This is a genomic window from Mucilaginibacter terrigena, assembly GCF_004168255.1.
GTDB classification, from domain to species: Bacteria; Bacteroidota; Bacteroidia; order Sphingobacteriales; family Sphingobacteriaceae; genus Mucilaginibacter; species Mucilaginibacter terrigena.
The window spans coordinates 1-57671 of the sequence record NZ_SEWG01000006.1; the positions used below are offsets into that span (position 1 = coordinate 1).

The 57671-nt window shown below is 45.4% G+C and carries 46 protein-coding genes and 1 tRNA gene (1 of these 47 running past the window's edge); 22 read left to right on the forward strand and 25 right to left on the reverse strand.

What is annotated here, in order from left to right:
* Positions 1-666 precede the first annotated feature (666 nt).
* The 3 genes from EWM62_RS15095 to EWM62_RS15105 all read right to left on the reverse strand — a co-directional run bounded on the left by EWM62_RS15095 (position 667) and on the right by EWM62_RS15105 (position 4910).
* Complete coding sequence (locus EWM62_RS15095) at positions 667-1053, reverse strand: endonuclease domain-containing protein (RefSeq protein ID WP_129877519.1); 387 nt, start codon at positions 1051-1053, stop codon at positions 667-669.
* Between the two features lie 327 nt (positions 1054-1380).
* Positions 1381-4554 carry an ATP-dependent DNA helicase gene (locus tag EWM62_RS15100; protein ID WP_129877520.1) on the reverse strand — a complete coding sequence of 1058 codons (3174 nt, stop codon included), beginning with the start codon at positions 4552-4554 and terminating at the stop codon, positions 1381-1383.
* Between the two features lie 128 nt (positions 4555-4682).
* Positions 4683-4910, reverse strand: coding sequence for a hypothetical protein (locus tag EWM62_RS15105; protein ID WP_129877521.1), 228 nt, complete (start codon positions 4908-4910; stop codon positions 4683-4685).
* A gap of 63 nt (positions 4911-4973) precedes the next feature.
* Here EWM62_RS15105 and xth point away from each other — a divergent pair, with 63 nt between their 5' ends.
* Positions 4974-5750 (forward strand): exodeoxyribonuclease III, encoded by a 777-nt coding sequence (xth, locus tag EWM62_RS15110; protein ID WP_129877522.1) that lies wholly within the window; start codon positions 4974-4976, stop codon positions 5748-5750.
* Positions 5751-6039: 289 nt separating this feature from the next.
* A complete protein-coding gene (locus EWM62_RS15115) occupies positions 6040-7323 on the forward strand; it encodes a BamA/TamA family outer membrane protein (RefSeq protein WP_238989362.1) in 1284 nt (427 codons plus the stop codon).
* Positions 7324-7330: 7 nt separating this feature from the next.
* On the opposite strand, the gene EWM62_RS15120 is transcribed toward EWM62_RS15115, so the two are convergent.
* Positions 7331-7921, reverse strand: coding sequence for a TlpA family protein disulfide reductase (locus EWM62_RS15120; protein ID WP_129877523.1), 591 nt, complete (start codon positions 7919-7921; stop codon positions 7331-7333).
* A 192-nt stretch (positions 7922-8113) separates the two neighbouring features.
* On the opposite strand from EWM62_RS15120, the gene EWM62_RS15125 reads away from it, so the two are divergent.
* Positions 8114-9001, forward strand: coding sequence for a dienelactone hydrolase family protein (locus EWM62_RS15125; RefSeq protein ID WP_129877524.1), 888 nt, complete (start codon positions 8114-8116; stop codon positions 8999-9001).
* Between the two features lie 76 nt (positions 9002-9077).
* On the opposite strand, the gene EWM62_RS15130 is transcribed toward EWM62_RS15125, so the two are convergent.
* The gene (locus EWM62_RS15130) at positions 9078-9893 is read right to left on the reverse strand and encodes a hypothetical protein (protein ID WP_129877525.1); all 816 of its coding nucleotides are present in this window, start codon (positions 9891-9893) and stop codon (positions 9078-9080) included.
* A 255-nt stretch (positions 9894-10148) separates the two neighbouring features.
* Here EWM62_RS15130 and EWM62_RS15135 point away from each other — a divergent pair, with 255 nt between their 5' ends.
* The 4 genes from EWM62_RS15135 (at position 10149) to EWM62_RS15150 (ending at position 16485) form a co-directional block, all read left to right on the forward strand.
* Positions 10149-10571, forward strand: a complete 423-nt coding sequence (locus tag EWM62_RS15135; protein WP_129877526.1) for a hypothetical protein — start codon at positions 10149-10151, stop codon at positions 10569-10571.
* 244 nt (positions 10572-10815) lie between these two features.
* Positions 10816-14493 carry an ABC transporter permease gene (locus EWM62_RS15140; RefSeq protein WP_129877527.1) on the forward strand — a complete coding sequence of 1226 codons (3678 nt, stop codon included), beginning with the start codon at positions 10816-10818 and terminating at the stop codon, positions 14491-14493.
* 125 nt (positions 14494-14618) lie between these two features.
* Complete coding sequence (locus EWM62_RS15145; protein ID WP_129877528.1) at positions 14619-15494, forward strand: alpha/beta fold hydrolase; 876 nt, start codon at positions 14619-14621, stop codon at positions 15492-15494.
* A gap of 247 nt (positions 15495-15741) precedes the next feature.
* A complete protein-coding gene (locus tag EWM62_RS15150; RefSeq protein ID WP_129877529.1) occupies positions 15742-16485 on the forward strand; it encodes an SDR family NAD(P)-dependent oxidoreductase in 744 nt (247 codons plus the stop codon).
* A 45-nt stretch (positions 16486-16530) separates the two neighbouring features.
* Here the strand turns inward: EWM62_RS15150 and EWM62_RS15155 are convergent, their stop codons facing one another.
* From EWM62_RS15155 to EWM62_RS15170, 4 genes are all read right to left on the reverse strand, one after another.
* Positions 16531-17742 carry an MFS transporter gene (locus tag EWM62_RS15155; protein ID WP_129877530.1) on the reverse strand — a complete coding sequence of 404 codons (1212 nt, stop codon included), beginning with the start codon at positions 17740-17742 and terminating at the stop codon, positions 16531-16533.
* Between the two features lie 258 nt (positions 17743-18000).
* Positions 18001-18594: a DUF1353 domain-containing protein gene (locus EWM62_RS15160; protein WP_129877531.1), complete on the reverse strand. Its 594-nt coding sequence runs from the start codon at positions 18592-18594 to the stop codon at positions 18001-18003.
* A 491-nt stretch (positions 18595-19085) separates the two neighbouring features.
* Positions 19086-21485, reverse strand: a complete 2400-nt coding sequence (locus EWM62_RS15165; RefSeq protein ID WP_129877532.1) for an ABC transporter permease — start codon at positions 21483-21485, stop codon at positions 19086-19088.
* A 512-nt stretch (positions 21486-21997) separates the two neighbouring features.
* A tRNA-Met gene (locus EWM62_RS15170) sits at positions 21998-22070 on the reverse strand.
* Positions 22071-22216: 146 nt separating this feature from the next.
* Between EWM62_RS15170 and era the strand changes: the two genes are divergently transcribed.
* Together era and der are read left to right on the forward strand one after the other, a co-directional pair.
* Positions 22217-23092: a GTPase Era gene (gene era, locus EWM62_RS15175; protein ID WP_067057835.1), complete on the forward strand. Its 876-nt coding sequence runs from the start codon at positions 22217-22219 to the stop codon at positions 23090-23092.
* Positions 23093-23233: 141 nt separating this feature from the next.
* Entirely contained in the window at positions 23234-24535 is a 1302-nt protein-coding gene (gene der / locus EWM62_RS15180; protein ID WP_129877533.1) for a ribosome biogenesis GTPase Der, read from the forward strand.
* 62 nt (positions 24536-24597) lie between these two features.
* Here the strand turns inward: der and EWM62_RS15185 are convergent, their stop codons facing one another.
* The gene (locus tag EWM62_RS15185) at positions 24598-25338 is read right to left on the reverse strand and encodes a GDSL-type esterase/lipase family protein (RefSeq protein WP_129877534.1); all 741 of its coding nucleotides are present in this window, start codon (positions 25336-25338) and stop codon (positions 24598-24600) included.
* A gap of 478 nt (positions 25339-25816) precedes the next feature.
* Here EWM62_RS15185 and gltX point away from each other — a divergent pair, with 478 nt between their 5' ends.
* The gene (gene gltX, locus EWM62_RS15190) at positions 25817-27337 is read left to right on the forward strand and encodes a glutamate--tRNA ligase (RefSeq protein WP_129877535.1); all 1521 of its coding nucleotides are present in this window, start codon (positions 25817-25819) and stop codon (positions 27335-27337) included.
* A 184-nt stretch (positions 27338-27521) separates the two neighbouring features.
* Here gltX and EWM62_RS15195 read toward each other — a convergent pair whose 3' ends face one another.
* From EWM62_RS15195 to EWM62_RS15210, 4 genes are all read right to left on the reverse strand, one after another.
* Positions 27522-28016: a GNAT family N-acetyltransferase gene (locus EWM62_RS15195; RefSeq protein WP_129877536.1), complete on the reverse strand. Its 495-nt coding sequence runs from the start codon at positions 28014-28016 to the stop codon at positions 27522-27524.
* A gap of 12 nt (positions 28017-28028) precedes the next feature.
* On the reverse strand, positions 28029-28769 hold the full coding sequence (locus EWM62_RS15200) for an ABC transporter ATP-binding protein (RefSeq protein WP_129877537.1): 741 nt from the start codon (positions 28767-28769) through the stop codon (positions 28029-28031).
* A gap of 1 nt (position 28770) precedes the next feature.
* The gene (locus EWM62_RS15205; protein ID WP_129877538.1) at positions 28771-30258 is read right to left on the reverse strand and encodes a DUF5687 family protein; all 1488 of its coding nucleotides are present in this window, start codon (positions 30256-30258) and stop codon (positions 28771-28773) included.
* Between the two features lie 102 nt (positions 30259-30360).
* On the reverse strand, positions 30361-31641 hold the full coding sequence (locus EWM62_RS15210) for a replication-associated recombination protein A (RefSeq protein ID WP_129877539.1): 1281 nt from the start codon (positions 31639-31641) through the stop codon (positions 30361-30363).
* A gap of 67 nt (positions 31642-31708) precedes the next feature.
* Here EWM62_RS15210 and EWM62_RS15215 point away from each other — a divergent pair, with 67 nt between their 5' ends.
* Positions 31709-32347, forward strand: a complete 639-nt coding sequence (locus EWM62_RS15215; protein WP_129877540.1) for a DNA-3-methyladenine glycosylase family protein — start codon at positions 31709-31711, stop codon at positions 32345-32347.
* 197 nt (positions 32348-32544) lie between these two features.
* Here the strand turns inward: EWM62_RS15215 and cphA are convergent, their stop codons facing one another.
* Positions 32545-35172, reverse strand: coding sequence for a cyanophycin synthetase (gene cphA, locus EWM62_RS15220; RefSeq protein WP_129877541.1), 2628 nt, complete (start codon positions 35170-35172; stop codon positions 32545-32547).
* Positions 35173-35322: 150 nt separating this feature from the next.
* Between cphA and EWM62_RS15225 the strand changes: the two genes are divergently transcribed.
* The 9 genes from EWM62_RS15225 (at position 35323) to EWM62_RS15265 (ending at position 45046) form a co-directional block, all read left to right on the forward strand.
* A complete protein-coding gene (locus EWM62_RS15225; protein ID WP_129877542.1) occupies positions 35323-36249 on the forward strand; it encodes a cyanophycinase in 927 nt (308 codons plus the stop codon).
* 102 nt (positions 36250-36351) lie between these two features.
* Positions 36352-37194, forward strand: coding sequence for an isoaspartyl peptidase/L-asparaginase (locus tag EWM62_RS15230; RefSeq protein ID WP_129877543.1), 843 nt, complete (start codon positions 36352-36354; stop codon positions 37192-37194).
* 210 nt (positions 37195-37404) lie between these two features.
* Positions 37405-38028 carry a hypothetical protein gene (locus EWM62_RS15235; RefSeq protein ID WP_129877544.1) on the forward strand — a complete coding sequence of 208 codons (624 nt, stop codon included), beginning with the start codon at positions 37405-37407 and terminating at the stop codon, positions 38026-38028.
* Positions 38029-38218: 190 nt separating this feature from the next.
* Positions 38219-40348 (forward strand): carboxy terminal-processing peptidase, encoded by a 2130-nt coding sequence (locus EWM62_RS15240; protein ID WP_129877545.1) that lies wholly within the window; start codon positions 38219-38221, stop codon positions 40346-40348.
* Between the two features lie 127 nt (positions 40349-40475).
* Positions 40476-40910, forward strand: coding sequence for a MarR family winged helix-turn-helix transcriptional regulator (locus EWM62_RS15245; protein WP_129877546.1), 435 nt, complete (start codon positions 40476-40478; stop codon positions 40908-40910).
* A gap of 4 nt (positions 40911-40914) precedes the next feature.
* Positions 40915-41922 (forward strand): NAD(P)/FAD-dependent oxidoreductase, encoded by a 1008-nt coding sequence (locus tag EWM62_RS15250; protein WP_129877547.1) that lies wholly within the window; start codon positions 40915-40917, stop codon positions 41920-41922.
* The gene (locus EWM62_RS15255) at positions 41919-42236 is read left to right on the forward strand and encodes a 2Fe-2S iron-sulfur cluster-binding protein (RefSeq protein WP_129877548.1); all 318 of its coding nucleotides are present in this window, start codon (positions 41919-41921) and stop codon (positions 42234-42236) included. The genes EWM62_RS15250 and EWM62_RS15255 overlap by 4 nt, the downstream gene beginning before the upstream one ends.
* Before the next feature lie 75 nt (positions 42237-42311).
* Complete coding sequence (locus tag EWM62_RS15260; RefSeq protein WP_238989363.1) at positions 42312-43424, forward strand: ligase-associated DNA damage response exonuclease; 1113 nt, start codon at positions 42312-42314, stop codon at positions 43422-43424.
* The gene (locus EWM62_RS15265) at positions 43421-45046 is read left to right on the forward strand and encodes an ATP-dependent DNA ligase (RefSeq protein WP_129877549.1); all 1626 of its coding nucleotides are present in this window, start codon (positions 43421-43423) and stop codon (positions 45044-45046) included. Before EWM62_RS15260 ends, EWM62_RS15265 begins: the two co-directional genes overlap by 4 nt.
* A gap of 146 nt (positions 45047-45192) precedes the next feature.
* Here EWM62_RS15265 and EWM62_RS15270 read toward each other — a convergent pair whose 3' ends face one another.
* The 3 genes from EWM62_RS15270 to EWM62_RS15275 are packed head-to-tail and all read right to left on the reverse strand — an operon-like array spanning position 45193 to position 46696.
* Positions 45193-45627, reverse strand: a complete 435-nt coding sequence (locus tag EWM62_RS15270) for a metal-dependent transcriptional regulator (RefSeq protein ID WP_203235059.1) — start codon at positions 45625-45627, stop codon at positions 45193-45195.
* A 37-nt stretch (positions 45628-45664) separates the two neighbouring features.
* Complete coding sequence (locus EWM62_RS19490; RefSeq protein ID WP_203235060.1) at positions 45665-45850, reverse strand: metal-dependent transcriptional regulator; 186 nt, start codon at positions 45848-45850, stop codon at positions 45665-45667.
* A gap of 12 nt (positions 45851-45862) precedes the next feature.
* Complete coding sequence (locus EWM62_RS15275) at positions 45863-46696, reverse strand: transporter (RefSeq protein ID WP_129877550.1); 834 nt, start codon at positions 46694-46696, stop codon at positions 45863-45865.
* 212 nt (positions 46697-46908) lie between these two features.
* Here EWM62_RS15275 and EWM62_RS15280 point away from each other — a divergent pair, with 212 nt between their 5' ends.
* Positions 46909-49176 carry a Tex family protein gene (locus tag EWM62_RS15280; protein WP_238989364.1) on the forward strand — a complete coding sequence of 756 codons (2268 nt, stop codon included), beginning with the start codon at positions 46909-46911 and terminating at the stop codon, positions 49174-49176.
* Between the two features lie 124 nt (positions 49177-49300).
* On the opposite strand, the gene EWM62_RS15285 is transcribed toward EWM62_RS15280, so the two are convergent.
* The 7 genes from EWM62_RS15285 to EWM62_RS15315 form a co-directional block, all read right to left on the reverse strand.
* Positions 49301-50101 (reverse strand): TerC family protein, encoded by an 801-nt coding sequence (locus tag EWM62_RS15285; RefSeq protein ID WP_129877551.1) that lies wholly within the window; start codon positions 50099-50101, stop codon positions 49301-49303.
* A gap of 87 nt (positions 50102-50188) precedes the next feature.
* Positions 50189-51577 (reverse strand): hypothetical protein, encoded by a 1389-nt coding sequence (locus EWM62_RS15290; RefSeq protein WP_129877552.1) that lies wholly within the window; start codon positions 51575-51577, stop codon positions 50189-50191.
* Complete coding sequence (locus tag EWM62_RS15295; RefSeq protein WP_129877553.1) at positions 51558-52127, reverse strand: hypothetical protein; 570 nt, start codon at positions 52125-52127, stop codon at positions 51558-51560. The genes EWM62_RS15290 and EWM62_RS15295 overlap by 20 nt, the downstream gene beginning before the upstream one ends.
* Positions 52124-52684, reverse strand: coding sequence for an RNA polymerase sigma factor (locus EWM62_RS15300; RefSeq protein WP_129877554.1), 561 nt, complete (start codon positions 52682-52684; stop codon positions 52124-52126). Before EWM62_RS15300 ends, EWM62_RS15295 begins: the two co-directional genes overlap by 4 nt.
* A gap of 132 nt (positions 52685-52816) precedes the next feature.
* Positions 52817-53356 (reverse strand): AAA family ATPase, encoded by a 540-nt coding sequence (locus EWM62_RS15305; RefSeq protein WP_129877555.1) that lies wholly within the window; start codon positions 53354-53356, stop codon positions 52817-52819.
* Complete coding sequence (gene pnuC / locus EWM62_RS15310) at positions 53356-53982, reverse strand: nicotinamide riboside transporter PnuC (RefSeq protein WP_129877556.1); 627 nt, start codon at positions 53980-53982, stop codon at positions 53356-53358. The genes EWM62_RS15305 and pnuC overlap by 1 nt, the downstream gene beginning before the upstream one ends.
* A gap of 159 nt (positions 53983-54141) precedes the next feature.
* Positions 54142-56193: a M13 family metallopeptidase gene (locus EWM62_RS15315; RefSeq protein ID WP_129877557.1), complete on the reverse strand. Its 2052-nt coding sequence runs from the start codon at positions 56191-56193 to the stop codon at positions 54142-54144.
* Positions 56194-56809: 616 nt separating this feature from the next.
* Here EWM62_RS15315 and EWM62_RS15320 point away from each other — a divergent pair.
* Positions 56810-57671, forward strand: the 5' portion of a protein-coding gene (locus EWM62_RS15320) for an acyl-CoA dehydrogenase (protein WP_129877558.1). It continues 278 nt past the right edge of the window; only the first 862 of its 1140 coding nucleotides appear in the window; the start codon lies at positions 56810-56812; the stop codon falls past the right edge of the window.

Sequence of the window (57671 nt, forward strand, 5' to 3'; positions counted from 1 at the left end):
TTGCGAGCGATAGCGTGGCAATCTCAGAGGACAAGTAACCACTCAACCCGTCATGCCGTCCGTTAGCCAAGGGATCGTTACCTCTGATGCTTAGTGCGCCCTACAGTAATCCGCCGCTCATTGCCGAGGAGGGCTACTTCTTTTGTCTTGAAACAAAAGAAGCAAAAATTCAAGTCAGCAAAAAGGCTTCTTTGCCGCACAGGCCTTTGCGCCGCAAACCGCTCAGAACCACTCCAAAGGAGTCCTTTGGACGGGCTGGAATCTTTTTGCCCCACTGCGTTCGCACTACCACTCGCTTCAGCAAAAATTTCCTATGCCCTTGCCACGCTCAGGCCACCATCGTTCTTCCCGCTTTCGGACGAAGCTGTTTTTCTGACATGGGAATTTCTGAAAATTCGGGTTTAGACAAAGCTAAACTACATTCCCGCCATACACCCGGCCCGCCGCCATGACAGGCCCGCGCTTTTAAAGAAAATCCCATCAATCCAAAAATCGTGTAAATCAAGGTTCAGACAAATAAACCCAAAATGCTGTCGCGAGCTTGTAGCTCGTGACATGACACAAGTCAGCTTTCAGCTGACGGAACCTGAAAGCTTGCATAAAGCCCTCGCACAAGTTACGCTGCGCTAAACTTGCGCGAGGGGAAGGGGAGCTATGAGCCGGTGCTCATAAGTTGGGATTATTGGTGTGTTCGACGGCATAGTTTTCAATTGCTCTTAATACATTGGTCATATCTTTTCTAACTTCGATTTCAGTAAATCGAAGTATTGTTAAATTATATGCTGCAAGTTCAGTTTCCCTTACTATATCCAATTTATACTGTTCTTCATGGCTGTGATAACGGCCGTCTATCTCAACAATTAAACCTAATTCGTAGCAATAAAAATCTACGATATAGTTTAATAACGGCTTTTGACGATGAAAATCAAACCCATAAATCCGTTTGTTTCTAAGCTCTTTCCACAATAAAACTTCACCAAGGGTGCTGTCGTTCCTGAGGTTACGTGCCAATTGCTTCAAGTTTTTATTATATGGTATTAGCTTTCGTTTCATTAAACATTATCCACGAAAGTTACTCATTATCTGATTATTTATTTGATACCCAATAGTTCCCCTCTCGAGAGGGGTTAGGGGTGTGTTAGTGAAGAGACCAGCTGGCTAATCCCGTTCATTAACACACCCCATGAATGTTATTGCATCTTGTTCTTTTCTGCTGCCCCTCTCAAGAGGGGATCGCTGGGATCGTACTTGTAAATAAGCGACCGACTAACTTTGCTTAAACGATGCATGGCGTATAAGGTTTCTCCTCACCCCATTTCGCAGCCCGGCCCGGGTTCGTTCGAAATGACCGTGGGGGGGGTATGACAAACGGGATAAAATTTACTCTTCCCCTTCCTCCCCTTCGGCAACGCTTAGCAACCCTTCCGGTTGTTTAAAGTTGCTTTTTACGAAGTGGCACCAGTCGCATTCTTTTTTGCCGCAGCCGGTGCTAAAATCGTGGGCCATTATTTTTTGGTAAACGGTGGTAATTTGTTCGGTCACTTCCTCAATATCCTGCGGACCGATTACCACTTTGGCTTTAAAGTATTCGCCTTCGCGCTCAGGTTCCACAAAATCAAATATGGTGTTCACCACTTCCCAATCGTTGGTTCGGTCGTTATCTATCAATATCTTGTAAAACACCGCCTGGCGCCAGTAATCGCCGCCGTTGGGCTGCTCGTTGGTTGGCGGTTCCAATTTAGGTTTGGCGTTGCGCACCCGGCCGGTCTTGTAATCAACCACGGTTACCTGCTTGCCGTCAAACTCTATCTTATCCAGGTTGCCCTTAATGGGTACGCCGCGCACTTCAATGTTTTTAATGCTGCGCTCGGTTAGGGCTACCTTATTCCAGGTGGCCACGTTTTGCTCGTAGTACAGCGGCAGTATCTTGTCGCCGTAATCAACCCGCAGTTTAAAATCCACTTTGGTGAACGAGTCGCGGTTGCGGTACATATACCAGCGAAACTCCTTTAAAAATTCTTCGGTAGATATAAACTGGTCGTCGTTCTCCTTTAGCCTGCGGTAAGCCTTGTTAAGGGCCCAGTGCACTGCCTGTCCAAAGGTAGCCGACGGGCTTTTGCCCGATGGCACCCGGATGAGGCACTGGAAATAAAACCGCAGCGGGCAATCCAGGTAGTTGTTTAAGTGCGTAACCGAAAGGGTATAATTTTGCAGCAGCTGGTTAATGTAGTTGCGGTCCAGAAGTTCTACAACAGGCTTATCAGCCTCGCTAAATTGCGTGGCGTAAAAGCCCAGCATATCATCGGGGTTTACCTTTGGATAAGTAACCTGCAGGTGCGTATCGGCCAGTATCTCGCCGATAAACTGCGATGGCTCCTGGTCTTTGCCGTTCTTATCCTTGCCGGCATACGAGATGTTAAGGCATTGTTTTGAGCGTGTAAGCGCTACGTAAAACAGCCTGCGGGCTTCTTCTTTTTGGGCGATATCGTCGGACGCGGCCCTTGTAAGCGTATCGGGGTAGCTAAAGCCCGAGTTGCGGCCCTTGCTGTCCCAGGTTTTTTTATCGCAGCCAATAAAGAACACATGCTCAAACTCTAGCCCTTTTGAGCCGTGGGCGGTTAAAAAGTTGATGCCGTTATCAGAAAAGATAACCTTGTTCAGTTCCAGCCGGATGTTGTTTTTACGCATCAGGTCGATAGTGGCTATCAGGTCGGCCAGTTTAATTTCGGGGTTCTTGCGGCTTTCGTCCTTTAAAAAATCGAAGAAGCTGGTAAGCATTTGCATGTGCACGCCCTTGTCCGGCTGCTGCATAATGTATTTAAGGATGCCCATTTTGGCCACCACATCCTGGAAGAACTGCTGCAGCGTAACGCTTACGGCCGATGTTAACAGCTCATCGATATCATTGATCAGGAATTTCATCGCGGTTGCCGGCGGCTTGCTGAACAGATCCGTTTGTGCCGCGACGCGCATCTCGTGAATGTAACGGCGCAACGAGGTCTTGGGCGCGTTATTACTTGCCGTGCTATAGTTCTCCTTAGCTACCGCGATGCTTGCCTTAGCCACCTCGATAGGCGGGATGGTGAAGAAATCGTAATGCAGGATCTCGAACAGCAGCTCGTCACCACTATAAGGCGAATCCAGCTCCATGGCCAGGTAGCGCAGGATGTTCACTATCTTCTCGCCAAAGGGGATGGTCAGCACGTCAATTTTACGTTTGGTGTTAACCGCGATTTGCTGGGTATCTAAATAATGCAGCAACTCCTCTACCTGGCTGTGGTTACGGTATATCACCGCAATTTCGCCCGGCGGGGTGCCTTTGGTTACCAGCTGTTTTATTTGCAGGGCCACGTCCACCAGTTCCTGGCTTGGGTTTTCGTATTCCTTAATTACAGGCTCAACAATCTCCTCTGTAAACCTCGGGTGCGATGAATGAAGGTGTTTATCCAGCTTTAGCTGGGCAGTTAAACGCTCGCGGTTATTGTTGATGAGCGCGCGGGAGATATCCAGGATATGCTGATTGGAGCGGTAGTTATGTTTAAGCACAACGGTTTGCAGGGTGGCCACGTAATCGCCGGCAAAATCAAGAATGTTCTTCATGTTTGCCCCCTGGAACTTAAATATCGACTGGTCATCATCGCCCACCACAAACACGTTTGGCGTTTCCCAGTAGTTGAGTAAAAACCTAAGCAGCTGGTTTTGAGAACCGCTGGTATCCTGGAATTCATCCACCAGGATATACTGGTAGCGTTCCTGGTAGCGGCGCAGTATCTCGTCGTTCTCGCGGAAGGCTTTTAGCACCCACAGGATCATGTCGTCGTAATCGTACCAGTTTTTTGCGCGCATTTTGGCCGCGTAGTTCCCGTACTCGCTTACGGCGGCCAGCAGTTTGCTCATGGCTTCCTGCACCTTGTCAATATCTTTCTGTTTAGGGTCGCCAATGGCGATGCCTGCTTTGGGGTTGGCGCGTTTATAAATAAACTCGTCGCGGTTGGGCAGGTCGTCCAGGTATTCCTGTACAGCCTGTTTGATCAGGTTATCGGTCCAGTTCTCGGTCTTCATGGTCGAGAACAGTTTTTTAAGCCTTGGGGCGTCATAATACTTATCGCCGGTAAAGCGTTTCAGCAAATGGTCGTTACCAAAATCATCAATCAGCTCCTGGAAAAGCATGGCCGATTCCAGGTCAGACAAGGCCTCCAAATTCAGCTTGCCAAAATATTCCAGGTTCTCCTGGATGATCTCGTTACAAAACGCGTGGAAGGTGTATATGTTGATGCGGTATGCATCCGGCCCAATAAACTCGAACAGGCGCTTGCGCATGGCAACGGCGCCCGCATCGGTATAGGTAAGGCAAAGGATCTCGCTTGGCAGGGCATCGGTATCGGTCAGGATCTTGCCTATCCGCGCGGCCAGGATCTGGGTTTTGCCCGTACCGGGGCCGGCAACAACCAGCACCGGGCCATCCATTTGGTTAACGGCGGCCAGCTGCTCGGGGTTTAAACCCGCAAGCGCTTCCTGGAATTTGATGTTATATTTATTGAGTGGAGATTGCATAGTTGTAAGAGTAAAGATAGGGAATGGCGGCGAGTAAACTCACCCCGGCACCACTCCGCTTGCCGACCCTCTCTGCTGCGCAAAGAGGGTAAGGAGAATTGTCGGTGGGGACACCGACAATGAAAATATTATAGTTGTTTTGCATAACGAGCTATCACCTCGTCATGCGGCGTTAATTTATCTTCTGCTGCTTGTTTTTTTGCGCGCTCAATTCCCTGCTTCACATTTTCAGGTAAATCGTCCCAAAAATCTTTGCCTTCATTATCAAGTACTTGCTTAAGTTGAAACAGTAATCCCTCGTCCTCAACATCCAATAAGCGTTTAGCTAATTCTAATTTTTCAGCGATTAAGTTCATACTCAAATTTAACGTTTTAAACTTAGCAAAGCAATAAATAGTATTTACCACTTATATTTGATTATGAAGATAGCCACCTATAATGTTAACGGTGTAAACGGCCGTTTGCCTGTGCTGCTGCGCTGGCTGGAAGAAACCGCGCCCGATGTTGCCTGCCTGCAGGAACTGAAAGCGCCCGACGAAAAATTCCCCCTGCAAGCCATAAAGGATGCCGGTTATAACGCTATCTGGCATGGCCAGAAAAGCTGGAACGGGGTGGCCATACTGGCGCGTAATTTAGCTATCAATGAAACCCGCCGCGGCCTGCCCGGCGACCCTGACGACAGCCACAGCCGCTACATAGAGGCCGAAGTAAACGGCATAACCATTGGCTGCCTTTACCTGCCAAACGGTAACCCTGCGCCGGGGCCAAAGTTTGATTACAAGCTGCGCTGGTTTGAAAGGTTCACCGCCCATGCCGCCGAACTTTATGCCTCGGGCAAACCCGTGGTGCTCACCGGCGATTACAACGTAATGCCAACCGAACTTGATGTTTACAAACCCGAGCGCTGGGTGGAGGATGCGCTATTCCGGCCGGAAACACGGGCGGCTTTTAAAGCCCTGGTAGAACAAGGCTGGACGGATGCCATACGTAAGCTTAACCCCGATAAGGTTATTTATACTTTTTGGGATTACTTCCGTAATGCTTATGGCCGCGATGCAGGACTAAGGATAGACCACTTTTTGCTTAGCCCCGACCTGGATAAACGGCTTATAACCGCCGGGGTTGACCGCCATGTACGCGGATGGGAAAAAACCAGCGACCACGGCCCGGTTTGGATAGAACTTGCTGATGCATAGGCGTTAAGGGGCATGCATGTTTAAATAATGTTTAAAAAAGTTTCCCCTAAATAAAAGCGGGCTGGCTATAACACACATTTTTACGGCTGCTGTAGATTATTTAAAATAAATGGGCGTACTTCGCGGTTTAAATCACAAAACGGTCATAAGTGCCATTAATATGTAACACTTAGTGCCTTTTGGAGTTTAAGTGTTATTTTAATATTTATACGCGCAACATACATTGAATAAAATAGTTAAAATCACAAAAGTGCAGAGCACCCCGGGCCCTATAAGCTTTAAATTACTGTTGAGTATTTTATTAGCGCCTTTGTTTACAGGCATTAGCGGGCTTGCGTACGCCCAGGTTACGCCACCGGCTGATACCGTGAAAAGGGATACTATAAAAGTTCAAAAGCGTGCGGACCTGTCATCGCAGTACGATGTGGCAGACTTGTTCAGCGCTATTTTTCATCCGCACAAAAAACCCGATTCGCTTAAGAAAAAATCGGGTATTACCATAATTCCTAATATTGCCTCTAACCCTACTATTGGTTCGCAAATAGGTATAAAAGCCGTTGCAGGCCGCGTATTGGGGAACGTACCGGGTACTTATATGTCTGCTGCTGCAACATCGGCGTCTATCACTACAAAGGGTATTTTATATTTTTATATTAACCATAATGTGTACACACCTGGCAATAAGTGGAACCTGCAGGGTAGCCTGGTAGCTGCCAAGAGCGTTACCCCCGATTTTGGTTTAGGCATAGGCCAGGGATCGGACGCGAGCACTGCCGACCATGTACTAACCGACCCCGAACGCAAGGGGTATGTTTTTAATTCGCTGTATTATAACTTCAGGGAAAAGGTGTATAAAGAGGTTGAAAAAAACCTGTTTATTGGCGCGGGTGTTTCGTTTGATATCAGGCGGAATATCGAGAACAAAAAAAATAAAGATGATTTAACCCCGTATAATATTTACAGCGACAGGTATGGGTTCGACAGGGGGAAGTATATGTCGAACGGGTTGCTGTTTAACGTACAATACACCACGCGCGACAACCAGAACCGGGCGTATAAAGGTATTTATGTTGATGCCGGTATAAGGGCAAACCAAACCTGGATGGGCAGCGATAAGAACGCGTTGCTGTTTACAACTGATTTTAGAAAATACTGGAGCCTTTCTTCCAGCCACCCCGAACATGTAATAGCTTTCTGGAACTGGGGGGCTTATGTGCTTAACGGCGCGTTACCATACCTGGAACTACCCGGAACAGGTAAAGATGGATCGTACCGCAGCGGCAGGGGATACGTGGGCGGTTATTTTAAATCGCCGCAGTACGATTACTCGGAAGTTGAGTACCGTTTCCCGATAACCAAAAATAAGTTTTTAAGCGGCGTTGCATTCGTTAATATACAAACCGCCAGCGATAACGGCCTGGGCACAAAACTGTTTGAACAATGGCAGCCGGGCGGCGGCGCAGGTTTGCGCGTTTTATTTAATAAGCATACACGCACCAACCTATGCCTCGACTATGCCTGGGGCAATTATGGCGCGCATGGTTTCTTTCTTGGCCTGAACGAAGCTTTTTAAACCGTGCCTATTTTGCTAACTTCAGTAAATAAGCTAATACTTTAGGATTATTAAAATCGGCCATGCCTTCGTGGCGAAATACCATTTTACCTTTTTTATCAAAAATTATTGTGGTGGGGAGTGCGCTGCCAAACATTTGTGGCGGCACATCGCTATTGGTTTTATAAAGCGGCAGGCTATACCCGTTTTTGCTCATAAATATCGACGACCTGGCAAAGTTGCCATCAGCATCAACGGCCATAAAAACAATTTTGTTATTATTTTTAACCTTTTGGTACAAAGTACTAATAGCCGGCATTTCGGCAATACATGGGGGGCACCATGTTGCCCAAAAGTTGATGAACACTACCTTCCCTTTTTGATCGGCAAGGTTCACTATCTGCCCGTCGGCCTTCTGGAAAATAACAGCGGGCAGGCTGGCATCTATACCGGCCCCTTCGTTATTTGAAATATCGGGTTGAAATAAGCCAACTTTCATTAACCCCCTTATCATTAATGCTTTTGCCGTTGGGTTAAATATCATCAAGGCTATCAGGATTATAAAAAGCGCGTTTATTAAGCGGGAAATGGTTAGCTTGTTTAGAATTTGCAATGTCATTAATGTTGAATAATATAAGTGTACCGGGGGGCAAATTACCGGCACCTAAATGTTGCATGCCGGCACCGGCACAAATATAAAGTAAAAACAGCCGTTACTAATAATACCCAATGTTATGTATTGTTAAACTATTACGTTTTGGTTAGCAGGCACTTGCGGTCGAATTATTATATTTGAATAAATCCATTTACTATGAGCCAGATAAACAAAGAAGACATTAAGCAGGAAGTGTTTGACCTGTATGACGACTATACACACAACCGGCTTGACCGCCGCGGATTTTTAGAAAAGATATCCCTTTATGCGGTTGGCGGCTTAACCGTGCCGGCGTTGATGAGTTTTTTGATGCCCGATTACAAAGGGAATATCCAGGTAAAGGCCGACGATCCGCGGTTAAAATCAGCATATATCAACTATCCTTCGCCAAAGGGTGGCGGCACTATTAAAGGTTTGCTGTCAAAACCCGCGGATGCTAAAAAGAAACTTGGCGGTATTATAGTTGTGCACGAAAACAGGGGGCTAAACCCATACATTGAAGATGTAGCCCGCAGGGCAGCCCTGGCGGGTTTTATATCGCTGGCGCCGGATGCCCTTACACCATTGGGCGGTTACCCCGGTAACGATGATGCCGGCCGCGAATTGCAAAGCAAGCGCGACAAAGGCCAGATGGAGGAAGATTTTAGTGCAGCCTACGAATATCTGAAAAACCATAAGGATTGTAACGGAAAGGTTGGCGTAGTAGGTTTTTGCTTTGGCGGCGGCATAGCCAATATGATGGCCGTACGTGTTCCCACGTTGTCGGCCGCAGTGCCGTTTTACGGTGGACAACCGGCGGTGGAGGATGTACCGAAAATTAACGCGCCCCTGATGCTGCATTACGCATCGCTGGATAACAGGATAACCAGTGGGTGGCCGGCATACGAAGCCGCTTTAAAAGCTAACGGCAAAAAATACCAGGCGTTTATATACGAAAATGTAAACCACGGCTTTCATAACGATACTACCCCGCGTTATGACAAAGCCGCCGCCGAACTTGCCTGGAAACGCACGATTGATTTTTTTAAAGAACAGTTGGGGTAATATCCGGCCATATCAAAAAAGCAAACGCCCCTTAAGAAATCAAGTGGCGTTTGCTTTTTATGAGGGTTGTAACCTTTTAAAGCGCTTTTACCTCGCCGGTTATCAGGTCCATTTCAAAAACTTTATAGCTGCCGTTCTTCAGGTCGAAGTACGATCTCATGGTGTTATTGGCATAAAACTCCATATAGCCGTTGTAAGCGTTGGTGTTTACCTTAGCATCTGTGCCTATATTCATATCGGCAGTTTTGGTGTTAAAATACACCCTGCCGCTTTTATACAGCGGGTTTGCAGAATTGTTGAAAGCGGTAATTTTGAGCAGGCTGTAAACCGTTTCCATTTTATGGTATTCGGTAGTAAAGGCCCCGCTAACTTTCGATTTGTACGACGATGTGGTGGTAACACCGTTAATACTGATCTCGCTGTAATGTGTATTCAGCGCCCTTACATCGTAATTAAGGGTTACATCATAAACATTACTAAACCCGGTACCTTTTTCGGTGGTTTTTAAAGTATCGGCTAACAGATAAGCATCTACGTTCCAGTTGTTGCTAAAAGCACCGTTACACTGGTTTGTAAATATTCTTTTCCCAACATATTTACGGGTGGTGTCGCCCTTAACGCCGGTTGAATCTGTAAACGTAGTGAAAACCATCCCGCATTCCTGCGTGGTTGTTACTGTTTTGCCGCCACCCTGGTTTGCATTTGCTTTTAAGGTTTTGCCATTATTTACACTGCCCCTAAGCGAGCGGTAAAGTTCAAGGGCAATTTGTTTGCTAATATCTGTATTGCCGTTTTTAACCGGGGCAACAGCGGTATCTGTTTTTTTACATGATACGCTGAAAACAATTACGGCTATCAGTATCGCCGGTATAACTCTAAAAGAAAATTTCATGGAGTATTAAATAATTTTTTGCAATATAATTTCACACCCAATGGCAAATACGATACCAGGTGCCGGGCAAAGGTAAACCCCGCAACCCGGCAAATTTTAGTGTGGAAATTGATGCCCAAACCATGGTTGCTTTTGCTAATTGTGCTATCTCAGCAGGCGTTTTTTTAAGTTTTAAAAAATATTTTTGCCTTCGTATAAAATCAATAACCTGTTTATTTATCTTTAGGCTGTAAACCAATAGTTTACAATATCATTATGCGGATCATAAAGACCCTTTTAGCTGTATTCATCCTGATAGCTGTTGCATCGTGCAAAAAATCGGAAACAACCGTATCGTTATCGGGCAAATGGCATATTACCAGCGCCCTTGGTAACGACGACCGCCACTGGACAGGATCCTTCACCCTGAAACAGGAAGGCGGCGCAAATAAATACACCGGGCTTTTTTTGTGGGATGCCACTGATGGGCAGTCTACAGGTACAGATAGCGTTACGGGAGAATATAATGCCTCAACCAAAGTGCTTATCATGCAGTCGGTAGTAATAAGCGGCGATATCGAACCCGTTACCTATACCATGAATGTGACAGATAACGGTACAAAAATGCACGGCACCTGGACAGGATCGAGCGACGGCTCAGTTGCCGACCCGGGTATCTGGACGGCGGAAAAAGAATAATAGTTGCTGTTAACTTACAAAAGCTCCGGGCCAAAAGCTCCGGGGCTTTTTTGTTGAATGATGAAACGCGCGAGTTTTTCTTTATATCCTTATCGGTAGTTTTTTAACTGAAATGCTATAATGAAAAAGCTTAACCGTATGTACTTCGCAAGGTTTAGCAGGTCAACCGCCTTCGCATATCCATTAATATTTTATATTTTAACATTTTATGAGTTTGCAGCAGCGATTTATCTAATTAGCTTACTTGAAACCGTATACATTTCATATCACCCTTTATGATGTCGCGTTTTTTGGCGCGGCATTTATCGGCCTTACCTTTATTTTTCTTTTATGGTTCGCACGAAAGGCAAATCGAACAGCAAACCGGTTTTTAGCCCTTGCCCTGGCTATTGCCGTTTTGTGGCTTGCCCGGATCCTGGCGATCGACATTAACCTTGAAGCCTATTTTTCGCATTGGAGCCGGCTGCCGCTGCAATTTTCGCTTGCGCTTGGCCCGCTTATTTTTTTTTATGTGCTTAAAATAACACGGCCCGAATATAAATTCCGGTTTAAGGATCTGCTGCATTTTAGCCCGCTGCTACTGGAATTGGGTGCCCTGGCATTAGAGGTGAAGGATAGTATGAAAACCGGCGTTGCTGCTTACGAAACACCGGCCTTTAGGTTGCTAAACCCTGTATTGCAATTGCTGGCGTTTATTTCGGTCATTGTCTACATATACAGGTGTCGTGTATTGATCGAGGGCTTTTACCGGCAGCAAAAATTCACCGGGAACGACCGGTACCGGTACGAACTGCGGTGGGTAAATAACTTACTGGCAGGTTTTGGGCTGTTATGGTTATTATGGGTCCCCTTTGTGGCCACAGATTATTTTTATTACAACTACCAATTGGCGGTGCAGGCTTATTACCCCTTATATTTCCTTTTAATGTTAATGATCATCTGGATAGCAGCAAGGGCTTTTTTAAGGCCCGAAATGGGCACACCGGCAGATATTGCAGCCGTACTAAAACCGTTACTACCGGCAGAACTAAAGCAAAAAGGGATCTGGCTGAAAAAAGTTGTTAAAGAGAACCACTATTACAGGGACCCCGAACTAAGCTTAAGCTTACTGGCCGAGAAGTTAGGGATAAGCCTTCATGATCTGTCCCGGATCATTAATACAGCGCTCAAAAAAAGCTTTAACGATTTCATCAATGAATACCGTGTTGCAGATGTAGTACAGAAAATGCAGGACCTTGCTTATGGCCATATCACCCTGCTGGGCATTGCCTTCGAATCGGGGTTTAATTCTAAAACCACTTTTAACCGCACTTTTAAACAAATAACCGGGAAAAGCCCGGTGGAATATAAAAATGATCTTAAAAAAGAGCGCCCATCTTATAACCTGGGGCGCGGTACCCGGTTGGCGGCGGTAGTTTCGTATCAAAATGTCCATCCAAAATGGACGTACGAAAAACTAACCCGCAACATTATGTTTAAAAATTACCTGAAAATAGCATGGCGCACCCTTACGCGCAATAAAAGCTACGCCGCTATTAATATTGCCGGCATGGCAGTTGGCGTAACGGTTTGTATCGTCATATTTATTATTATACAGTTTCAAACAAGCTTTGATACTTTTCACTCAAAAACCGACCGTGTGTACCGTGTGCTGACAGCATCGCATCATGCAGAAACGTCGGGAGTATCCTATGCGAAGAACGTGCCGTTTCAAATGCCGCAGGGGTTAAAAACGGCCTTCCCCGAAATAGAGCAGGTAGCGCCTGTATATGCAAGCCATAACGACGAGTTACAAGTGCTTGATGCTAACGGAACCCCTGTAAAGAATTTTAAAGAGCAGAGCGGTGTGTTTTATACATCGCCGGCATTCTTCAGGATGTTCGATTTCCCGCTGCTGAATGGGTCGTACGCTTCCTTGAACGACCCCAACAATGTATTGCTTACCAAAGAAATAGCAGAAGCCTATTTTGGTGACTGGAAACTGGCGATGGGTAAAACCATAAAAATTACAGGCTACTATAGTATAGGCGCGGGGTTGTTTCAGTTCCCGGCAAGGGCGCTAAAGGTTACGGGCATCCTGGCAACCATACCGGCAAATACAGACTTTCGCCTGAAATTGGTGGTAGCTTACGGCACAGATTTTACCGGGGATACACAATACGGTTTTCAACAACCCGACCTGGATGCAACAGCGCCTGATTTTGGTTGTTATGTCTTGTTGCCGCAAAATACTTCGACCGATAACTTTAACCGGCAATTAGCAGCCTACGCGCAAAGAAAACAAACCGCCGATAAAAAGGACAGCTACATTATACAGCCATTAGGTGATATACATTATGATGCAGAGGCCGGCAATTACAGCAATAAAACTATCAGCCATCAACTGCTTAATGTATTATGGCTTATTGCGTCATTTATTTTGTTAATTGCCTGCGTAAACTTTATCAACCTGTCTACAGCGCAAGCGGTTAACCGTGCAAAAGAGGTTGGGGTACGTAAGGTTTTGGGGAGCAGCAAAACCCAATTGCAGGTACAGTTTATTGTGGAAACATTTTTGATTGTCGCCGGCGCAGTGTTGTTTGCGGTAGCTATTACCATGCTTGCATTACCCTATGTAGGCCGGCTTTTAGAGCTTTCTCTCTCGTTTAATATATTCAGCAACCCGGCAGTTATCTTATTCCTGTTAGGGGTAACCATTGTGGTGACCGCGCTCGCAGGTTTTTATCCTTCAGTTGTTTTATCGCGTTTTAATCCGGTTAATGCTTTAAAAAGCAAGATCACCGCAAACACCACTAACGGGTTTTCGTTGCGCAGGGCACTGGTAGTGTTTCAGTTCATTATTGCGCAGGTGCTCATCATCGGCACCCTCATCATTATAAAGCAAATGAATTATTTTATGGATCGGCCCTTAGGGTTTGATAAAGACGCTGTAGTGAATGTGGCCTACCGCCCCGGCCAATCGGGCGATTATTTAAAGCAGCAGCTATTGCAGGTAAGCGGGGTGCAGTCGGTGAGCTTTAGTTCAAACAGCCCGGTAGAGGATGATAATAATATGTTTACCACGTTAAAGTTTAACAACGCGATAAAGGACGCGGATTTTAAAGCCATCACCAAATTTGCCGACGAAGGTTATGTGCCTACTTTTAAGCTAAAACTGGTAGCCGGGCGAAATTTGCAACCCTCGGGCTGGACAAGGGAGTTTTTAGTGAACGAATCTTTTGTAAAAAGTTTAGGGTTTAAAAACCCTGAAGATATATTGAATAAAGAGGTGAACATACTGGGTGGGCAGATAAAATGCCCCGTTGTTGGGGTAGTGAAAGACTTTAATGACAGGTCCCTTCGCCATAACGTGGCTCCATTGCTTATTGCCACAAACAACACCATGTACCGCCAGGTTTCTATAAAGCTATCTACAACAAACATTACTTCAACAATGCAATCGGTAGAGAGAATATGGAAGCAAACATTCCCTAACTATGTTTATGAATACCAGTTTCTGGATGAAAAGATAGCCGGTTTTTATAAACAGGAAAACCAGTTAGCGCAATTGTATAAAACTTTCGCAGTTATAGCAATATTTTTAAGCTGCCTTGGGTTGTATGGCCTGGCTTCATTCATGGCGGTGCAACGTGTAAAAGAAGTGGGCATCCGTAAAGTACTGGGCGCTACAGCAGGCAGTATAGTGTATTTGTTTTCAAAAGAATTTATTATACTGGTAGCCATTGCCTTTGCCATTGCTACGCCTATTGCATGGTATTACATGCACCAATGGCTGCAGGATTATGTTTATCGCGTTAACATAAGCTGGTGGTTGTTTGCTGCAGGCGGGCTTGCTGCCATAATTATAGCGCTTGCAACCATAAGTTTCCAGGCAATAAAAGCGGCAATAGCCAACCCTGTAAAAAGTTTAAGGAGCGAGTGATAAGTTTGATAGGTAACTGCGACAGTTGTCGCGATACGCCCTTAAATTGTCGTTTTCATACAGCATGAAGTTTTGAAATACATTCGTTCTTTGTATTGTCAACACATCAATTTAAATAACGCATTATGAAAAGAGCAATTACAAGATCTGATATCCTTAAACAGGTACTGATATTCGCAATTTTGTTTTTTACAGTGTTCCAATCCAATGGTCAACAACTTAAACCAACAGTAAGCGGCTATGCCCCTGTAAACGGCATTAAAGTTTATTACGAAACGTACGGCGAGGGTAAGCCTGTTGTTTTACTGCATGGCGCTTTTATGACCATTGAAGGGAACTGGGCCGAATTGATACCAGAATTGGCAAAAACCAGGAAGGTGATCGCCATTGAACTGCAGGGACACGGGCATACACAGTATTCGAACAGAAAACTGACGCATGCCGGCATGGCAGGCGATGTAGAAGCGGTAATGGATTACCTGAAAATTGACAGTGTCGATGTTGTGGGATACAGCATGGGCGGCTCGGTAGCTTACAAATTTGCAATACAAAGCCCTAAACGCTTAAAAAGATTAGTGATCATTTCTTCTACTTATAAAAGTGCCGGTTGGTTGCCCCAAATAAACGTTGCATTTAAATCATGGACGCCCGAACTTTTTACAAACACCCCGATGAGATCCGCTTACGAAGCAGTGGCGCCCGATAAAACAAAATGGAGCAAGTTTATAGACCAGATGATCGCTTTTGCCCGGGAGCCCTTCGATTTCGGGGATGCCAATATTGCAAAGATCTCCGCGCCCGTATTGATCATATCAGGTGATAATGACGGAGTGGATAAAGTTGAGCTGGCAAAAACATATAAGCTATTAGGAGGCAATGTTTCTGCTGATATGGCACCAATGCCAAAATCACAACTGGCCATAGTTCCCTCGCAGGGGCATGTAAGCCTGATGATGCAGACGAACATAATATTAGATTACCTGAACGGCTTTTTAAAGTAACAAGCACAATCCCAATTCCATTATTTATAAGCGGCAGCAGGGAAATCATATCCAGGTACAGGAATAATAATGTGTGCTTTAAGCATTTAAAAATCAGCTGTTCAAAAGTAGATGTGCAAAAGCTTTGCAAATTAAAGGAAAGTCCGCTTCAACCGCTTATATTGCATACGGACTTGTCGTAACCGCCAAGTGCCGGCTTAGGGGCGTTGCCTGCAATCCTCCCTATGGCGTAATAAAAATCATATTTATGAATTGGAAAAATACGGTTACCGTTATCACCGGTGCCACCTCGGGGATTGGCAAGGCCACCCTGGAACGCTTAAGAAACGAAGGTAGTTTGGTGTACAACCTTGATAATACGCCACCTGCGCAAGCCGACCCCTACTTTATTGTTTGCGATGTAAGCAACCGGTTGAGTATAGAGCAAGCGATCAAAAGGATATATGATAAAGAAAAAAGGATTGACTTCCTGTTTTCAAATGCCGGGCGGCATCTTTTCGCCAACATCGAAGATACCAGTTATGAGCAACTGGAAACATTGGTGGGCATTAATTTATTGGGTACCTTCTATCTGTTAAAAACAGTGATCCCCCTGATGAAACAACAGCAAAAAGGTAGTATTGTGCTGATGGGGTCCGACCAGTGTTTTGTTGGCAAAGGCAGCAGCAGCGTATATGGTATGACCAAGGGAGCCATAGGCCAGCTTGCCAAAAGCACCGCTATTGATTATGCTCCGTTTAATATAAGGGTAAACTGTATTTGCCCCGGAACAATTCAGACACCGTTGCTGGATAATGCGGTAAAACAGTTTGTAAAACAATCGGGCCAGGAAGCATCCGCAGTGTACGCTGCGATGGATGGCGCCCAACCCCTGGGGCGTGTGGGTAGACCGGAAGAAATTGCCAATACGGTTCGTTTCCTTTTCTCAGATGATGCCTCTTTTATCACCGGGGCATTGATCGCTGCGGATGGTGGGTATACTTGCCAGTAAATAATGGGAAATTCTACCGGCTTTGATATGAACCACAGGTTGCTGCTATTGTCTTTTGAAGCGCCGCACCATAAGGGCGCTTAGAATAGCTACCCCACATAAGATCAGCATTAGTTCGAACCCGCTCTTAAAGCTTCCGGTCATTTTTCTGAGTGTGCCCAGCACTATCATGCCCGCGGCGCCCGACAGTTCGTCAACCATTATTACGATCCCTAAAACAGAGCCGTAGCTTTTGCCGCGATAAATACTGGCAACCCATACCTGTATAAGGGTGAATGCCCCGCCAAAACCAAAGCCGGCAATCAGGGCGAAAGCGGTTAACACTAAGGGGTTGGTGCTTAAAGTACGCATGATAAAAAAGTCGGCAGCCATAACCGCAATGGCCACTACTATAGTATACTCTTTATTGATCTTGTCGCTCAGGTAGCCAAAAAACAGCTTACCAACTATCGCCGTTAATGAAAAATAGCCCAACATTTTGGCCGAAAAAACGGGGGTTTGCCCTAAATCTTTTATAACGAACCCGTGATTTTGATGATAACCTTTTATGCAAAACCACATGATGGCGGTTACTAAGAGCACCATATAAAATGCAGGTGATCGTAAAGCATCACTAAGGGAACGGTTGGGTTCGGCGGGTTTTGCATTGTGCCTTTCCGGAAAATATGCACCATCCGGAACGCTCCCTATTACAGCCGGTTCAGGTTTGATCACTAATAACCCCGGCAGAAGAAAGATAGCTGACGCGATGCTTAAATACAAACAAGATCTTTGCCAGTCGGCCCCGGCTATTACTGCAATGCGGGGAAAGATAATGCCCCCCAGGCTGGATCCAAGTATCATGATGCCGGTTGCCAGCCCTTTGTAATGGTTGAACCACTTATTGATCAGGTACATAAAAGACATAATGCCCGCAAGCGCCATACAAATTCCATACAGTACGTAAAACACGCACAAAGCGGCATAGCTGGTAACATATGCCAGCGAAAATATTAAAGCTATGGCCCCAAAAGCGCCGACCGCAATAATATTACGCGGGTTATACCTGTCCAAAAGGCGGCCAATAAACGGCGACGTAACGGCAATTGTTAAAAACAACAGTGTAGGAAGGAATGCTGCGCTTTGCGCATCCAGCCCGAAGGACTTGATCTGCAGGGGCCGCATCACCGTTAATGAATAAGCACCCACACCGTTGGTGGTGGCATACATGAGGGTTAAAGCCGCCAGCATAAACCAGCCGTAGTAGATTTTTTTCATAAAGCCAGATAACCCTTTTGAATTTAAGCGGAATATACAATAAAGCGGATAAACGCGAAGATGATATTTTGTATATGGTGATAGGAAATTACCTCAATGATCGGAAAGTTACTTCTACGTCCGTTGGGTAACGGATATAAACCGGGCGTGCTATCTACAAACGCAAAAGCCTCACGACTTTTGATTTGAGGCTTTTGCGTTACGGGTAGCGGAGAGGTAATCTCGAACTTTTTGAATAGTTTATTCATGAATCATAAGTTATAATTTTAATACTTTGTCCTCCACCACAACAATTTTATCTAATTTATTATTTATGTCCTCTAAGGAAGGATTATTCTTCTCGATCCACTTATTGATCTCGGTCAGTTTATCCTCAGATACGATAGCTCGTTGCGCCATCATTTTGACACTATTGCCACCGTGGCTTTTTGACATATCAATTCTCCATCTTGGTCCGCCTGCATAAACGGCCGCATACATAATCTTTGCTTTAATCAGATTAGTTCCTCCAGTTAGACAAGCATTATAAAACATTAAATGGACATCCTTCCAATCTTCCGTTTTTACAACGCAATAATAATCGTGTACTACTGATGCATTGCGATAAGTGCCTTCAAATGGTCCTCCAATAATTGTCCAAAAAATTTGAGGGATTGACGCACCATCAACGATAGTGTTTTTAGGAACATCCCACTTTTTGCCATTAGGGTCAATGTATCCAAATTCTTTATTAAGCTTCATTGAACGGCCATTGTCAAGCCATTGAGCAACTACGTCGCCCACGAATCTGCCTTTCGTTTTTTGAGCAACAACAGCAACTGGAAATAATATTAAAAATAAAAGGTACTTCATAGCAATAAGGTTGGTATACTAATATATGAAGATTTTTTCATTAAATAAACAACTAATAGATAATGAATGGTTTATGAAAGCAAAAAGCGATAGCCTTATACAAATGGTTTGGTGCTATTATCGATTTTTCTCAAACAAAAAAGCCTCAAATCTTTCGACTTAAGGCTTTTAACTTAATTGAGGTAACCCCAACAGGACTAAACTCGAACCACTTTATGCAAGATTTAAAATTATTGGCCTGCTTTAAGTAGTTCGATCCCGCTTCGGGCTCTATCGCATTTGTTACTAATGGGTTACTCTCAAACCATAACATTCTCATGTTCACAACGCAAACCTTTATTTACACTCAAATTGTTGCTTGCTAATCGGATATTTTGCTTTCCAATACAACAATTTCCCGCTCAGCCTTCACTCTAACCGCATGGAAATCGGATGTTTGTATAAAATACTGGATATAGCAACGAACAGCGACACTAAAATCTGCCTTAAAATCACTCTGTTCTCAAATTCTTAACTGGGTTAGAAAGCGCCGCTTTTATTGACTGAAAACTAACTGTTAATAGTGCCAGCATCACAGCAAGCGCTCCGGCAACAGCAAACATCCACCAGGTAATGGTGATGCGGTAAGAAAAACTATCCAGCCACTGGTTCATAAAGTACCAAGCAATAGGACAAGCTACCAAAAAAGAAATCAGAACCAGCTTTACAAAATCTTTTGATAGCAGCGCCACCAGGTCCGCCACTGTGGCGCCGAGGACTTTTCTCACCCCAATCTCTTTTTTTCTACGCTCCGCAGCATTAGCTGCTAAACCCAGTAAACCCAGACACGATACAAAAATGGTTACTGCCGTAAACATTGTAAGAAGGGTTTTAAGCTTATCTTCACCTTTATACATCTTACCGAAGCTTTCATCAAGGAAATTGTACTCAATAGGATAGTCAGCGCTATAACGGCTCCATACTTTCTTGATTTCGCCAATAGTTGTTTCGATCTTTGAGCCATTAATCTTAACAGCTACTTTAGAATAAGCCTGCGGATAAATCTGCAGCACCGTTGGTTCTATTTTTTCGTGGAGGCTTTTGTAGTGAAAATCTTTAACAACACCTATCACTGGCCCTGTTTTTAATGAATCAGGCTTTCTCCATGTAGGCCACGACAACGTCTTACCGATAGCCTGCCTGGCACTGCCCAATCCCAAGTCCCGAACGGCTGTTTCATTGATGATGTAAGCGCTTACGTCGCCGCCGATTTCTTTCGAAAAGTTTCTGCCTGCAAGCAGTTTTAATCCAAGGGTTTTGAGATAATCGTCGTCAACCATTATCTGTACAGTTTTTGTTGGTTTCAACCCAGGCTTTTCTTTCACTGTTATTAAACCATCACCAAAGTTATCACCGGGAAAGCCATAGCCAATTGATACCGACGCTATTCCGGGGTAGCGCATTAACTCATTCTTAAAGCTTGCATAATTCTTTTTCAGGTTCTCACCTCTCATAGGAAAGAACAAAACCTGCTCTTTTCTGAAGCCCAAATCTTTATTGTGCATATAGCTCACCTGGTTAATGACCACTATGGCGCTAATGATAAGCAAAACGGATAACGAAAACTGTACTATCACCAGCCCTTGTCGCAGCCATTGCGTACCGGCCGGTGCACTATTTGTTATGATACTCCCTTTTAAAACTTTTGCAGGCTGAAAAGCAGATAATACCAGTGCAGGATAAAAGCCAGCAAGTATTCCCACTACTAATGTAAGCGTCACTAATGCGAGCCCAACCAGTGGATTTGTAATCAGGTCGAATCCGATGCTTTTTTCCGTAAAGCGATTTAGATACGGCAACAAGAGCCATGTGGCCGCGATAGCAACAATCATACTTATGGCGGTCAACAATATTGTCTCACCAACAAACTGTGTTGCCAGCTCTATTCTGCCTGCGCCAATAGATTTTCTAACTCCTACTTCCTTGGCTCTCTTTAGTGACCTTGATGTGGCAAGGTTTACAAAATTAAAGCAGGCGATGAGCAATATAAAAATAGCAATGATAGAAAGAGCTTTCACATACGTGATGTTGCCCCTGGTGGACATCTCGTATTTAAAGTCTGATGAATAGAGATGAATTTGTCCAAGAGATTGAAAATAGGGCACGTTGACAGGACCATCGCCTTTCATGAAAGGCTTTGAATATTTTTGAAACTTTGCCTGAAGCTGGTCGGCGCTTGTACCATTTTTTAGCTTTACATACGTATTGAAGGGATACCATTGCCAGCTTTGCATCCTTTCGCCAGATATGCCCACGGAGGCCATGGTCATCAGAAAATTCAGTGGTAAGTGGAATTTCTCGCTGTTTTCCAGCACACCCTGAACACGCATGACCAATTTGGCTAGTATAAGCTCCTTACCAATAGGATTCTCCTTGCCGAAAAATTTCTCTGCCATAGCAGCGGAGATCACAATGGATTTTGGATCGCTGAACACTTTTGCTGCTGATCCATACCGAAAATGGAGCGGAAACATCTTAAAGAAATTACTGTCTACGAGGAATCCATTTTCTTCATACAGCTTTTTGTCGTTCGCTTCGACCAGTTCTTTTGAATTTAATGACATTACACGTACTGCTTCCTCCACCTCAGCAAAGTTCTGTTTAAGCGCCACTGCAAATGCCGGAGGTGCTGTGGCTATGATATTGTCTGCATCCCCTTTTGTCTTTTGATAAACGCGGTAAGTATTTTCATACCCGGGAACAAACTTGTCGTACTGTTGCTCATCTCTGACAAAGAGGCCAATAAGCAGGCAGGCGGTTAAGCCAATAGTAAGGCCTGCAATATTGATGAATGAAAAACCTTTGTGCCGTCCAATGTTTCTTAAACCGGATATCAGGGCATTCTGGAACATAATTTTTTTTATAATAATACTTCTAAGCGAGTACCAATGATATTAACATCTGATGATCAGGCTTTTAACAAATAGCTCATCTGTATATTTGTTCGAATCCGATACACTACTGTACGGTTTTGATACGGATTGACACGTCCTGAATCACTACCCACGTAATGAAATAAATTCTGAAAAATCTTTACAAAGTTGTTCCTGTCAAAGAGTTATCGGTCGTTGCCGCTGAATTTACACGTTGATCTTAACAGCTAAAGCTGGAAAGACGGTATCTGCCCGTTGTTAGACAGAGCGTTGGCAAATGTTTCGAGGCTACCCAATTATATCAAAGCGCTGATTCAGAGGGTAAAAGGCGTATTATTAGTTCGATGTACCCCGAAAATCTCACTTTTGATGAGTGTCAACATCGAACTAATCGTATAAATGAAGCAATCCGCGTTTTTGATAGTGTTAGGGCGGTTTTGAGGCAAAAAATAAGGGCAAATCTACTGTTAAAGTTGATTTGCCCGATTCGGTAGCGGGAGCAGGACTCGAACCTACGACCTTCGGGTTATGAGCCCGACGAGCTACCAACTGCTCCATCCCGCACTATCTTTTTGGTATATTACATAACGGGCATAACTCCGAAATGTTTGTTCCAATTGTCAAAAAAGCAATTTGCTGTTCCTTTTAATTGGACTGCAAAGATATAATTCGTTTCTTTGCAGTCCAAATAATATTTTAATTATTTTTTTATGGCGCATAAGGCAGGTTTTGTAAGTATAATTGGTAAGCCCAACGCGGGTAAGTCAACCCTTATGAACGCACTGGTGGGCGAAAAAATGTCTATTATCACCCCAAAGGCGCAAACCACCCGCCACCGTATTTTAGGGATTGTTAATACCGACGATTACCAGATCGTTTTTTCGGATACCCCCGGCATCATCAAACCACATTACGCATTGCACGAAAGTATGATGCACCAGGTTGATGGCTCTATTGTTGATGCCGACCTGATACTGCTGGTTACCGATATCCACGAAGAATTTAACGAAGAGGATGTAGTTAAAAAATTGGCCGGCTCTACCGCCCCGCTGGTTGTTTTGATCAACAAGATAGACCTGTCCAGCGAAGAAGAGGTAAAGGAGAAAGTAGAGTACTGGCAGGAAAAACTGAATCCCAAAGCCATCTACGCCATATCAGCCCTGCTGGATCATAATATAAAAGCCGTAATGGATTTTGTGTTGGATGGCCTGCCGGAACACCCTGCTTATTACGAAAAGGATGCGTTGACGGACAGGAACGATAGGTTCTTCGCGTCAGAAATGATCCGCGCGCAGATCTTTAAACAATACAAAAAAGAGATCCCTTACAGCACAGAGGTAATTGTTACTGCGTTTGTTGAGGGCGAAAAACTGCACCGCATCAGTGCCGAGATCATTGTGGAGCGCGATTCGCAGAAAAATATAATCATAGGCACCAAAGGGGAAATGCTGAAGATAGTAGGTACTTACGCCCGCAGGGACATGGAAGATTTTTTCCAGAAGAAGATCTTCCTGGAGATGTTTGTTAAGGTTATCCCCGACTGGCGCAGCAAAAAAAACTACCTGAAAAAATTTGGGTACGAATAAAAGTAGATTTGAGATATTAGACGTGAGATTTGAGATAATTGCACGGTCAATATCCAAAATAAATTAATTTAGGTGTAAGTTTAGATAAGCCGGGAATCTTCCTGTCTCACATCTCATATCTCACATCTCATATCTAAAAAAATGAGTAATATAGTAGCTATAGTAGGCAGGCCAAACGTTGGCAAATCCACTTTATACAACCGTTTAACCGAAAGCCGTAAAGCTATTGTTGACGATTTTAGCGGCGTAACCCGCGACAGGCACTACGGCACGTCCGAATGGATAGATAAGAAATTTACGGTTATCGATACCGGCGGCTACGTGGCCAATTCCGAAGAGCTTTTTGAGGTTGCCATCCGCGAGCAGGTACTTATAGCCATTGAGGAAGCCACCGTAATTTTATTTATGGTTGATGTTACCACCGGCATTACCGACTTAGATGATGAAATTGCCAACCTGCTCCGTAAAGGTAAAAAGCCCGTATTTGTGGTGGTAAATAAACTGGACAACAACGCAAACCTTGCCGATGCTACCGAGTTTTACAGCTTAGGTTTAGGCGAGATCTACACCATGTCGTCAATGACGGGTTCGGGTACGGGCGAACTGCTGGACGATGTGGTTAAGCATTTTGAGGACGTGCCGTTTGAAGAGAACGAGCGCCCTAAATACGCCATCATCGGCCGCCCCAATGTTGGTAAATCATCTATCATTAATGCCCTTATTGGGCAGGACCGTAACATCGTTACCCCTATTGCCGGTACAACACGCGATTCTATCCACATCCATTACAACCAGTACGGTCACGATTTTATGCTGATCGACACTGCCGGAATGCGTAAAAAAACCAAGGTAAAAGAGAATATCGAATTTTATTCGGTAATGCGTACCATCAAGGCTTTGGAAGAGGCAGATGTGGTGATCATTATGATTGATGCGGTTGATGGTCTTGAGGCGCAGGATGTGAACCTTTTCCACCTGGCCGAAAAGAACAAGAAAGGCGTGGTTATCGTGGTAAATAAATGGGATTTGATCGAAAAGAACAACAAAACCATTAAGGTATTTGAAGAGCAGATCCGCCAGAAGTTAGCGCCGTTTAGCGATGTGCCCATCGTGTTTACATCGGTACTGGAAAAACAGCGCGTGCTAAAGGTAATTGAAGTGGCCAACCAGGTTTATGCCAACCGCGCCCGCAAGATCCCTACCAGCAAGCTGAACGAGATAATGCTGCCGATAATCGAGAAATATCCGCCGCCATCGTTAAAAGGCAAATACGTAAAAATTAAATACATTACGCAGATAGCAGGCTCATCGCCCATGTTCGCGTTTTTCTGTAACCTGCCGCAGTATGTAAAAGAACCATACTACCGCTTTATCGAAAACCAGCTGCGCGCCAATTTCGAATTTTCGGGCGCGCCCATCCAGGTTTGGTTCAGGCAGAAGTAAGGAGTTTAAAAAGTTTTATATGCAATAGCGATGATTAACTCATCGCTATTTTTTTTGAACTTCTATTTAAGCTTAAGCGCTTTGGCAATTGCTTCATCGGTTACCTTAGCCATTATTTTATAACCCGCCGCATTGGGGTGTACACCATCAAGGGTAAGGTCGGCGCGGGTGCCTTTCTTATCATCTACCAGGGGAGTGTAGTAATCCAGCAGCACAAGCTTGTTTTTAGCGGCATAGGCAGTTATTACCTCATTAAGGCTTATTATCTTTTCGGCCGGTTGCAAGCCTTTACGCCATGGGTATTCATTTATGGGCACGTATGCACACAATACCGGCGTAATGTTGTGTACCCGGCACAGCTCTACCATCGATTTGATATCATTTAAAATGCGCTCGTTGGTTACATGGCCCGTTGTGCCCGCAATATCGTTGCTCCCGGCCAAAATTATTACCACCTTAGGCTTAAGGGCTATAACATCCTGCTGAAACCGCAGTAATAACTGTGGCGCTATCTGTCCGCTAACACCCCTGTCGATGTAGTTTTTATGCGCGGCAAAATATTCCGGCAGGCGCGTTTTAAAAAACTCAAAAACCGAACTCCCTAAAAACACAACACGGTTTTCGCCCGGTGCCGGTGCGGGCAGCAGTTTATTTTCAGCTTCGTAATGGCGCAGGTTGGCCCAATCGTCTTTAAAGTCTTCTGTTACAGGGGCCGGCTTGTTTGCCGGGTCGGCTTTTTGCTGCTGGGCAAATATTGTAGTGGATAACAATAGCAGGATAGGTAACAGGCGGATAATTCTCATAGCGTTTAATAGATGATGATTTCAAATGTACATTCTATATCTAATACACAAAAGGAATATTGAGAATTAGCAGCGTGCCGGTATTGGAATACTCAACATATTTTTCAGGGTGTCCCATTAAATATTACACGAATAAGAATTTTTGTATAATATGTTGATAATGAATTAATTATTGTTTTGACCTTTTTATAAAAAAAGTCAAATTAAAATTATAAATAATTGATTATAAATTAATTGCGATTTTTAACAGGTGTCCCATTCGTTTTTGAATGGGACACCCCTCGATAAAATGCAATTGATAAATTTAATCGGGCTTTAATAAAAATTTACCACCAATAATAAGTAACCCGGCGAATTGCACAGCCTTACGTAAGATATGCTGAAAACAAGTTCAGCATAATACCGGGTTTGTTTGTATGTCGCCACATTTTACATCAACCTTTTGGCTTACGGTTAATAGGGTTATCTTTGCTGCGCGATGCCAGAAAAAAAAGTAAGAGTCCGTTTTGCGCCGAGCCCTACAGGTGGTTTACACCTTGGTGGGGTGCGTACCGTTTTGTTTAATTACCTGTTTGCCAAAAAGCATAAAGGCGATTTTGTTTTACGTATAGAAGATACCGACCAAACCCGCTACGTGGATGGCGCCGAGCAATACATTTTAGATTGCCTTAAATGGTGCGGCATTACACCCGACGAAAGCCCCGTTACTGGCGGCCAGTACGCCCCATACCGCCAAAGCGAGCGCAAACCCATCTACCGCGAGTATGCCGAAAAACTGGTAGCACAAGGGCATGCTTATTATGCTTTTGATACCGCCGAAGAACTTGATGTTAAACGTAAGGAAGTGCCGAATTTTCAGTACGGTTTGGCAACACGTAATGGCCTGCGTAATTCTTTGAACCTGCCTTTGCAGGAAACCGAAAAATTACTGCATAACGGCACGCCGCATGTTATCCGTATAAAAATGCCCGAGGGCGAAAATATCCATTTTGAAGATATGATACGCGGCCACGTTAGTTTCGAAACTAACCAGGTTGACGATAAAGTACTACTAAAAGCCGACGGTATGCCAACCTACCACTTAGCCGTGGTGGTTGACGATTACCTGATGAAGATAACGCACGCCTTCCGCGGCGAGGAATGGCTGCCATCGGCCCCGGTGCATATCCTGCTTTGGGAGTACCTTGGCTGGAAAGCCGATATGCCGCAATGGGCACATTTACCATTGATATTAAAACCGGATGGCCACGGTAAGTTAAGCAAGCGCGATGGCGCACGCCTTGGTTTCCCGGTGTATGCCATGAACTGGTTTGATGCAAAAAGCAACGAACTAACCCTTGGTTTCCGCGAGTTAGGCTTTTTGCCCGAAGCGTTTTTAAACCTGCTGGCCATGCTGGGCTGGAACGATGGTACCGACCAGGAAATTTTTACGCTGGATGAAATGATCGATAAATTCTCGATAGAGCGCATAAGCAAGGCCGGCGCAAAATTCGATTTCGAAAAAGCCAAATGGTACAATGCCGAATGGATAAAGAAGCAAACAGCCGAAAGCTTAAAGCTAAAAGTTTGGGAGATCCTGAAAACAAATGGGGTTACAGTAAAAGATGAGGCCTACCTGTTAAGGGTTATAGATACGGTTAAAGACCGCTGCGTTTTATTGCCCGATTTTTACCCGCAAGCCGCATACTTTTTTCAGCAGCCAGCCGAGTACGACCTAAACGCTGTTAAACCAAAATGGACAGATGCTAAAACAGATTTCTTCAACGCGTTCATCGGCATATTAAGCAGCCCCGAAACTTTTGATGCTGCTGAACTGGAAGCCAAATTCAAGGCCCTTGCCGAAGAAAAAGGATTAAAACCGGGCGATGTGATGCTGCCTTTCCGCATTATGCTGGTTGGTGGTAAATTTGGCCCGCACGTGTTTGATATTGCCAAACTGCTCGGCGAAAGCGAAACGATTATCAGGGTAGAGAAGGCGATAGAAGCTTTTACGGCGTAAGTTGGATAATAATACCCGTCATTCTGTGCGATAGCGAAGAATCTATTGATGAATATGCATATCGCTGTCGCGAGCTTAGCGCAGCGTAACTCGTGATGCGGCACAAGGTAAGCTTTCAGCTTACGGCAGCTGAAAGCTGCAGCCATGCTGTATCACGAGCTGGAAGCTCGCGACAGCACTAACATTACAACCCCTTCCGCATCACAAAATCATTCATCCAATACGGGCCGATAGGGATATCCTCTTCGTAAACCACCTCAAAGCCCATTTTTTCGTAGAAACTTTTGGCGTTATTGTAACGGTTTACATTAAGGTCCAAAGTGGTTTTGCCCGCCTCTTTGGTTTTACCGGCAACAGCGTTGATCAGTATCTTGCCGTAGCCCTTGCCCTGGGTTATAGGCAGGCAGTACAATTTGTGCAGCTTGTAGATCTCCGCGTCCTCCTCGCGGGGCGAGTACGCGGCAAAGGCAACCGGTTGGCCGTCCTCTAACAATAACAAAAACGTTTGCTGCTTTTCGGCAACCTGAGTGCTTATCTTATCTGCCGAATACAATTCGCCCAGCATATAGGCAACCTGCTCCCTGCCCAGCAAGGGTTCGTAGGTTGGCCACCAGGTTTGCTGGGCTATCTGTAAAATGGCGTCCACATCGGCAACAGTCGCCTCCCTTATCAAATACATAGGCAGCGGCGTTTAGTGGTTTTCTTCTTTATCTACGCTGTACGATGCTATGCTCTGCCCAACCCCAAAGTATTCTTCCAACTCTGATAAGGTAGATGAACTTGTCGCGATATCTTTGATCACCACACCTTTTTCCATCAGCAAAATGCGCTCGCAAACATCGGTTACGTGGTTAAGGTCATGGCTTGATACTATGGTGGTAACACCATGGTTCTTGTTCTGGTCCTTCAAAATATTCTTTAACCTGAACTGCGTGCTCGGGTCGATGTTGGCAAATGGTTCATCCAGCATCAGCAATTCAGGCTGTTGTAAAAGGCATGCACCTACGCCTACCTTACATTGGTTACCTTTAGACAGGTCGCGGATATATTTGCCTTTATTGATGATCTCTCCATTAAAAAATTCAGCTAATCCGGCCAGTTTTTCATCAACCTGCGCCTTATTTTGCTGGTGCAGGCCGCCAATAAAGTACAGGTATTCTTCGGGCGTTAGGTAATCTATCAAAAAGCCTTCATCAAGATACGATGAGGTGTAGCTTTTCCAGGCTTCGGCCCCGGCAACGTTTACACCGTTTGATAGCACCTCGCCGCTTTCGGCCCGGATCAGGTCTAATATCATGCGGAACAAGGTTGTTTTACCGGCACCGTTATTGCCTACAAGGCCAATGCTTTCGCCTTTGTTTATTTGCAGATGAGGTACATTTACTACAGTTACGCCGTTGTAAATTTTCTTAAGGTTCTTTATCTCTATCATCTTATTTATTTCTGAAGCCTTCGGCTATTTTGTATCGTTTTTTGTAAAAATCTTCTTCCAGCTTCTTTATCCAGAACTCGCGTGTTAGTACAAATACAACACCTAAAATTGCCATTACTGCTAAACCAACGTTGGGATAGTTTACGAATTTAAACGGGAGATATATTGCAAAAGGCAAAATTAAAAGCGGGATCGAAAGCAATAGCTGGGTGGACCCGACACCCTCCCAGTTAAATGAAGCTCCTTTACTCAGGTCGATGCGCTTATAGTTGCGGTTGGCAAAGTAAAGCACAATGGTAGTGTTAACCCCTAAATTCCACAGGTACATTACGAAATGGGTTAATACGATTTGCCAACCAAAATAAATGTAGGGGATGGTCAGCAGGAAGGCCACTGTAGAAACCACCGTGAACAAAAAGAATTTGGCCCTTAAAAAATCAGTAAACTTAACTTTGCTAACCAATATGCCGTCAAAATGCGATGCTTGCCAGCTATACATGAATTGACCGTAATTTATAATGAAGATACCTGTCATGAACATGCCTGCAAATACAGCGAAGGCGTTTTTCATGCCTACGCTGTATTGCGGATTAGTATAAAATATGAGTCCATAAAGCATTAAAAACAAACCCATAATAAGAGCTGAGCGGGGCCTTTTATTACGTAAGATCAGCTTTATCTCGTTAGCGACCAAGTCGCCAATATGGCCGTAACGGTTAAGGAGCGGTATCTCCGAACTGCTTTTATAAGCGCTAACTTTTTTGGAGCCCAGCTCTTCAAGGTAAAGGTTATCCTTCAGGTAATAGAAGTTGAGATAAAACATGGCACCTGCCAATATCAAGGGGATAAGGACCAGATAAGGCTTACCAATAAGGTTACCAAAGAAAAAGTAAGAGGCGCTGCGTAACGAGTATAGGTGCCATACAAAATCACCACAAAGCAAAAGCCCTAATACGACACCCGCGATCAAAAATATCCAACCGTTTATATTGGCTTTGCGCTTAATATATAAAGCCAGGTAATTATTAAAAACACTAAGCGCTATAACAGAAAAAAGAAATACCAGAGCAGTTACCGCGCCATGTGCCGGCAGTATTACTTTAATAATGAAGGGCCCAAATATTACTATCGGCCACAAATTAAAGAATGAGAGCATAGCGGTGAGGGCCAGGTAGCCTACAACCGTATTGCGTTTTACCGACAAATGAAGATAGGGTTGCACTTTTAATGTAGGCAGTTCCTGTAGCTGTAGCCGCATTAATAGGTCTGCCAGGAAGTAAATAAGTATAGTGCCGCAAAATTTAACTATCACATCCACATTGGGAGGGGTTGCCATCAAAACCTTATCAAGGAATAGCCCGATGAGGAGGACGCACACGAACAGGTATAATAACAGCAAGCCCATAACCACTTTTACGGCAATGCTTTTACCCGTATTTTTCGAGCGCCAAAAGGCTTTCAGTTCGTGATCAAAAAAGGTTGATATCATAGGGAATTATAAGATCTGTCATCCTTGTGGAACGAAGACCTATTCGCCGATAGATTCTTCACTACGTTCAGCATGACAAAATAGTTTAATGCGGTTAAGATACTAATATTTATACCTGTCGCCCCAAAGTTTCTTTAGCTTTTCTTTTGATTCGTTTTCGCGCGCATTGTTACCGGGGTTGTAAATTTTTGTACCCCTTATTTGTTCGGGCAAAAAGTCAAGGTCGGCAAAGTTGCCTTCATAACTATGGGCGTATTTGTAGTTTTTGCCGTAGCCAATGTTCTTCATCAGCTTGGTTGGCGCGTTGCGCAGGTGCAGCGGTACGGGCAGGTCGCCGGTTTCTTTTACAAGGGCTATGGCCGCGCCTATGGCCGTGGTGGCCGAATTACTTTTTGGCGATGTTGCCAGGTAAATTACAGTTTGGCTCAGTATCAATTGCGACTCGGGCATGCCTATCTTGTTCACCGATTCAAAGCAAGCCTGAGCCAGTAGCAGGGCGTTAGGGTTGGCGTTACCAATATCTTCTGATGCCAGGATCAACATGCGGCGGGCAATAAACAAAGGGTCTTCGCCGCCTACTATCATGCGGGCAAGCCAGTACACCGCGCCGTTAGGGTCGCTGCCGCGCATGCTTTTAATAAAGGCCGAAATAATATCGTAATGCTGCTCGCCTGTTTTATCGTACAGGGCCATGTTTTGCTGTACGTGCTCCAGCACCACATCATTGGTAAGTACGATCTTTTTACTGTCGAAGGCATTTACCAGCAGCTCAAAAATATTCAGCAGCTTGCGGGCATCGCCACCGCTCAGGCGAAGCAAGGCTTCGTGTTCTTTGATGACGATGTTTTTTTCTTTCAGGATCACATCTTCCTGTTTAGCTTTTTCCAGCAGGTCGAGCAGGTCCTGCTCTTCCAGGTGCTGCAAAATATATACCTGGCATCGCGACAGCAAAGCGGAGATAACCTCAAACGACGGGTTCTCGGTAGTAGCACCTATCAGGGTAACAATGCCCCGTTCAACCGCGCCTAACAGCGAATCCTGCTGCGATTTGGAGAAGCGGTGGATCTCATCGATAAAAAGGATAGGCAATATTTCGCCCTGTTCCTTTAAAACAGATGCCTTTTCAATTACCTCGCGAACATCCTTCACGCCCGAATTAATGGCGCTTAACGAAAAGAAAGGCCTGTATAACGATTGCGAGATGATGTAAGCCAGCGTTGTTTTACCCACACCCGGTGGCCCCCAAAATAACATGGAAGGTAACGATCCGCTCTCGATAGCCTTGCGCAAAACAGCGCCTTTACCAACAAGGTGTTTCTGGCCCACATAATCATCCAGTGATTTTGGGCGCATACGCTCGGCTAATGGCGGCAGGTTGATCATAAATGTAAAAATCAGAAATAGAAATGCTAAATCCTAAGAAATTTAGTAATTTTATAATAACAATTATATGCCACAACAGTTTACCAGAGCCTCCTACCACACCATTTGTGACGATCTTGCCAAAATAGACCCCGATTTTGCTAATGTTATTCACCTTTACGGCTACCCGCCGTTTTGGTCGCGGCCAAACACGTTTGAGAGTTTGGTGCATATTATACTGGAGCAGCAGGTATCGCTGGCTTCAGCCCTATCAGCCTTAAATAAACTACGTGAGCGTGTGCAGGAAATAACCCCCGCCCGTATCCTGTTATTAACGGATGCCGAAATGCGCGAGTGCTATTGCAGCCGACAAAAAACCGCTTATATCAAATACCTGGCAGAGGCTATCATCAGCGGACAAATAAACCTGGAAGCTTTCGAGCAAATGGAAGATGAAGAGATTCGTAAGCAACTGACCGCCCTAAAAGGCATTGGGAACTGGACAGTGGATGTTTACGTGATGTTCGCCCTGCAGCACACCGATGTTTTACCCATCGGCGACCTGGCTATAGTAAATGCTATTAAAAGATTGAAAGGGCTGCCCAAAGAAACCCCGAAAGAAGAACTGATGGTGATTGCCGAACAATGGCGGCCATATCGCACCGTGGCAAGTATGATATTATGGCATTATTATTTGTGCGACAGGAAAAGCCCCCCGGCCCCCTAAAGGGGGAGTGAGGTAGCAAATTTGTCATCCTGAACGATAGTGAAGGATCTAATCGCCGATATGTATTTAGGCGATTGGATAGTTCGTTAATAAATGCTTCGCTATCGCTCAGCATGACAGCAGATAAAAAAAGCCCGCCTGAAAATCAGGCAGGCTTTAAGTTTTTCAAGAACTCCCCCTATAGGGGGTCGGGGGGCCTACACGTTAAACAACCCGTTCCGTTCCTGCTCCTGGTAGTTCTGTACCGTTTCAATAGCGTTGCTTATTACATCGCTTAACGCTGTAATGAAAGCGCCCGGTTTGGCCAGGCTCATGGCATGCTTAATGGCATCTACCTCTTTCGGGATGATCTCGAAAGGTTTATTAGGGTCAACCGATTTGATGCCTTCCTGCAGCAGGTCCAATATATTTTCTTCGGTGCGGCCGCGCAGGTGTTTCTCTTGGCGAAGAATAATATAGTCAAACATTTCTGCCGCTATTTTACCGATCTCGCGGATGTCATCGTCGCGCCTGTCGCCGGTACCGGCAATGATGCCAATTTTAAGCGGAGAATCAATATGACTTAAAAATGCCTTAATTCCTTGGAAGCCATCGGGGTTATGCGCAAAATCGATCATAAAACGGAAATCCTTGAACTCAAAGATGTTCATACGCCCAGGCGTTTGCGCAGCCGATGGGATAAACGTTTCCAGCGAGATCTTGATATCCTCGGTTTTAAAACCATGCAGGAAAGTGGCCAGCGTGGCGGCCATTACGTTATCGATCATAAAAGGTACTGTACCGCCAAAAGTAAGCGGGATCTGTATGGTGCGCTGCACGCGGATCTTCCAGTCGCCCTTCATAATAGTGATAAAGCCATTTTCGCTTACGCAGGCAATGCCGCCTTTTTTGCAATGCGCTACAATAACCGGGTTTTTCTCGTCGCGGCTAAAGTAGGCCACGTTACAATCGGCTTTTTTGCCAACCTGCACGCAGTATTTATTGTCGGCATTTAAAACAGCCCAGCCGCTTTTTTTAACCGAGTTTATCACCACGCTTTTTACGCGGGTAAGGTCGTCAAGGGTGTGGATGTCTGAAAGCCCCAGGTGATCTTCCTGTATGTTGGTTATCACGCCAATATCGCATGAGCTAAAGCCTAAGCCGGCCCTTAATATGCCGCCGCGGGCGGTTTCAAGCACGGCAAAATCAACCGTTGGGTCTTTTAAAATAAACTCGCTGCTTACCGGGCCGGTGGTATCGCCCTTTAGCATCATATTGTTCTGCACGTAAATACCATCGCTGGTGGTAAAGCCCACCCGGTGGCCGTTGTTTTTTACAATGTGTGCGATCAGGCGGGTAGTGGTGGTTTTACCGTTTGTGCCGGTAACAGCTATAATAGGGATGCGTGCCGATTTACCGGTAGGGTAAAGCATATCGATAACATGCCCTGCCACGTTGCGCGCCAAACCTTCGCTTGGGGCAATGTGCATCCTAAAGCCGGGGGCTGCATTTACTTCCAGTACCACGCCGCCATTATCTGTAAGGGGTTCGGTAAGGTTCTTGGCCATAATATCGATGCCGCAAATATCCAGGCCTATAATTTTGGATATGCGTTCGCAGATGAATATGTTTTGCGGATGCACATGGTCGGTAACATCAACAGAGGTGCCGCCGGTGCTTAAGTTGGCGGTCGATTTTACAAACAACTTCTCGTCTTTGGCTAATACGGTTTCTAATGTATAGCCTTTCTTTTCCAACAGGTCAAGCGTATCGCGGTCAACATCTATCAGGGTAAGTACATTCTCGTGCCCGTAGCCACGGCGTGGGTCGGTGTTGGTTTTATCTATCAGTTCCTGTATGTTCAGTTCGCCATCGCCTATGATATGGGCCGGGTCGCGCAGGGCGGCGGCTACCATTTTATTATCTATCACCAGCACCCTAAAATCGTAACCGGTAACAAAGCGCTCTACAATTACCCTGCGGGATATTTTTGCTGCAAATTCATACGCGGCAATAGCATCCTCGGTAGTATTAATGTTGATGCTGATCCCACGGCCATGATTGCCATCCAGCGGTTTAAATACCAGCGGGAAGCCAATTTTTTTTATAGCTTCAACAACCTGCTCGGTCTTACTGATGGTCATGCCTTTGGCTACCGGGATGGCCTGCTCCTGTAAAAGGCGCTTGGTTTCGTCTTTGTTGCTTGCAATATCAACAGCAATGCTGCTGGTTTTCTCGGTCATGGTGGCGCGGAAACGCACCTGGTTTTTTCCGTAACCCAGTTGTACCAGCGATTGGTTGTTAAGCCTTATCCAAGGGATCCTGCGCGAGATAGCTTCCTCCACAATAGCGCCGGTGCTTGGCCCCAGGCGGGTATTCTCGCGAATTTCGCGCATCGTTTGAATATCTTTCTCCAGGTCGTATTCGGTGCCGTCAATTAAAGCCTGCACAATGCGTACGGATGCTTCGGCGGCAAATACGCCAACTTTTTCTTCCAGGTAGGCAAATACAACGTTGTAAACGCCCGGTGTTTTTGTTTCGCGGGTACGGCCAAAGCCGGTATCCATACCTGCAAGGGTTTGTATCTCTAATGCTATATGCTCTATAACGTGCCCCATCCAGGTGCCGGCAACCACCCGCTCAAAGAAGCCGCCGGGTACGCCGGGCGAGCAGCGGTGCGAGTGCAGGCTGGGCATTAATGCCTTCATGCGCTCATAAAAACCATCAATAGTGTTTGATGGGCGGTCTTCCATCTCTTCCAGGTCCAGCCGCATTTGTATCAGTTTCTTGCGGCTGATGCTCCATATGTTTGGGCCGCGCAGTACTTGTATATTTTCAATTTTCATAAATGCTTGCTGATATTGGGTGATAATTATCTAAAGCTAAAAAACTTATGAATGTTATAAAATGTTTTGACCAAAAAATGCACTATTATTAATTAAACCATTAGTTTTTAATCAATTTTATTTTAATTTGTATAAATTGATATAAAGATTATGGATGTCCCGAAAGGAAAACTGGTAATAATTGGAGGCGCTGTTGATATGGGCAGTAATGTGAGCGTGTTGGAGCATATTATGCAGCCTAACTATATCAAATTTTTTGAAAAGGGCATACTAAGGCGCATCATCAACGAATCGGATAAGCACGAGGCCTCTGTTGTGGAGGTGATCACCACCGCATCGCAGATCCCTGATCTGGTTGGTAACGAGTACATAAAGGCTTTTAACCAGCTGAATGTTACCCACGTTAACGTACTGCACATCAAAAGCCGTGAAGATGCAGCTAACCCCGAATATTTAGAACGCATCCGCAAAGCGGATGTAGTGATGTTTAGCGGCGGCGACCAGCTGCGCCTTACCGCTATTTTTGGCGGCACGCAATTTTTGCAGATCCTGAAACAGCGTTATCAACACGAGAACTTTGTGATAGCCGGTACTTCTGCCGGTGCCGCGGCCGCATCAACCCACATGATATACCGCGGGCAAAGCAATGAAGCTTTAATAAAGGGCGAAGTGCAGATAACCGCCGGGCTGGGTTTTATCGATTCGGTTATTGTGGATACGCACTTTGTGCAGCGTGGCCGTATTGGCCGTTTATTGTACGCGGTGGCTACTAATCCCGGCATACTGGGCATAGGCCTTGGCGAGGATGCCGGCCTGCTTATAACCGAGGGCAACATGATGGAAGCCATAGGCTCGGGATTAATTATGCTGGTTGATGGCAAGAATATTGTAGAGACTAATGTTTATGATGTAGAAATAGGCGATCCTGTTTCTATCGAGAACTTGAAGGTGCATGTAATGTCGTTATTTGATAAGTACGACCTGCAGCAGCACCGCATGATCATTAAAAAGGTGGTTAAGGTTGAGGAGGGCGTTTTTGTTACCGCCCACGACAGTGATAATAATGACTTACAATGATTGTAGATGTGCGGATATGCAAATTTTGATGTGCAGATGGCTTTTAACACTGGACATGTAATCGCTAATTCACTAAATCGGTCAATCACTAATTATTAATGAATGAAGTTGATCATACACGGAGGTTTTTTTAGCGAATCGCTTACAAACCAGGAAGTAAAAAAGGCTAAGCAGGACGCCCTGCGCGAAATTGTTACGCTTGGCCACAAATACCTGGAAAGCCACGCCGCAGCCCAAACCGTTGTGTATACCGTTTGCCTGCTGGAAGACTGCGACCTGTTTAACGCGGGCACCGGTTCCCAGATCCAAAGCGACGGAAAAATAAGGCTAAGCGCCTCGCTGATGGATGGCAAAACCCAGAAATTTAGCGGCGTTATTAATATAGAGGATGTAAAAAACCCTATCTGTATTGCCGAAAAATTAATGGATTATGACGACCGCGTACTTGGCGGACAATGCGCCAACACCTTTGCGGCAAATAACGGTGTGCCATATTACAACCCCGAAATTCCGCAACGTCGTAAGGAGTACGAAAAAAAACTAAGCGACTCTATCCGTCTGGGTACCGTGGGCTGCGTGGCGCTTGATATTTATGGCAACATCGCGGCAGCAACATCAACCGGCGGCAAGGGCTTTGAAATACCGGGCCGGGTGAGCGATTCGGCAACAACGGCGGGTAATTATGCCAATAAATACGCGGGCATATCGTGTACAGGTGTGGGCGAAGATATTGTAAGCGGATCGGTAGCCACAAAAATTGTTACCCGTGTAACCGACGGGATGCCGCTTTCCGTCGCGACAGCAAAAACACTTGATGAAATGAAACCCTACGATGGTTTTGCCGGGATAATAGGCATTACCAACACCGGCGATATTTACCACGCCGACACCCACCCCTACATGGTTTGGGCCCTGCACGATGGTGAAGTAGAGGTTTTTGAATAAGCCTGCCCTGCCCGGCACTTGCGCACAATCGCGGGTTAATATATTTTCGCAACAATAATATTCTTGTATTTTAGGCGTTGATGCTTAATATTTACACGGCTGGTAATGAGCGTAATGCCATTTTACTAAGCTATTGTAAATCACGTTTATACTTTTTATATTTGCATACCAGTTAAAATAATTAACTATTTCCCCCTTCTAAAAATTTAAATGAGATATATACTTTTAGTGATCTTTTGCGCTATCAACCTGCAGGCATCCGCCCAGTGGTGGCGCCTCGATTTTAAAAAGCACACAAGGTATCCGCAAATAGCCCAGGTTAAAAATCATTCGCTAAAAAAATTCCTTTCGGCCAAAGCCACTGTTTACAAACCAAAAGTTACCCTTGTAGCCGTTCCGCGCAGTCAGTTCAGTTTAGAAATAAACGAACGTATTGTAATGCGGGCCGCGCAGCACAATATGCGTTTCCGCGAATATGCGCAGGCCAGCTACCGGTTTAGCGAACTGGCAAAGATCTATGTTGGCGAGAACCGCCTGTCGGAAGCGAAGTGGTATTACCTGCAAAGTATATTGATATCCAAACAGCAAAACGATTTTAAACACACCATAGATAACCTGGTAAGCCTGGCTATGATAAAGGCCGACCTGGGCGACCTTACCCAGGCACAACAGGACCTGGCCGAAGCACGCGACATTGCACGCAATACAGGCCGCAACGCCGACGTTAAGATGATAGAGGATAAGATAAAATTTGTGCAAAGCAATAAGGTATGGCTGCCAAAATCTGAGTTGCGTTACGCCGAGGCTGTAGATGTTACAGGGAAGTCAAAATAACACCGTATTTTGTAACATTTCCGTAAAATGCAGGTCTTATAATTTAATCAACCCAAACATTATTGTATTATTGTTATTCAATATATTAGCGGGACGGCTTTGTGGCTGTCTCTTTTTTTATGATGGAAATTAAAAACAGGCACAAGTATTGATGTTTAACACAGGTCCCGATTTAAATAGTGTAAAAGATATGTTCAAGAAATTATATTTATTGCTGGTTTTAGCCACTGCGCTTGCCTGCAACGCAGCCCCGTCAAAACCAAATTACAAACACGCAGGCCCTAACGATCTGCAGCCCGATGAACAGCAAAGTGTTGTTTTAAAATATGTGGCAGGCCTTATATCCGAGTATAATTACAAAAAAGTGCCTTTAAACGATTCGATATCGGCCATTATTTACGACCGTTACCTTAAAAAGCTTGATGAAAATCATAACTATCTTTTGGCATCGGATATAAAGGAATTTGAGCAGTTTAAAACCACGCTTGACGATGATATTAAAGCAGGTAACCTGGCCAACGTTTTTTACATATTTAACGTGTTTCAGAAACGGTATACCGAGTACGTGAACTTTTCTGTAGCGCAGCTTGGTAAAAACTTCGATTTCACTAAAAACGAAACGTTTACTTACGATCGTGATAAGCTGCCCTGGGCATCATCAGAAACCGAAGTGCACGACCTTTGGGCGCAACGTGTAAAATACGACCTGCTTAACCTGAAGCTTACCGGTAAGGACCTGGCTGCTAATAAAGAGACATTAAAAAAACGTTATACCAATATCCTGTCGCAATCAAATAAGCTTTCAAACCAGGATGTTTTCCAGGCGTTTATGGATGCCTTTACCGAGGCTATCGACCCGCACACCAATTACTTTAACCCTGCCCTTGCTGCCAACTTCAATATCGATATGTCGCGCTCTTTAGAGGGTATCGGCGCATCGCTGTTGCTCGAAAACGAATATGTAACTATAAAAAGCGTTACGCCGGGCGGCCCTGCCGATAAAAGCAAACTGGTGAATACCGACGACCGTATTGTGGCCGTAGCCCAGGGAAAAACGGGTGAATTTCAGGACATAGTAGGCTGGAGGATAGATAATGCCATTGCCCTTATACGTGGTGCAAAAGGTACAACAGTACGCCTGCAATTGCTTGCTAAAGGTAGCCCGGTTACTGCCAAACCACGAACAGTTGAACTGGTTCGCGAAAAAATCATCCTGAAAGATATTTCTGCTAAAAAGGAGATCCGCACGTACAACAATAATGGTAAAACAGTTAAAATTGGCGTAATTTCTATCCCGGCGTTTTATCTTGATTTTGCCGATTATAAAGCGGGCAACCCTAATTACAAAAGCACCACGCGCGATGTAAAGCTGATCCTCGACAGCCTAAAACGCGAAAATGTTGACGGTGTGGTTGTCGATCTTCGCCAGAATGGCGGTGGCTCGCTAATGGAAGCCATTGAATTGACCGGCCTGTTCATTAAAACGGGCCCGGTTGTACAGGTTAGGGACTCGCGTAACCAGGTTGAAGTGGATAAGGATGAAGACCCCGCTATAACCTACACCGGCCCGCTTGCCGTATTGGTAGACCGTTTCAGCGCATCTGCATCAGAGATCTTCTCGGGCGCTATACAGGATTATGGCCGTGGCTTGATACTGGGTACCCAAACCTATGGTAAGGGCTCGGTGCAGAACGCTATAGACCTGGATAAGGTAATTACACCAAGCTTAAAAGATAAATTGCTTGCAGTAGCCGGTAAACCCAAAACGGTAGCTACGGGTAGCCAGAACAAATTTGGCCAGTTAAATTTAACCATAGCCAAGTTTTACCGCATCAGTGGCAGTTCTACACAGCATAAAGGCGTTATCCCCGATATCGATTTTCCATCTGTAATACCTTTGGATAAATATGGTGAGGATACAGAGCCATCGGCAATGCCGTTTGATATGATAGATAAAAGCGCGTATGCAACCATCGGCAATTTTGCAACGGTATTGCCGCAGCTTAAAAAACTGCACAGCGACCGTATGGCTGCCAGCCCAAGTTTTAAATACTTACTTGAGGATATTGCTGAATCAAATAAGCAGGCCGAAGAAAAAAGCGTTACCCTTAACGAGCAAAAGCTTAAATTGGAACGTGACGCCGATGAGCAAAAAACATTTGAACGTAACAACCTGCGCAGGGTGGCATTAGGCCTGCCCGCATTGAAAAAAGGCCAGGTAAAACCTAAGAACGAGGATATGGATTTTTTACAAAAAGAGGCAGGACAAATTTTAACAGATTACCTTACGCTGGATAATAAAATGACCAGTCTGAAATAAGGTGTTTAAAATATATTCTAAAGCCCGTTCATTATTTGAGCGGGCTTTTTTTGTTCCTGAAATTATCCATTGGCACATTATAAAAATGTAACAATTTATTTATAAGTTTGTCTAACTAATAATTAGTATGACAACTAAAAAATTTGACAGCTATTCGCACCTGCTCGACCGTACGGCCCGCAGGGTAAAAGGCTATGCCCAGCAACGGTTTACAACGGGCAATTTTGATGTAACCGTTGACCAGTGGCTGATATTAAAAAGCCTTGACGACGACCGCTACCTGAAACAAAAAGAACTGGCCGAACTTACCGGCAAGGATAACCCCACGCTAACCCGCATCATTGACCTGCTTTGCAAAAAAGGGCTTACCGAGCGCGTAATGCACAAGGATGACCGCCGCAGCTTTACCGTGCACCTTACAGAACCAGGTAAGGCCAAGTTGCTGGAGCTATCCCCCAGGGTAAACGAGATCCGCATGAAGGCCTGGGAAAACCTAACCGAGCACGACTACGAGCAGCTGAAAACGATACTGAATAAAATTTATCAAAATTTAGAACCTTAATACCATGATTATTACAGATATAGGCATAATAGGCGCCGGCCCAACCGGCTTGTTTGCCGTTTTTGAAGCCGGATTATTAAAAATGCACTGCCATTTGATCGATTCGCTGCCACAGGCCGGCGGGCAGTTGTCTGAGATCTATCCGCAGAAACCCATTTACGATATACCCGGCTACCCAACGGTTAACGCGCAGGAGCTGGTTGATAAGCTGTCCGAACAAATAGCGCCTTTCCATCCCGGCTACACGCTTGGCGAACGGGTGGAAACCTTGCAAAAACAGGATGATGGCACCTGGCTCATCGGCACTAACGAGGGTACAGAAATAAACTGCAAAGTAGTAGTGGTAGCCGGAGGCCTGGGCTGTTTTGAACCCCGCAAACCCGAGGTTGACCGCCTGGCGGAGTTTGAAGGCAAGGGCGTAATGTATGCCGTGCGAAACCCCGAAGTATTTCGCGACAGGAATATAGTTATAGCCGGCGGAGGCGACTCTGCGTTAGATTGGACGATCTTTTTGGCAAACGTTGCCAACCGTGTAACGCTGGTACACAGGGGCGATACCTTTAGGGGCGCGCCGGATGCGGCCGAAAAAGTTGCAGAACTGGCACGCACCGGCGCTATCGACCTGGTGCTTAAATCGCGCGTGGTTGTGCTGGATGGTGCCGGGCATTTGGAACAGGTAACCCTTACCGGGCACGATAATCAGACCCGCCATATACAGGCCGATAACTTTATCCCGCTTTTTGGGCTTAGCCCTAAACTTGGGCCGATAGAGGATTGGGGATTGAACATCGATAAGTCGGCAATCAAGGTGAACACCGTTGATTACAGCACCAATATCGATGGAATTTTTGCCATTGGCGATATAAATACTTACCCCGGTAAGCTTAAGCTGATACTATGCGGTTTCCATGAGGCGGCACTAATGGCCCAAAGCGCGTTCAAATACGTTTACCCCGATCAGCGCCTTACGTTTAAATACACAACCGTTTACGGTATAACCGAACTGGCATGATCACCTTTACAGTTGAAGACAGGGATGGCGCACAAGTGTTAATAGAGATTCCCGAAGGCATAAGCCTTAGCCTGATGGAAGTACTTAAAGGCAGCGACTACCCCATTTTGGCTACGTGTGGTGGGATGGCGCTTTGCGCTACTTGCCGGGTACAAGTACTTAAGGGATTAGATCAATTGCCGCCACCGGGCGATAACGAATTGGATATACTGGACACCTTGCCCTTTGTGGACGAGAGTAGCAGGCTATCGTGCCAGTTAAGGGTTAACGAAAGCCTGGAAGGCTGCCTCTTCCGCATCCCGCAGGAAGATTAAGAAATGTAGAGACGCGATACTTAGCGTCTCTTTGCTTTGTGGTTATATCCCGCTATCAAAACCAATTCCCCTTCCATGGGTTATTACAACACTATGGCCAAACCATTGCTGGAGTTTACAGACAGGGGCATTTACTGTGCACAAGGGAAATTTTATATCGACCCATGGAAACCTGTGGACGATGCCGTAATAACCCATGCACATGCCGACCATGCTTACGTGGGCCATAAAAATTACCTGGCGCATCATCTTTCAAAAGAAGTGCTTTACTACCGCCTTGGCGAAATAAACCTGCGGACCATAGAATACGGTGAAACGGTAACTAAAAACGGCGTGCAGATCTCCATGTACCCCGCAGGGCACGTTATCGGTTCGGCGCAGATCAGGGTGGAGTACAAAGGCGTGGTTTGGGTGGTATCAGGTGATTATAAGACTGACGATGATGGTATCTCCACCCCGTTCGAGCCGGTGAAATGCCACCACTTTATTTCGGAATGCACCTTCGGGATGCCTGTTTATTCCTGGAAGCCTCAGAGTGAAATTTTTACCGATGTAAATAACTGGTGGCGTGGCAATGTAGAAAATGGCGTAGCTACCGTTATAGTCGGTTACTCGTTAGGCAAGGCGCAACGCATCCTGCAAAACCTCGATCTGGATATCGGCAAAGTATATACGCACGGCGTGATCGAAAACACCAACGAAGCCTTGCGGCGCAACGGCGTGATGTTAAATCCAACAGAACGCATCACTTCGGAGTCCTCGAAAGAGGAGGTGCGCAAAGGCATCATCATAGCCCCGCCATCATCGGTAGGTACGCCCTGGATGCGAAAGTTTGGGCCATATAGTTTTGGTTATTGCAGCGGATGGATGGCCATCCGTGGCGCTAAACGCCGCCGCGCTGCCGACAGGGGCTTCATCATGTCTGACCATGCCGACTGGAACGGCTTGGTAAGCGCGATTGATGCCACCGGCTGCGAGTGCGTTTATTTGACACATGGCTACACCGCATCGTTCACGAGATATTTAAATGAGATAGGTTTTAACGCGAGAGAGGTTCATACATTATATGGTGGTGAAGAAGAAGATTCAACTATAACTGAAGGCGAGGAAGTGAAAGAAGAAAATGAACTTTCGAAAGAAGAGAAAGTCTCCCCTATCGGGGGAGATTTAGAGGGGGCTGCGCCATGAAAGCCTTCGCCCAACTCTTCCTCTCGTTAGACGAGACCAACAAAACCAACGAAAAAGTTAAGGTACTAAAGGATTACTTTATCAACGTGCCCGATACCGATAAAATGCATATGCTTGCCCTGTTCACGGGCAGGCGGCCAAAGCGGCCCATCAACTCTACGCTTATCCGTAACTGGGCTATCGAGGCATCAAACATCCCGCAATGGCTTTTTGAAGAAAGCTACCATGTGGTGGGCGACCTTGCCGAAACCATGTCGCTGCTGATGCCTGAAAGTGACCGGAGCAGCAATAAAACCCTGACCGAGTGGATAGCCGAGATAAACGTGCAAGCTGCCCGTACCGAAGAAGAGCGCAAACTATGGCTGCTGGATTCGTGGGCTATGCTGGACAGGCAGGAACGCTTTGTATTTAACAAACTGCTTACCGGCAGCTTCCGGATAGGGGTATCAAGCAACCTGGTGGTAAAAGCCCTGGCAGATATTACCGGCATTGAAGCGCCTGCGCTTACCCACCGCATTATGGGTAGCTGGATGCCCGAGGATTACACCTACGACCAACTGGTGCAGGAACAAAGCGCGGCTGACAATATCTCGCGCCCGTACCCTTTCTTTTTGGCTTACCCGATACAGGAAACCTCCGAGAAGCGTAAGTCCGCAGAAGAAGTAGGACTTGCCCTTGGCGATGCCGAGGATTGGCAGGCCGAGTGGAAATGGGACGGCATCCGCGCGCAGATGATCAAACGCGGCGGCGAAATTTTTATCTGGAGCCGCGGCGAAGACTTGGCCACGGAAAAATTCCCCGAATTGCACCCTTTTTTGAATGCCCTGCCGGATGGTACTGTGCTTGATGGCGAGATCCTGAGTTTTCAGAATGGCCTGCCGATGCCCTTTAATGTACTGCAAACCCGCATCGGCCGCAAAAATTTGAGTAAGAAGATCCTTACCGATAGCCCGGTAGCTACCATTGTTTACGATTGCCTGGAATACGCAGGCGAGGATATCCGGTACAAAACACAATCCGAAAGGCGTGAGATATTAGAGAAACTGCAAAGCGAAACCGAATATCCGGAAGTCTTTCGTATCTCATCGCTTATACAGTTTAACAGTTGGGACGAACTGGAAAAAATCCGCGAGCAATCGCGCGCCATGATTGCCGAGGGTATTATGCTGAAGCGCAAAAGCGCCACTTACCAGGTTGGCCGCCGCCGCGGCGATTGGTGGAAATGGAAGATAGACCCGCTATCGGTTGATGCGGTGATGATATACGCCCAAAAAGGCCATGGCCGCCGCGCCGACCTCTACACGGATTACACCTTCGCCGTTTGGGATGGCGATAAACTGGTTCCCTTTGCCAAAGCCTACAGCGGCCTTACCGATGCCGAGATCAACAAGGTAGACTATTTTGTGAAACGCAATACCCTCGAAAAATTTGGCCCGGTGCGCACTGTAAAGCCCGAACTGGTTTTCGAGATAGGGTTTGAGGGCATTAACAAATCTACACGGCATAAATCGGGCATCGCCCTGCGTTTCCCCCGCATCCTGCGCTGGCGGCACGATAAACCCAAAGAAGAAGCAGATACGCTGGAAAGTTTGAAGGATCTGTTAGGGGAGCATGGGGGATAATTGAAATAAACGTAAGCTAAGAAGGCCTTTTTCTCCTTGTCATCCTGAGCGAGAGCGAAGGATCTATTAGCGAACTGTGCATGCCGACTACGCATATCGGCGATTAGATGCTTCACTACATTCAGCATGACAAATCTGCACATCTATCAAACATCTATCAGCAAACTCTCCCCAAACTTCTGCGAAACGGTTTTATGTTCATTGCCATCAATACTGATCACCAAAGAACTATCGAACGGGATCTTTTCTATCAGCTGTATTTTTGTTCCGATGTTGATGTTGAGTTTGATCAGATATTGCAAAAATGCACTGGTTGTATCTTTCACGGCGGCCACCCTGCAAAGGGCACCGGGCTTTACATCGGCAAGGGTGGTTGAATGCCGCCTGGGCATTTTGCCATTTGCTTTGGGGATAGGGTCACCGTGTGGGTCGTACTCAGGGAAGCCAAGGAATTTATCCAGCCTGTCGGGCAGCGAAGCATCTTTAATATGTTCCAGTTCCTCAGCAATATCATGGATCTCGTCCCAATGGTAGCCCAGTTTCTCTAACAAAAACACTTCCCAAAGGCGGTGACGGCGCACAATAAGCGTAGCATCTTTTTGTCCCTGCGTGGTCAGTTCAACGCCTTTTTTTTTTATCGTAGCCTATCAGCTGCTTATCAGTGAGCTTGCGGATCATGTCCACCACCGATGCCGGGTTATTGCCAAGCGATTCGGCAATGGCGGTTGGTGTTATCTTTTGCCCTTTGTCCTGCCCAAGCCGGTAAATACATTTCAGGTAGTTCTCTTCTGATAGGGTGTGCATCTGCAATAATTATTAGTATCTGAAAGAAAGGCCAACGAAATATACTTTATCGGCGGTTTTGCTAAGCCCGTAATTTAAACCTGTATCAATATTCAGGTTATCAGTAACCGAAAATATCAAACCACCGTTTGCATAAGTATCTGTTATTTTACTATAAGCATTATAATTGGCGTAAGCTTCTATAAAACAATCCAGGCGCTTACTTATCAACCGGCCAAAGGTAAAGGAGTATAGGTACTCGCCATGGTAATTATCATCATCTTCTTTAGCCACGCTTACGCTTACTTGCGTACCAAAGCTCCAGTTGTCATTTATCTTTAGCGCGAAGGGAAGGGTTAACCCTCCCTGTAACCCGTTATTGGCAAAAGAAGATGTGGGGAGCTTGATAAAAGGTAATAATGCAAAGGCGGTTTTGCCACCATCATTGCCCCATAAATTATACTTAAGCCTTACAGAAATATCGTCAAAGCCGCCGGTTTTGTCAATTATTTTGCCGGTTTTCAAATCTCGGGTGGTGATGTTAACATAAGTGGGCATCACCAGTTGTATGTCCATTTTTTGGGTAAGCCCCAGTTTATAGTTGGCAAGGTTATAATCGTTTTGGATAGTATTAACCCCATCGCTGCTGTTCCGCGTATGTTTAAAAAGGTCAGTTTCTACCTGGAAATGGCCGGCCTCTACTGTATATGCGCTTTCCGTAACATCGGGCCGGTCGGTTTCCATGTCTTTCATTTTATCTTTCGGCACCGGGTTAAACAAACTGTATTTATGGCGGGCCGTATCCGTTTGCGCATAGGCAAACGTGGTGAGTAAACTTATCAGGAGCAGGGAGATGGTGAAACGCATACTACAAAACTACATAATAATTAGCATTATCAAATAATAAAAATTAGGCAAGACTAATTTATTTAATATTTAATACCCCCCCCCCCATAACAAACGATCGCAATGGGGACAAGGACTAAAATGGTTGAAAAATATTCGTTTGATTTTTAAGTAAAGAGTGCCAACTTCGCATTCCCGATAATCCATTATCGGTAAAATCAATTTTCGAATCTGTGGAATCTAACTATCATATTAAAATAGCACAGGAGCTTGCAGTTGGAAGCAAGCAGGTAAGCGCCACTATCGCCCTGCTTGACGAAGGCGCTACCGTACCGTTCATATCCCGTTACCGTAAAGAGGTAACCGGCAGCCTCGACGAGGTGCAGGTGGCCGCCATTCGCGACCGCGTGCAGCAACTGCGCGACCTGGATAAGCGCCGCGAGGCTATTATGAAATCGCTAACTGATATGGGCAAGCTTACACCCGAACTGGAAATGCAGGTAAACGCCGCCGAGACCATGGTACTGCTGGAAGATATTTACCTGCCCTATCGCCCCAAACGCAAAACCCGCGCCACCGCAGCCCGCGAAAAAGGATTACAGCCCCTGGCCGATGCTGTATTAGCCCAAAAGAATTTTGATGTGGAGCTGGAAGCCGGTAAATATATCAACGAAGAAAAAGGCGTTAACAACGTTGAGGAGGCTTTGGCGGGTGCACGTGATATTATTGCCGAACACATCAGCGAGCATGCCGAAACAAGGGCTCAACTGCGCCAGTTGTTTACCGAAAAAGGCGTTTTTGAATCGAAAGTAGCGCCGGGAAAAGAGATTGAAGGCATCAAATACAAAGATTATTTTGATTGGACGGAACCGGTTAAATCGGCGCCATCCCACCGCATCCTGGCCATGCGCCGCGGCGAAAAGGAAGAGATCCTTTACCTGGATATTAAACCCACCGAAGAAGATGCTATCGCGCTGTTAGAGCGGGAATTTATCACCTCGCGCAACGCGGCGGCTAACCAGGTTGGCCTGGCCATTGTTGATGGATACAAACGTTTGTTAAAGCCATCAATGGAAACAGAGATCCGCCTGCTGACCAAAAAGAAGGCCGACGAGGAAGCCATCCGTGTATTTGCCGAGAATGCCCGCCAGCTTTTATTAGGCGCGCCGCTTGGCCAGAAACGCATTATGGCTATCGACCCCGGTTTCCGCACAGGCTGCAAGTTGGTTTGTTTGGATGAGCAGGGCCAGTTATTAGAGAACACCGCCATTTATCCTCATACAGGAGCGGGGCAGGCTAAAGAGGCCGAAAAAACCGTACAACATCTTTTTGAAAGATATAATATCGAAGCTATAGCTATTGGCAACGGTACCGCCGGCCGCGAAACGGAGTTGTTTGTACGTAACCTTAACCTGCCGGGAGCAACCATCGTAATGGTGAACGAAAGCGGCGCGTCTATCTATTCTGCATCGGATGTAGCCCGCGAGGAATTCCCGGATAAGGATATTACCGTTAGAGGTGCAGTTTCAATCGGTCGCCGTTTGATGGACCCTTTAGCTGAGTTGGTGAAAATAGACCCTAAATCCATCGGCGTTGGCCAATACCAGCACGATGTTGATCAGAATAAATTACAGGTATCGCTGGATGATACCGTTATGAGCTGTGTTAACGCGGTTGGCGTAGAATTGAACACGGCATCAAAGCAAATACTGGCCTATGTATCGGGCCTTGGCCCGCAACTGGCGCAAAACATTGTTGAATACCGCAACCAGAACGGCGCCTTTAAACGCCGCGACCAGTTGAAGAAGGTCGCCCGCCTTGGCGACAAAGCCTACGAGCAGGCGGCAGGCTTTTTGCGCATTCGCGGAGCGGAAAATCCATTGGATACCAGCGCCGTTCACCCGGAGCGTTATGCACTGGTAGAACAAATGGCGAAAGACCTGAAATGCAGCGTGCAGGACCTTATCCACGATAACAACCTGCGGAAATCAATCCCCCTGCAAAAATATATATCTGATACGGTAGGCCTGCCTACCCTTAACGATATTATGGCCGAGCTGGCTAAACCGGGCCGCGACCCGCGCGAACAGTTTGAAGCATTCAGCTTTACCGAGGGCGTAAATGCTATTAGCGATTTAAAGGTTGGCATGAAACTGCCGGGCATTGTAACCAATATTACCAACTTTGGCGCCTTTGTAGATATCGGTGTGCACCAGGATGGGCTGGTACACCTTAGCCAGATAACCAATCGCTTTATTAAAGACCCTAACGAGGTGCTTAAAGTGCATCAAAAGGTGGAAGTAACCATTACCGAAGTTGATGCTGCCCGCAAACGCATCTCGTTATCCATGAAAGAGAATGAAAAACGCGAGCCGGTAGCCTTTAAACCTCGCGAGCAAAAGCCAGTACAAAAGTCATTTACGCCAAAACCTAAAGCTGAGCCTGAGCCCGAAATGGATATGATGAGTAAACTGGCAGCGCTGAAGAACAGGTTTAAATAAGATAGGCAGAGAAAAATAAACAATACATCAGTCTGAGCCTGTCGAAGACTTTTACCCCGTGCAAAGCTCGCGAATGGTTCGACAAGCTCACCATGACATGTTAGTTACGTTTGATTTATCCTTTTTACTTTTTCTCGGCCAGCGCTTTCTTAACGGCCGCTTTAACGGTAGCGTTTGTTTTGGCATTCCGTTTGGCGCGCATTTTAAGGTTCAGCATTTCTACAAGGATAGAAAATGCCATGGCGAAGTAGATATAACCTTTAGGGATATGCTGTTCTAAGGCTTCGGCTAACAGGGATACGCCTATCAGTAACAGGAACGATAAGGCCAGCATTTTTACTGTTGGGTGCTTGTTCACAAAGTTGGCTACGCCCGATGATGCCCACATCATTATACCTACAGCAACAACTACCGCGGCTATCATTATCTCTACATGTTTGGCCATACCCACTGCGGTAATAACCGAATCGAGCGAGAACACGATATCAAGCAGCATGATCTGGAAAATGGTACCCCAAAACGAGTGTGGTTTAACCTTATCGGCGTCTTCCTCTTCGCCTTCAATTTTATGGTGTATCTCGGCCGTGCTTTTATAGATCAGGAATAAGCCTCCTACAATAAGTATCAGGTCGCGGCCTGAGATGGCCAGTTTTTCAAACCAGTCGCCGTCTGTAATGCCAAATAATCCTGAAATATTAAACAGCGGGGCGGTAAGTTTCATCACCCAGGTAATGGTTAGCAGCAATAATATACGGGTTATCATCGCCATGGCCAAGCCCATCTTACGGCCTTTTTCCTGCTGGTGCTTTGGAAGCTTATCAGATAGTATGGATATAAATATCACATTATCGATACCTAAAACTATCTCTAAAACAGTAAGGGTTATCAAGGATACCCACGCTTCCGGGTCGGTTAATATTTCCATCAGGTTGTAAACTTTTCAGCGCTAAAATAGCAAAACCCCTGCCGTTATTGGCAAGGGTTTATAATTTATGCTTATTTCAATAGTTTTTTAATAGAACTTTACATCGGTATAGCTGGCGTTGATGGCAATTTTACCATCACTGTTGTTTTTGCCGATATACCCCTTGTAGGTTTTGGTCGACGACCAGCCGCGCTCTTCATCGCCTGGTGTTTTGGTTGTAACTTTCATATTATCGTCGTCGTAATTAAAGCCGCCAAATTTGGTAACCACATCAAAGTTAAAGCTGTCGGCATCCTTAAAATCAAGTTTTATTTTAGTGAATGATGCATTGATGGTAAGGTTGCGTACCGATTTATCTATCGCGCCAATATCAAAGCCATTACCATATTTAATGTTAACATCAACGTTATTCTTCAACCTGTCAACGGTCATCCCGGCAAACGAGATGTTAGCATCAACATTGCTTACCGTTCCTGCTTTTAGTTTTCCGTAGCCTATGTAAAGCTTACCACCATTAAAAGTTACTATGTTGGCATCGCCAAAATTCACCTTTACATCGTTATCCCTGTTTAAAAGCCGCTGTGCATTCAGGGTGCCATATGATACCCTTAAAAGTGTTTTGCCGCTCAGGTCTGGCAGGGTAACGCTGCCAAACTTATTGGTTAGGTCTAACATATTACCAGCGGGCATATATATGGTGTAGTTTATTTCCATATGGGTGTTGCCATGGCGGCCTTTTATATTGGCCAGGTTGGTTTTAAACGATACAACAGAGCCTGATTTGCTATCGCTGATACTCGAACCTTCCATCATTTTATTAACAAAATCCTCGTCTTCCGAGCCAAATTTCATCTGCACATCAACTTTAAATTCATTTTTGGCCCAGGTGTTAACCACTACCTTACCAAAACTGTTATTAATTTGCAAAATATCGTTTGCGTCGGCGCTGTACGATTTGCTGTAATTTTTTACCTTTTCGGTTACCTGGCCGCTGGCAAGCTTTTGCTTGTATTCGTCATCATTAAAATTATTACTGAAATTGATGCCATCCATGTTACTGAAACTGCCCGAAACGTTTGGCGCCAGATCGCTAAAACTGCCAGAAAAATTCTCACCAAAGTCCTTAAAGCCCTCGCCAAAGTTTTTACCGAAATCCTTAAAGCTTTCGTTGAAATTTTTACCAAAATCTTTGAAGTTTTCGGTAAAGTTTTTGTCGAGATCTTTAAACGCGAAGTTCATATCCATGTCCAGGTTCATCTTAAAGTTCTTTTTATTCATCTGCTTTTGCAGCTGTTTCATTTTAACTTTAAGGCCGGCCATGTTTTGTTTAAGCGCCTTGTTTTTATAAACATAAACTTTTGGCGCGGCTGGTGGTGCCGGCGGCGCCAAAACAGAGTCTTGTGCGGCCACGGTAGTGCTAATGGCAAGTACCGCGATAGCAGCAAGCAGGCCGTGTTTAAATATTTTTGTCTTCATTTTGATGGTCCTTTTTACTTTGATTAAATTGTTCAATTACGCTCAGTTGCTGATTAAGCACCTCTGTTTGTATTTGCAAGTTCCGGATCATTGCACGTAAAACACGCTCCTGGTTGGGGCTGGTGGCTAAATCTATATTTAGTTTTTTGTAGTTTGCATCCATTTTTATCAGCTCCGCATTAAACTCGTGGTATAGCTGCGGGTCGAATTTTGCAACCAGTTTTAGCCGGGTGCGCTGCCCTTCAATAACCGATGCGTAATGCACCTGCTGTTTGGCATAAGTTGGGTTAATATCGGCCAGGTTTACGCCTGCCGGTTTTTGATTTTTTAGATAAAGGCCGAACCCTAAACCCATAACTACGATCACCGAAGCGGCCACCTTTAGCACAAAGCCCAGCGAAAACGTTTTTGCTTCCCGCTTTTTTGGCGTGTGCACTTCCTCCCATGCATCTAACTCTTTGGCGATGTTGTTCCAGATATCGGCGCGTGGTTCCAGGTCGTCAAATTCTTCCCTGTTGCTGCTCATAAAATCTTCTAACCGCTTGCTCATTTTCTTATTCCTTTTCTTAATAATATCTCGCTCAATTTCCGCTTAGCTCTTAAAAACTGCGTTCTTGAGGTGTTTTCTGTAATATTTAATATCTCCCCAATTTCCTCGTGGTCATATCCCTCTAAAAGGTAAAGCGATATTACCAGCCGGTAACCCTCGGGCAATTCTTTCATGGCTTCTTTTACCTGTGCCACCTGGTATTGCACGTCTTCATCGTCCCAGGGCTCTTCATCAGGCACATTATCCAGTTGGCCGTCCTCTATCTCAACAAACTCTAACTTCCTTTTGCGCAAAAGGTTTATAGATCGGTGTACTACAATTTGTTTTAACCACAGGCCAAAAGTGGTTTCCTGCCTAAAATCTTTCAGTTTATTAAAAGCATCCGTAAACGATTCCTGCAAGATGTCTTCGGCCTCGCCAATATTGCCCACTACCCTAAAGGCGACGTTCAACATCGCTTTAGCGTACAATCGGTACAATTCGTAACAGGCTTTTTTACTGCCCTGTTTACATTCAACCACCAGGTGGTAATGTTTATCTACGTATACGGCTTCCAAATTACTGACAGGTTTCAGGTTAAATGACGCAGGGGTTTTAACAACGTTGCACGAGGTGCGATAAAAAAATGTCTGAAGTTGAATTTTTAAGGAATTAATTAAATATAAAGGATTCTGTTTGTTCAAAAATTCCTAAAATCCGGGTTCAGACAGGTACGCGTCTATCGCTTCTACAGCTCTTTTGTACCTATCATCCCCGGTGCCTGATATGGTTACGTATGTGGCGTTTAACGCTTTAAGTTCGTTATGCCATACATCCATAAAATGTTCGCGCAGATGCGGAAAATCGCGCAGGGGGTCGTCCTGCCAGGGCAGGTCGATGTCCAGTAAAAGGTAAAGGTGGTAAGGGTGTTTGGGCAGCTCGTCAACAACTTGCTGCGGGGCTTTGCCGAAGATCTGGTCGCTCCAAATTTTAACAGTGATAAAGGTAGTATCGCAGATAAGCAGCTTATTGGCCTTTGGCAACACCGCCGCCTCTAAAGCCAACTGGCCATGAAACATGTTGATCTCATCCTGCCAGGTGGGTGGTGCGGTTAACTTTTCGCAATAGCCGCGGGCATATTCGGGCACCCAAACGGTTTGGTAATGCTTTGCTAAAAAAGCCGACATGGTAGATTTGCCGGTAGATTCGGGGCCAACCACGGCTATTTTTATGATCTCGGATTTTCGCATTAGTTTCGTGTATCTTGATTTCTGCCTACGGCCTCTAATTTCCAGTCCTTTTTCCAGTCGATATAACCCATCAGGGCTATGCCCACATAAACGGCGTACATCAGGGCTGTAAGGTGCAGGTCTTTAAACAGGTAAACGCCCACATAAACAATATCTACAAATACCCATATCAGCCAGTTCTCGAGCACTTTTCGGGCCAGGAAAACCTGGGCAACAAGGCTGCAGGCCGTACAAAAGCTATCGAGGTAAGGGAACGAGGCGGTAGTGTATTTTAATACCGACCCCAGGATAACGGTAAATACAACGATGGCTGCGGCGGATAAAGCCACTTCCTTTTTTGTAATACGGGCAACCGGGATCTTTTTTTCTGCTGATGGCCTGCGGCCCCAGTACCACCACCCATAAATGTTCATAGCTAAAAAGTAAACCTGCAAACCCATATCGGCAAACAGGTGTTTATCGCGAAAAACAAAGAAGTAAAAGGTTACGCTAAGTATAGCGAATGGCCAGTTCCAGATATTGTTAAGCGCGGCTAACAATACACACAGTATGCCGGTTATAAAGCCGCAGGCTTCCAGCCAGGTAAGCTGCTGCCACCAATCATGCAGCGCGTGGATGATTTGCATAGCGTAAATATAGTAAGCCCCCTCTAAATCTCCCCCGAAAGGGGAGCCTTTATTATATCGTAAACTTAAAACCCTCTGCTGATCAGCAGAGGGTTTTAAGACAATGCCTTTGAGAAAGCCTTTCTCCCGATAGTTATCAGGATGGCGGCTTGTGGTGTATTACCAGATCTTAACCCTTTTGTCGGGATCCAGCCACATCTTATCGCCTTTTTTTATGCCGAAAGCTTCATAAAATTCCGGTACATCGGTAAAGGGGCCGTTCACACGCATAAAGCCGGGTGAATGCTCATTGGTTAATATTTGGCTTGAGAGTGATTCTTTCCTGTCCTGGCCCAGCCAGCCCAGCGCGTAGCCTAAAAAGTAGCGTTGTACCGGGGTTAACCCGTTAATGGTTTTGCCCTCCTTATACTGATCGGTTTTTTTGAAAGCATCAAGGCCAATAACGATACCGCCCAGGTCGGCAATGTTTTCGCCGAGGGTTGCTTTGCCATTAACATGCAGGCCATAAACGGTGTAATTATTAAACTGCTTTACCAGCATATCGGCACGTTGGGCAAACTTTGCCGAATCCTGCGGTGTCCACCAGGCTTTAAGGTTACCTTTTTCATCGTATTGGCGGCCCTGATCATCAAAGCCGTGGGTAATTTCGTGGCCAATGGTTGATGCGGCACCGTAGCCGTAAACAACTGCGTCGTCTATATTCTCATCCAATGCCCAGGGCACCATAAATATGGCGGCAGGCAGTACAATTTCGTTGTTTGATGGATTGTAGTAGGCATTATAAGTTTGCGGCGTCATGCCCCATTCGGTGCGGTCAACCGGTTTGCCAAGCTTATCGGCGTTAAATTTGTGCCAATAGTTATTACCGCGCATTACGTTTTGCGCGTACGAGTCGCGGGTTATTTCTAATGATGAAAAATCTTTCCACTTATCAGGGAACCCAACTTTAGGGAAAACCTTGGCAAGTTTATCATGCGCTTTCTTCTTGGTTTCGGCGCTCATCCAGTCCAGCTTATCAATGTGTTCGCCAAATGATGTGCGTACGGCTTCCACCAAATCAACGTAACGCTTTTTAGTTTTTTCGGGGAAGTATTCCTTTACAAAGATCTGCCCAAGCACTTCGCCCATCAGGCCTCCTTCGGTATCCAGCACACGTTTCCAGCGGGGCAGCTGTTCTTTACGGCCCGATACAACCGTGCCATAAAACCTGAAGTTTTCGTTGCTGAAGGCATTGCTCAGGTAAGGGCTGTAATCGTTCACCAGGTTTTTGCGGATGTAGTTTTTCCAGTCGTCGATACTATAAGCGGTCAGCGCTTTGTTAAATGCCCTATAATACTCGGGCTGGCCAACAATTACCGTATCAACCTTTTTATAATCCATCTGCTCAAAGGTTGCTGCCCAGTCGATAGCCGGTGCAAGCTTGCTTAAGCCGGCCAGTGGCATTTTGTTATAATTGTGATATGGGTCGCGCAGGTCTTCGAGCTTGCGCGAGCTATCTGCCAAAAACTTCTCTATAGCGTAAGTTTTTTGTGTGGCCGCTTTGGCTGTCGCGTCATCCAGGCCAAGCAGCTTAAACATGGTTGGCAAATGCTTCTGCTGATAATCGTTACGGATGGCCGCGCTATGCTCATCTGTATTAAAATAATAATCGCGGTTGGGCAGGCCTATGCCCGACTGGTATAGCTGCATAATGATCTTTTCGCTATTGCGGTCGTCCTGCCCGGCGTAAGCACCGATGGGGGTTTGCACGCCGATGGTTTCCAGGTGCGCAAATTCCTCCATCAGGGTTTTTACATCGGTTACCTTATCAACCTTAGCCAACTCGGCTTTCAATGGGGCCAGCCCTTGTTTTTCGATATTGACGGTATCCATACCGCTGTAATAAAAATCGCCTATTTTTTGCGTATTGCTACCCTTTGCGGCATCGGCTTTTAAAGCATCTTCATTTATCTTCTTCAGTTTATCGCGCAGGTCCTCCTGCACAACATTACCAATACCCCACGACGAATAGGCGCCGGGTATAGGGTTCTTTTTTAACCAGGCACCGTTGGCGTACATAAAAAAGTCATCACCCGGCTTTACGCTTTTGTCAATGTTTTTTATCAGCACATCATTATCGGCGTATATTTTATTCTTGTCTTTACAGGCGCTTAGTAACAAAGCCCCCATTGCACAGGCCGCAATAGCATGTACTGTGTTCTTTTTTATCATGATTTTTTATGGTTTGTATAAAATAAAATACAGGCAGTGTATGGAAAAACAGAATGTTACATTTTTCTGTACACCCTTATTAAGCTTTTTTTCTTTAAAAATCAGTTTAATGGATGGTTAAAGCAAAAAAAATCAAATTATTTGTGCAAAAAGAATGTTACGTATTTCTACGTGATCTTTAATTCGTTAAAAGAAAATTATAAAAGTGTAATTATTTATAAGTTGTTGTTTATCAGAAGTTAATATTTACAATCGGTTTCTTTTAGCGTAAACGTTTCCTTAAAGGCAATGGCATTGATATCGCCCTGATGATAACTTTCACAAGTTTTTTTGTGTAGTGTGCTAAATTATGGCTTAGGTTTTGATAAAAGCTAAGCGGTCCTGCATACATCTTTGAAAAAATATTACATCTACCTGTGAAAAACTTTCAAATTGTTAAGACTAAAACGAATTCTCAGTTGCCCAAGTTGAGATGAACATGTTCTTTTATTTTGGGTTTAATCAATAGTTTAAATTAATTAGGGGAAAAGGGAGCTTCAAAAGAGCTCTCTTTTTTTGTGCCGATATTTTTGCTATGCATGCATAATAATTATACCTTTAATTTTTATTTACAATTATGCAGTTTGAACTTACCGAAGAACACCTGATGATACGCCAGGCGGCGCGTGATTTTGCACATAACGTATTAAAGCCCGGCGTTATTGAACGCGACGAACACCAGAAATTCCCGGCCGAAGAAATAAGGCAACTTGGCGAACTTGGCTTTTTGGGCATGATGGTATCGCCGCAGTATGGCGGCAGCGGCATGGATGCCATATCCTACTCTATTGTGATGGAAGAGCTTTCAAAGGTTGATGCGTCCACATCGGTAGTGGTATCGGTAAATAACTCGCTGGTTTGCTACGGGTTAGAAAAATACGGTAACGAAGAACAAAAACAAAAATTTTTAGTGCCGCTGGCCCAGGGCCAAAAAATAGGCGCTTTTTGCCTGAGCGAGCCCGAGGCCGGTTCTGATGCCACATCGCAGCGCACCACCGCTATTGATATGGGCGACCATTACCTGGTTAACGGCACCAAAAACTGGATAACCAATGGCAGCACTGCATCTACCTATATAGTAATGGCCCAAACCGATGCCTCTAAAAAGCATAAAGGCATTAACGCCCTTATAGTGGAGAAAGGTATGGAAGGCTTTACCGTAGGTGCCAAAGAGAATAAACTGGGCATCCGCGGGTCGGATACGCATTCGCTGATGTTTACCGATGTTAAAGTGCCCAAAGAGAACCGCATTGGCGAGGATGGTTTCGGCTTTAAATTCGCGATGGCTACGCTGGAAGGCGGGCGCATAGGCATTGCCTCGCAGGCGTTGGGTATCGCATCCGGCGCTTACGAGCTATCGGTACAGTATGCTAAAGAACGTAAGGCATTTGGCAAAACCATTGCCGATTTGCAAGCCATACAATTTAAACTGGCCGATA

Bases quoted from the DNA above. Each gene is read 5' to 3' on its own strand.
- EWM62_RS15095 (WP_129877519.1), bottom strand. From the start codon at position 1,053: ATGAAACGAAAGCTAATACCATATAATAAAAACTTGAAGCAATTGGCA.
- EWM62_RS15100 (WP_129877520.1), bottom strand. From the start codon at position 4,554: ATGCAATCTCCACTCAATAAATATAACATCAAATTCCAGGAAGCGCTT.
- EWM62_RS15105 (WP_129877521.1), bottom strand. From the start codon at position 4,910: ATGAACTTAATCGCTGAAAAATTAGAATTAGCTAAACGCTTATTGGAT.
- xth (WP_129877522.1), top strand. From the start codon at position 4,974: ATGAAGATAGCCACCTATAATGTTAACGGTGTAAACGGCCGTTTGCCT.
- EWM62_RS15120 (WP_129877523.1), bottom strand. From the start codon at position 7,921: ATGACATTGCAAATTCTAAACAAGCTAACCATTTCCCGCTTAATAAAC.
- EWM62_RS15125 (WP_129877524.1), top strand. From the start codon at position 8,114: ATGAGCCAGATAAACAAAGAAGACATTAAGCAGGAAGTGTTTGACCTG.
- EWM62_RS15130 (WP_129877525.1), bottom strand. From the start codon at position 9,893: ATGAAATTTTCTTTTAGAGTTATACCGGCGATACTGATAGCCGTAATT.
- EWM62_RS15135 (WP_129877526.1), top strand. From the start codon at position 10,149: ATGCGGATCATAAAGACCCTTTTAGCTGTATTCATCCTGATAGCTGTT.
- EWM62_RS15145 (WP_129877528.1), top strand. From the start codon at position 14,619: ATGAAAAGAGCAATTACAAGATCTGATATCCTTAAACAGGTACTGATA.
- EWM62_RS15150 (WP_129877529.1), top strand. From the start codon at position 15,742: ATGAATTGGAAAAATACGGTTACCGTTATCACCGGTGCCACCTCGGGG.
- EWM62_RS15155 (WP_129877530.1), bottom strand. From the start codon at position 17,742: ATGAAAAAAATCTACTACGGCTGGTTTATGCTGGCGGCTTTAACCCTC.
- EWM62_RS15160 (WP_129877531.1), bottom strand. From the start codon at position 18,594: ATGAAGTACCTTTTATTTTTAATATTATTTCCAGTTGCTGTTGTTGCT.
- EWM62_RS15165 (WP_129877532.1), bottom strand. From the start codon at position 21,485: ATGTTCCAGAATGCCCTGATATCCGGTTTAAGAAACATTGGACGGCAC.
- era (WP_067057835.1), top strand. From the start codon at position 22,217: ATGGCGCATAAGGCAGGTTTTGTAAGTATAATTGGTAAGCCCAACGCG.
- der (WP_129877533.1), top strand. From the start codon at position 23,234: ATGAGTAATATAGTAGCTATAGTAGGCAGGCCAAACGTTGGCAAATCC.
- EWM62_RS15185 (WP_129877534.1), bottom strand. From the start codon at position 25,338: ATGAGAATTATCCGCCTGTTACCTATCCTGCTATTGTTATCCACTACA.
- gltX (WP_129877535.1), top strand. From the start codon at position 25,817: ATGCCAGAAAAAAAAGTAAGAGTCCGTTTTGCGCCGAGCCCTACAGGT.
- EWM62_RS15195 (WP_129877536.1), bottom strand. From the start codon at position 28,016: ATGTATTTGATAAGGGAGGCGACTGTTGCCGATGTGGACGCCATTTTA.
- EWM62_RS15200 (WP_129877537.1), bottom strand. From the start codon at position 28,769: ATGATAGAGATAAAGAACCTTAAGAAAATTTACAACGGCGTAACTGTA.
- EWM62_RS15205 (WP_129877538.1), bottom strand. From the start codon at position 30,258: ATGATATCAACCTTTTTTGATCACGAACTGAAAGCCTTTTGGCGCTCG.
- EWM62_RS15210 (WP_129877539.1), bottom strand. From the start codon at position 31,641: ATGATCAACCTGCCGCCATTAGCCGAGCGTATGCGCCCAAAATCACTG.
- EWM62_RS15215 (WP_129877540.1), top strand. From the start codon at position 31,709: ATGCCACAACAGTTTACCAGAGCCTCCTACCACACCATTTGTGACGAT.
- cphA (WP_129877541.1), bottom strand. From the start codon at position 35,172: ATGAAAATTGAAAATATACAAGTACTGCGCGGCCCAAACATATGGAGC.
- EWM62_RS15225 (WP_129877542.1), top strand. From the start codon at position 35,323: ATGGATGTCCCGAAAGGAAAACTGGTAATAATTGGAGGCGCTGTTGAT.
- EWM62_RS15230 (WP_129877543.1), top strand. From the start codon at position 36,352: ATGAAGTTGATCATACACGGAGGTTTTTTTAGCGAATCGCTTACAAAC.
- EWM62_RS15235 (WP_129877544.1), top strand. From the start codon at position 37,405: ATGAGATATATACTTTTAGTGATCTTTTGCGCTATCAACCTGCAGGCA.
- EWM62_RS15240 (WP_129877545.1), top strand. From the start codon at position 38,219: ATGTTCAAGAAATTATATTTATTGCTGGTTTTAGCCACTGCGCTTGCC.
- EWM62_RS15245 (WP_129877546.1), top strand. From the start codon at position 40,476: ATGACAACTAAAAAATTTGACAGCTATTCGCACCTGCTCGACCGTACG.
- EWM62_RS15250 (WP_129877547.1), top strand. From the start codon at position 40,915: ATGATTATTACAGATATAGGCATAATAGGCGCCGGCCCAACCGGCTTG.
- EWM62_RS15255 (WP_129877548.1), top strand. From the start codon at position 41,919: ATGATCACCTTTACAGTTGAAGACAGGGATGGCGCACAAGTGTTAATA.
- EWM62_RS15260 (WP_238989363.1), top strand. From the start codon at position 42,312: ATGGGTTATTACAACACTATGGCCAAACCATTGCTGGAGTTTACAGAC.
- EWM62_RS15265 (WP_129877549.1), top strand. From the start codon at position 43,421: ATGAAAGCCTTCGCCCAACTCTTCCTCTCGTTAGACGAGACCAACAAA.
- EWM62_RS19490 (WP_203235060.1), bottom strand. From the start codon at position 45,850: ATGCACACCCTATCAGAAGAGAACTACCTGAAATGTATTTACCGGCTT.
- EWM62_RS15275 (WP_129877550.1), bottom strand. From the start codon at position 46,696: ATGCGTTTCACCATCTCCCTGCTCCTGATAAGTTTACTCACCACGTTT.
- EWM62_RS15285 (WP_129877551.1), bottom strand. From the start codon at position 50,101: ATGGAAATATTAACCGACCCGGAAGCGTGGGTATCCTTGATAACCCTT.
- EWM62_RS15290 (WP_129877552.1), bottom strand. From the start codon at position 51,577: ATGAAGACAAAAATATTTAAACACGGCCTGCTTGCTGCTATCGCGGTA.
- EWM62_RS15295 (WP_129877553.1), bottom strand. From the start codon at position 52,127: ATGAGCAAGCGGTTAGAAGATTTTATGAGCAGCAACAGGGAAGAATTT.
- EWM62_RS15305 (WP_129877555.1), bottom strand. From the start codon at position 53,356: ATGCGAAAATCCGAGATCATAAAAATAGCCGTGGTTGGCCCCGAATCT.
- pnuC (WP_129877556.1), bottom strand. From the start codon at position 53,982: ATGCAAATCATCCACGCGCTGCATGATTGGTGGCAGCAGCTTACCTGG.
- EWM62_RS15315 (WP_129877557.1), bottom strand. From the start codon at position 56,193: ATGATAAAAAAGAACACAGTACATGCTATTGCGGCCTGTGCAATGGGG.